This window comes from Polaromonas sp. (assembly GCF_012927485.1).
GTDB lineage: Bacteria > Pseudomonadota > Gammaproteobacteria > Burkholderiales > Burkholderiaceae_C > Polaromonas.
Genome location: NZ_JABBPC010000036.1, coordinates 114,150 through 170,679 on the forward strand (window position 1 = coordinate 114,150; position 56,530 = coordinate 170,679).

Sequence of the window (56,530 nt, forward strand, 5' to 3'; positions counted from 1 at the left end):
AGCCTCGCGTTCTGGCATCAAATAGACCCCGTCACGCAGTACTGCAGCACCGGAGGCCTTGAGTGCACGCCAGGCACGCATACGGGCATTGGCGTTTTCAGTGGGCAGACTGATGACCAGTGAGAACCAGTAATTCATGCAACAGATACTACATTTATGTAGAAATCATTGCAAATATTATTTCCATTGGTGTCCGTTGGCTTCATGCCAAAAGGACCTCACCCACTTCCTGATTGGATGTATGCGTTGATGGTGGACTTATCCAAGAGCTGTCATCCACCGTAATCCGTAGTTGGCCCGAAACCGGGCATTCACCAGATTTCGGTGAATGCCCGCTTCCGCCAGAAGCGGACATCCACAAGTGACTGGTATCTGGCTGCCAATTTAGTATCAGCGAAGACTGTTTTTATGACGCCGCATCCGACAGGCTGCAGGGTGTATTCGAGCCCTACCGGCAGGCTCAATAGATCTGGCGCGTTGGGCGGAACAGGATCTCGTTCACGTCCATATCGTCGGGCTGGCTGATCGCGAAGACGACCGCCCGCGCGAACGAGTCTGAAGAGATAGCGTTTGCCTCGTAAAAGTCGTGTAGCCCCTTTGCGATATCTGGCTCGGTTGCAGTTCCTGGCAGTTCGGTGGCCACTGGATTTAAGGACTGTATCGGCCGGCAGCCGTTACGTGCATTTGCACCCGCCCGCTGCGCTTGAACGTGCCAGGACGCCTAAATATCAAATCGATGAGGCAAGCGCTGCGCGCACAGCCTCGATCCTCTTTCTGTTCACTCCCAGATCGCTTTCTCCAATGCGGGATGCCGAACGCACTTGTATCACCTGGGCAACAGGGTCATACCAGAACTCGACGTCATCGACAAACTTCATCAGTGGCGTGGTGTACTGTGCATAGAGGTAGTCGGCCTCACTTTTGACGATCTTCGCCCCTGCCATGACCTTAACTATGGATTTGATCCTGGCGATGGTCGCTGGACCGTCACCCCGAAGAGGTAACGGCGCGATTTGTGCAGCCAGATGTCGGGGGTGATCAGGGTATAGCGCCGCCTGGCTTGACACGCTGTTGTCGGTCCCAGATGGGAGCTTGAGCTTTCCGCTGCGCACGCCAAGGTCGGTCGGTGTCAGGCTCTGGAAAAAATCCATTTGGCCAGCACCGATTGCACCAGCGACCACCACGGCCAATGGAATCAAAAACCATTTGAGAATAAACATCGGATGTCCACCAGACTGAATTGACCTGCCCCCATAAATGGTACCGGACATTTTCCACGAAGTTCATCAACCAGATGGTCACGAGCACTGTTTAGCAGCGACGGTCAACGTCCGCTTTATCTCGAAGACCGCAATTGGGCCACAAGCGGTCTTTGGCGAGTGACCGTTATAGGGCGACCAATACGGCAGCCTAATACCGGTTCTAAAAGTGATAAATTTCCGTTTTCGGATAGATCATCTAGACCTGCTGAGCCCGCTGGTGTTCGAGCAGCTTCGCACTGAAAGCTGAAATGTGTCTACGAAAGCGGGTCAAGTCCAATCATTGGTATGCTGGGGAAGGTGAACGAGGACTGTGCTGTTTGAGGGAAAGATAGGAGCCTAAACGTGGATCTCTACTACTACATGACGAGCGCGAAGTGGGCCGAAGTCATACTTAAGGAACGGCGGCTGAAGCTCTCACGGTTTCACGAATCAAATGATCCCTTTGAGCTAAACCTGATAGATAGTAGAGACCCAGTGCGACGCGAGGTAGTACGTATGGTTGAGCGGTACCACAACCAGAACACTGGGATGATCTGTTTTGGGAAGACTTGGGGCAATCCGGTAATGTGGGCACACTACGCAGAAAAACATAGTGGAGTTTGCCTCGGCTTCGCGATAGATCCCTTGGTGCTGTCGAAAGTGAATTACACCGACACGAAAATTGATGTTGAACTTGGCGTTCACCTTCCGAAGGGTGGACTATCCGCTGAATTGCTCAACAAAGTTCTACTGACAAAGGCAACCTCTTGGGAGTATGAGCAGGAGTGGCGTGTTCTCTCCCAACTAAAAACGCCGGATCCTAATAACGGACTGTATTACACGGACTGGGGTCAGCAGGTTGAAGTACGCTCGGTGATTCTCGGTCACCGGTGTACTTGGTCCACTGACAAGGTCGTGCAGTTGATTGAAGGACAAGTGACCGCCCCAGTTCGCATATGGAAAGTTCGTCCCGCCTTCGGACGCTTTTCGATGGTGGAACAGCATGAGTTGCCCTCTGTGACCGTGAAGTCGCCACAGTTGAAGAAGACTCGCCGATGAGCGGCTTTTGCTGCAAAACGGCAGGGCGTTTCAATGACCGCACTTCGGCGACGAATTTGAGGGTGCGAACGTCGCCAATGTCGTCGAAAGCTGCCAGCGATAGGCTCCAATTGAATGTCGGCTCCCAGTCTTGAGGAGACTGTCGGCAGGCTGAAGAAGAAGCGTCCGCCGTTCAACGGTTAAACTTTTGCTGTGATCGCACACCCTGACGAGTTTGCCCAGTACTGCTGTGAACTGCTGTCCGCAGCCGGTCCGTGCACGGCACGACGAATGTTTGGTGGCCACGGCATCAGCACCGGCGGGCTCACGCTAGCATTGTTGGCCGACCTCGGTCAGGGCGAGACGCTGTGGCTCAAGGCCGGCCCGGATACATGCGCCGAATTTGAAGCGGCAGGGTGCCAGCGTTTCACCTACCAGGCCAAAGGCAAGGCTAGGCGCCTGGGCTTCTACAGCGCGCCTGTTGAGGCCATGGAGGCTGCCTGCGAGATGGCGCCCTGGGCCCATCTCGCATTGCAGGCGGCATTGGCAGCCCGGCAACCTAAACAAGCCAGGCCAAGGAAGAAAAAGGGTTCTGTCGCATAGGCGGTCAAGCCGACCATACGACTATGTTGAGCGTTTTGACTGAAAAGGCTTGAACGCGATGCTGGGGATGTAAGCCCAAACCGCCGAAAATTTCGTCATCCACCCGACCTTCAACCTGCAAGCTTTTTGATGCGCTCGGCAAGCCGTCCGAACGCCTCACCCAGGTCTCGAATTTCAGACTCGTCGGCGGTGTCTTCGCCGAAGTAGCTTGCCCCCGTCAAGGCCCCGGCCAGCAGGAACGCACTGTCCACTGTGGACAGCTCGCAGTTCCAGACTCGGCGCCCGGTTTGCATGTTCAGAAAGTGATATAGAAGCCTTGAAAACCGGTGGCGTCCGACTCCGGTCCCTGTTTGCTGTTTCAGAAGAATCGCAACGTGGAGAGGGTTCGCGCTACAGTTGCTGAACGCGACATGAAGCCGCGCTCGACGCCGATGGGATAGCAGGCAAGTGCAAGGCCGGTCGCTGCCATGGTGGCAGGCCAGGTCTCTGCGCTCTTGTAGACCACCAGACCGCTCACCGGATTCGCCTCGTGCAGAAAGTAGTCGAACGTTTCGCGTTGCAGCGCTTCCAGTCCCACTTCCATGCTCGGCGCGGTGATGTTCATGGCTGGGACCCAATGCGGTCGCAGTAGGGCAAGCTAACCGAACCAAAGCGTGCGGTCTGCTCGGCAGCACACACCACTGTCGACGATGCTGCCACCAGACAACCTCATGTCGTTGGTCTGCAGCCATTCTCCAGTCAGACCGCTCCGACTATTATTTCGATCTAGCGGTGCGATATTCTGCGGCAATGTATTCATAAAGTTGCTTCAATTGCCGATCTGAAATGCGTGATTCTGGAAAGGCGGGCATGGCACCCGCAGACCCACCGGGCATTCCAGGATGGCGAATGAAATTACCCAAGGTTTTTAGGTCGATCAACTTTCCGGATTCCCGTAACGGCAGGCCCGGTGCTACAGCATTTCCTCCGCCCGCATGGCAACTTGCGCAATTGGCTTTGAATACGTCAATGCCAGACACAGCTGACCGTGCAGCCCCGGTTTGGCTTCCATTCGCCGCACCATGACCCATCATGCCGCTGCCCATCATTCCACCCCCCATTTGCGACCATGCCGTTGTGCTTGCAAGGAGCAGCACCACGCAAACCAGACTCACCTTTTTCATGATTTTGTCCTGTTCCTCATGATGTAAATATAGATCGAGCGACTCCGCTATGTGTCGAGGTCTTGCTTTATTGGCCCAGTGGGAGCTTCGCTCCCACTGGGCCTTGCGGAAAAAGCCCAAGCCTGGGGAACGAACAGGACTATCTGTCGCAGTGGCTGTGGCCGCCTGTGCGGTATCGCCCGCAGCGCCAGCGGTTCGGGCAATGGCTCATCGAAAAAGCACAACCAGAATGACAATCAGCAAAATTAAACCTATACCGCCGCCCATATACATCATAAGTTTGTACTCCTTCTGCTTGCCCACGCTCTCAGAAAAGTAAGAGCGCGAGAGGTATCTAAGCACCCGGAAGCAGTGCGGTCTGTTCGCCAGCGCACGAACGATATCTAGTTGTGATTTCTACGACCCTTGTTCAGTGAGCGGAGTTAGCCGGCTGATGGGTGTTTGTCGATTAAGGCTGGCATGAGGTCGTTCCTCATTGTAGAAACGCAGCCACGTCGTCAGGGCGGCACGGCGGTTCTCGTCGTTCACGTCAACGGGAAGCTCGTCAAGGAAGACTACGAGAACTTCGTGCCCGAGTTCGACCGGCTCGCCCGGGGGCATGGAAAGCTGCGCGTCCTGTTCGATATGAGCGGCCTCCACGGCTGGTAGGCCGGCGCAATTTGGGAAGACATCAAATTCGCCGCGAAACACTTCTCAGACATCGAGCGACTCGCGATGATCGGGGGAAAGCGGTGGCAGCATCAGATGGCGACGTTATGCAAGCCGTTTACAAGAGCGGCGGTCCGATACTTCGATCACGCCGAAGGCGCTGAGGCGCGGAAGTGGTTGGCCGAAACGCAGGCGATTCGGCCGTCCGTTCGTGGGACGGTTACTGACTCTGCGCAGGAACAGGCTATGAGCCGCCACCAAAGATGGCAATCGACACTCCAATCCCGAATACCACGAACGAAAGAAGCGTCATCCCGGCGAGGACGCCGATTGATACCGATTCCGCATCACTGTCCATGGGCGGGTTGCCCTTTGGTTGCTCCTTGCCAGCGTGTCCGGTCGACGCATGATCGTCATGCATGCCTCCAGATGCTCCCCCGTCGCTCAAGGGATCGCCCGGTGGGCGCACCGTCATCATCCCGTGCTTCAAGTGCCGCGATACCAACCACCAGTTCATGGGGTAGGCGGTGACGAAGCCGACCAGAAGCGCCATTGACATGATGAACCAGAATTCCGGTCGCGATGGCTCGCGGCTGCCCGGAACGGCCTTCAGCGCCAACGTCATTAAAGGCACCATGCCGGCCATGAGGAAATTCATGGACAGCAACTCCGGAAAGAAAGTGCTGGTGAGCGAACGCTTGTACGACCCACCAGCCATGCCACGCATGAAGAGAGCTTGAAAGATACTCCATCCGAAGCCGAAGCCCAAGGCGTACTCCAGCGCGATATCTGAGACCCGGTCCAAATTAAACAGGCTGGCGACAACCGCGCCTGTCAGGATGCCCACACCATCGCCGGCAACACAATGCATGGTCGAACCCAGAACCTGCCTCCAGCGGGTCGCGACGTAGCGTTCATGCAGCCCAGGCAGCGGTTCGCGACAACCCAATACATACAGGAACGCGCCCAGAGGCCCGGTATAGGCGGTGAGCAATATGAACCCCCACTTGAGCACCGGAGATGCCGGTGTGGTTCGAAGGTCCACCACCACAAACAACAGCGACAGTGCTGTCAGGAGAAACCATAAGAGCATGATTCCATCAAGCATTTGCGCCTTCCGATTCTGTTGTCCCGAACCCCGTGTTTCCCTTCTGAAAGCGAGGGCGCCTGCCTGGCGCGCTGTATTTCTGCAGCTGCCGAATTTCCGCGAAATCACTCCCCGGCGGCAGCGGCGGGAGTTCGCCAAAAACGTCCGCGCAAACTGACGATCTTCCAGGCTCTTCCCAACTGCCGGTCTCAGATTTCATTAGCGCAATTTGTCATTGAACTGCTGAGCCGTCCCGAATCCGGCAAGCGAGCGCACGAGGTTATTTCTCCGAGCACCCGCAGGCAGTTTCGGAACTCTTGTTCGCCGTCTTGCAACAGCCCATTGCTCTCTTGGAGCTGTCCTTGGCATCGCTCAGCTTTTTCTGATCGTGACACTTGGCTGCTTTGTGATGATGGGCAGCGGCTGCTTCATGATCGGCTGCAGCCTGCGTATGGAGACCGCTAGCTTCATTGGTATTCGACATGATGTCTGTTCCTTGGTGATGAAATGGTGATGATCTGAGACCCAACGTTCATGTCGCAGAATTGATGTGCGCAACATGGCTCATTACCATATGCTTTTGAGCGCGGCGAAACCGTGCGTTATCGCACATAGTGCGAACCGGTCACTTCCCGGACTCGCCTACTCGCTCAACGCCGCTGCAGAGAGTGTGATCTTGGGTTCAACCCGTCGATGCAACACCGATCTGATTGAATGTTGTTCTCGAAGGAATTTAATATGGCGCAAATGGGTAGACCTGGACTGTCAGCAAAGCAGAAGAAAGACCTTTGGCTTAGGTGGAAAGATGGTCAATCGTTAAGTGAGATCGGCCGAGCAATTGGAAAGCACCCAGGCTCGGTTCATGGTGTGCTGTCTTCTCATGGCGGCATCGTGCCGCGTACAAGAACCAAGTGCGCGCATACCTTGACACTTGCAGAGAGGGAAGAGATATCACGCGGTTTGGGGGCAGGCACCTCAATGCGCCAGTTGGCCAAGCAGCTCGGATGCTCTCCTTCGACGATCAGCCGTGAGATTGCCCGTAACGGCGGCCGGTGGGCGTATCGTGCCGCGAGCTCAGATGAGCGAGCTTGGGAGTGCGCCAAGCGCCCAAAGCAATGCGTCCTGACTGGTAATCATAAATTGCGACGAGTCGTTGCGCAGAAACTGCAAGATGACTGGTCACCACAGCAAATAGCGGGATGGCTGAAGTGCAGGTATCAAAATAACGGTGTCATGCAGGTCTCCCACGAAACAATCTACCGCAGCCTGTTCATTCAGGCCCGTGGAGTGCTGAAAAAAGAGTTGATCTCTCACCTACGCAGCAGGCGCATGATGCGGCGGGGAAAGAGCTCAACAACCGATGGGCAGCCGCGCGGTCAAATCGTTGATGCGATCTCGATCCGTGAACGTCCAGCTGAGGTTGAGGACCGCGCTGTACCTGGACGTCGGGAAGGTGACTTGATCTCTGGCTCCAGGAATAGCCACATTGCAACTTTGGTTGAAAGGCATTCCCGAGACGTCATGCTGGTGCGCGTCGCCGGGAAGGACACCAACAGCGTGGTGAGCGCCCTGGTTCGGCAGGTCAAGACATTGCCCGAAGGATTGATGTCCACCTTGACTTGGGACCGCGGCAGCGAACTCGCGCAGCACAAACGATTCACGGTGGCGACAGACGTCAGCGTCTACTTCTGTGATCCGCGAAGTCCATGGCAGCGCGGCACGAACGAAAACACGAATGGCTTGCTGCGCCAATACTTCCCGAAAGGCACGGACCTGTCACCTTTTACTCAAAGACAACTCGATACCATCGCCTTGAAACTGAACACCATACCTCGCAAGACATTGGGCTACGCAACTCCGAGCGTTAAACTTGCAGCCAGTGTTGCATCGACCAGTTGAACCCAAGGCCACGTACTTTGCCAAGCTGTCCGGGTGAAGTACGCATTCATGGCCAAGCATAAAGACCAGTTTCGCCTGCACAGCATGTGCCGAGTGCTGCGGGCGCAGCGGAGTGGCTATTACGCCTGGCAGGCCAAACCAAAGTCAAAGCGTACCCTGGCCGATGAAGCTTTGCTGGTGCTGATAAAGCAATCCTTCGAAGAAAGCCGAAGCATTTACGGCAGTCCACGCGTGCATTGTGATTTACGTGAAGATAGCGTGTTATGTGGAGAAAAACGCATTGCTCGACTGATGCGCAAAGCCCAACTGCGCTCGGTGCGTGGCTACAAGCGTCCACGCTTTAGAGTTGGAATGCCAGCGACTACCGCCCCCAACCGATTGCAACGGGAATTCACGGTAGCTCTGCCAGACCAGGTTTGGGTAACGGATATCACCTATATCCGAACTCATGAAGGCTGGTTGTACTTGACGGTGGTGATTGACCTTTACTCTCGGGCAGTTGTCGGCTGGTCGATGAATTCCACCATGACCACGGAACTGGTGCTTGATGCCCTGATGATGGCTGTCTGGCGTAGGCGGCCCAAGACCCCGGTGATGATTCACTCCGACCAGGGCAGCCAGTTCGGTAGTGATGACTTCAGTCGTTGGTGCAAGGACAACCAACTCGTGCCCAGCATGAGCCGCCGGGGAAACTGTTGGGAGCATCAATGCGGTTGCTAAATTGTTCTTCAGCAGCCTGAAGAAGGAGCAAATCAAACGTCATATCTACGCCACCAGGCAGGAGGCCAAGTCAGACGTATTTGATTACATTGAGGGTTTCTACAATCGAGTCCGCAGGCATAGTCACCTAGACCAACTGAGCCCGCTGGCATTCGAGCAACTTCGAACTGGAAGTTGATTTATGTCTACGGAAGCGGGTGAAGTCCAGAGAGAGCGGCCTTGCGGCGAAGCGTCCTTCTCCACTGCCGGGTTGAGCCTCACTCTACGGGCAACAACTGTGGGTTCCACACGACCTCCCAGAGATGACGATCCGGGTCTTGAAAATAGCCGGCGTAACCACCCCAAAAGGTTTTCTGTGCTGGCTTGACGATAACTGCACCCGCACTCTTTGCCTGCTCCATAACGGCATCAACTTCGGCTGTAGATGAGACGTTATGACCGAGAGAGAGTTCGGTGGGGCTTGGATTACCTATTGGAATTCCCGCATCGTGAGCGAGGCTCTTGCGCGGCCAAATTGCGAGTTTCAAGCCGGACTGTAAATCAAAGAAGGCAACAGCTCCATAGTCGAATTCTTTGCCGATGATGCCCTGCGTTGGTAGGCCGAGGCCATCGCGGTAGAAATGTACTGCCCGTTCCAAGTCGTCAACGCAGAGAGTGATAACTGTGACGCGTGGTTTCATGGAATGGCCCTTTCGTGCGATGAGGACATGATGGCTCGGTTGTTTGAGTTTCAACGTTTGAGTTAGGCGTCATCGTGCCCTTGGCGCCGGAGTACAACATGGGTGGCTTTCTCCGACGCAACGAACTGAACGCATTCGTATCCCAAAGCGCGCATGTCAATCCCCTCGAACAGTCGCTCTCCCCCGCCCAGCAGGACCGGCGATATAGCGACGTGCAGTTCATTAATGAGGCCCGCATGAAGATATTGCTGGATAGTGTTAGTTCCGCCGCCAATGCGCACATCCATGCCGTTGGCTGCCTCGCGCGCCCGGTCAAGCGCCTCGTGAATACCACCCGTGACGAAGTGGAATGTCGTCCCACCTTCCATCTGGATGGGCGCGCGCGCGTGATGAGTCAAGATGAAAGCTGGAACGTGATAGGGTGGGTTGTTCCCCCACCAGCCTTTCCAGTTCATGTCGGGCCAGGAACCGCGAATCGGTCCGAACATGTTTCTCCCGAGAATCCAGGCGCCAACATTCTTGAAGCCCTGCGCAGCGAAGTCGTCATCGATCCCCGATGTGCCACCGTCGGCGCCTAATACGTTCCGTTGGAACGTGCGTGTCGGGAATAACCACTGGGGCAAATCTGTCCCGCCAATGCCGAGTGGATTGTTGATGTCTTGATTCGGACCAGCTCCGTATCCGTCAAGAGAAATGGTGAAGCTCGCAACTCGGACGCGTGTCATTTTCATGCCTTCCTTTTGTTCAACCAACGATCGACTGAATTCGGTGCGCCAATCGGCCGGATTGGGGCTCGATTCCGGTCCGACGAGATAGCACTCGTACAGATCGCTCGCCGTTTCGTATCCGTTGGCTTCCGTCCACCCGCTAAACTCGTGCCACGCTTCGCCTAGCCCCTCGTAGGGACCGTGATAGACGGTGCGCACTACTTTTAGCGCAGGCCGCTGCCAAGGCTTCACGCGGCCGACGGCAGTGACGGGTGCCGACACTGGGATGCAGATGTCGAAATCGAATGACTCCGGCGTTATCTTCAGGTGATGCGCAAACCACGGTCCTGTCGGACCGATGCCTTGCGCCTTTGCAGCGGCCATCGCCTCGGCGATGGCCGGCCCCATAACGTGCTGCATCTCAGAGCGCGGCGTCTCGATGTGAATGGTGGCGACCTGTTGAGCTGTCGTCTCGACGACCTGCGGTTGTTCAATCATGTAGGTTCTCCGGTGAATGCTGGTAACAATATTTCGAGGCGGTTCGCGTCCGGAGCGATGACTGCAGGGTTCTTCATGCGGGCTTGCATGGTGTTTTGCCCCGATGTATTCATTTGTTTGTGCCCCCTAAAAATGGTTGTTGTCTTCACGATCACTGCCGTTCGCGCGCGCGATGTCAAATTACTGAAAATAATTTAATTGTTAGCCGCGCTCGCGCCGGTAGTGCATGGCAACCGCGCCGCTGCGGAGAGGCTTCGCGGAGACTAGATCGAGCCGTCGCGTACTAGGCAGCCCACTCTGGTACAAGGTCGGGCCGTGGCCGGCGATCCTGGGGTGGACGAGGAACATGTACTCGTCGATCAAATCCAGCCGATCCAGCTCGGTCGCGAGCTTGCCGCTACCAAGGAGCACACCGGCCGGAGTCGCGTCCTTCAGTTTCTGCACCTCCGTGCGAAGGTCACCGGCGATGTGGTGGGTATTGTTCCACCGAAAGTCCTTTCGCGTCGACGACACCACGTACTTCGGCTTAGTCTCCAGCTTGACCGCCCACTCGCGGATCGCCGGCGGTGCCTCCACGTCGCCTCGGGCGACTGCCGGCCAGTAGCTCTCCATCATCTCGTAGGTAACGCGGCCCCACAGCATCGCCCCGCCTTCGTCCATGAGGCGGGTGAAGAAGGCATGTGTCTCGTCGTCGGCGATCCCCTCCCGGTGGTCGACGCAACCGTCGAGGGTGACGTTGATGCTGAAAGTCAAAAGCCCCATGACTGCGAATTCCTCGTAGCGGTTAACGCCAAGCTAAGCGGCGTGCGTCAGCACGTCCTTGCTTGAGTGCCTTGTTATGCCAACTCATACACAAATTCATAGCAGTGCTGACCTGCTTCTATCTTGATAGCCATTCGCCCAGCTAGTCCTGATAGTTGTTCAGTTCCAGAGTCCGGCACAATCTCAATCACTAGACGATCTTTCCCTTTATCCATTGTCCCAAAGTGTTGTAAAACAAAGCCGCCCTTCTTCCCTAATAGCGTTCCGATTACCTGCTCAATCGCCACATAACCAGCTGAGCCTTTGACAGAGGTCATTGCACTCAGCATTTCGCCTTTGCTTGTTGCCTCAAGATCGCCATGAAAGGTTTTATCAATCGACATTCTGCCGAGCTTTATCCCGCTTTCTCCGAGGGCATAAAAATCCAAGGGATTGAGATTGACATCAAATTTTCCAGTAATTTTCATAAGCTCTTCCTTTTTTTTGTGGCATATCTTCTGGATGTCCGATGCAGCTTCCTCGATTCGACCAACGACCGGCTGAGTTGAGTGCGCCAATTAGCCGGATTGTGGCTCGACTTCGGTCCGACGAGATAGCATTCGTACAGATCGTTTGCTGTCTTGTACCCGTTGGCTTCAATCCACTCTGTGAACTCGTGCCACGCCTCGCTTACCAACTTCATGCTACGACTTCAGGCCTCCGTGCTGTGGTTAGGAGGGTTTGATAGCCGTAAACTTGACGCTCTCCACTTTGCCTCGGACCTGATCCAGGTCTTTGCTTAGCGGAGCCGGCGTGTATTCTTCGCCTGGGCAGCGTGCCATGTCGTCCAATTCCACGCCGACGAGAGGATGACGCGACACGATTAGAACTGCCACAAATCCTGCGTTTTTTAACGTACGCAAGTAGTCGTCCTCTGGGATCGCTCCCCCTATGCAGCCCGCCGAAATTGATTGAAATCGATTTCGCAGGTCTGCCGCAATCGGCTCGGTCAACAGAATGTCTGAAATCGCCAGTCGTCCGCCCGGTTTCAGGATGCGAAATGCTTCCAGATAAACCGCGTCTTTGTCGGGGCATAAATTAATGACACAGTTGGAAATTAGCACATCAGCGCAAGCGTTTGCGAGCGCCGTGTTGTCCAACGACGCGTGACGTAACTCGATCATTTCGTCGTGCAAGCCTGCCTGTGCCACGGCCTCCTTAGCCTGTTCAATCATTTGCTGAGCAAAGTCGATCCCGATGACTTTGCCTCGCTCGCCAACTTTGTGCGCCGCCAGAATCAAGTCCGTCCCGCCGCCGCAACCGAAATCAACCACTACCTCGCCCGGCTGCAACTTGGCGAAGTGGGTAGGATTACCACAACCCCGCGAGAGATTCCGCGCAAGCTCCGGTACCAGCGCAAGCTCTGACTCGTCATAGAGCGCTTGTCGGGGCGCGCAGCACGAGCTGGTGGGCGGCTTGCTACAACATGAAGTCGCTGCGCGACCAGCCGCTTCCGCAAAGCTTCCGTAGCGTGTCTGAACGACTCGACTGATCTCCAGGTTCTTCATCATCTCTACTCTCCTTGTGCTCGTTTTGTTCGGAGCAGTGGGACGCGCCAAAATCGGCGCCTCAATTGGAGCGTGAGCCTTCACTGTACCCCGTTCAAGTAACACGGACGGGGTGACCTGCCCCCCATGGTTCTGTCGCATAGGCGGTCAAGCCGCCCATACGACTATGCGGAGCGTTTTGACTGAAAAGGCTTGAACGCGATGCTGGCGACCAAAGGGATGCGCTTTCCAATTGACGTGATTCTGGCGTGCATTCGCTGGTATGCCGCGTATCCGTTGAGCTATCGCCACCTCGAGTAAATGATGCGCGAACGAGGTGTGTTTGTCGACCATTCCTCGATGAACCGCTGGGCGATCCGGTTTCTGCCCTTGCTTGAAAAAGTCTTTCGCAAGCACAAGCGCCCGGTGGGTGGGAGTTGGCGCATGGATGAAACGTACATCAAGGTCAAAGGCGCCTGGAAATATCTTTACCGCGCAGTGGACAAGGAGGGAAAGACGGTCGACTTTGTGCTGACGGCCCGGCGCGACAAGGCCATAAAGGCCAGCGGTGCTCCCGAGAAGGTCACCATGGACAAGAGCGGCGCCAACAAAGCGGCAATTGATGGCGTCAATGCCAGCCGGGAAACCCCGATTGTGGTTAGGCAAGTCAAATACCTGAACAACATCGTGGAGCAGGATCACCGGGCAGTAAAGCGAGTCACCAAACCGATGCGCAACTTCAAGTCATTTCGAGCCGCCAAAAATGTCCTGGCTAGCATCGAACTCATGCACATGATCCGCAAAGGACAACGCATGATGGAGGGCTACAACGTGAGGTCTTTTGTTGACCAATTTTATGCATTGGCAGGAGGAATTCGTCACGTTTGAGGAACTGGCATCCATTCCTACCCAAACACGTTCGTCAACTGGCAACGCGACTGAACCTTCGTGGCGGAACGCCGCTTCAGGATCCTAAGCGATCGTTCCTAGGGCGCCAGGGAAACAATCGATCAGACGGCTAGGTCCAGCCACGCGACGATGGCGGCGCGTGCTGCTGCGGGTTGTTCGTGGAACAGGAAGTGCCCGGCGTCTTTAATAACCGTGTAGGTGGCCGTAGTCAGTGCTGCCGCTGATTCTTCGGCGGCAGCAATTGGAATGAGGCGATCGCCAGCGCCATGAATGATCGCGGTCGGACAGGTAATCGCGGGCAGCATGTAACGCAGGTCAGCTCGGTTCATAACAGCCTGCTGTTGCCGGAGGAACGCGTCGGCGCCGACCGGGGTCGTCATCTGCCGCCAGATGGCGAGAAGTGTTTCGTCGGATTCGTTCTCTGCCGCGACCACGCCGGGGAAGGCGGCATCGATCAGAGTTGTGAATTGTCCTGCTTCAACGAGGGCCGATTGTCGAGCGCGGGCTACTTTCTGCTCGTCAGTGTCGGCCCGAGCGGATGTGCTCACGAGCGCGAGTGCGGTGACGCGCTCGGGTGCCTGCCGCATCACCTCGAGGGCAACGTACCCGCCCATACTCGTTCCGAGAACAGCGAAGTCGCCTGTGTTCTCCCGCAGGAGTCGTTCTGCCATGGCCGCGATGGTTTTATCGCGGCGTGTGTCTGCGATGGTGACTTGCCCTCGCGACCAGAGCGTGTCTAGCACTGGGACGTAGGCAAGAGGCGAGCAGAGGAGGGGCGGGATAACGATCGTCTTCATGGCTCAATTATTCCTCGTAACAAATGACAATACAGTTTTGCTGATTTTTTTCTGTATTTCCTTCCAGCGCAGAGGCTGGTCAATTTCGTAATTCACACTAACGTGCGCATTCAATTTCGATGGCATTATATTTTCTATATTGAACCAAAGATGACGACTGCATTGCTTGATCGGCTTACCCATCACTGCCACATCGTCGAGACGGGCAATGAGTCATACCGATTCCGGCACAGCACAAAGGAGGCAAAAGGAAGGATACAGACCCGAGAGCACTTCAGAAAGACAGCAACAAATCAGGAGGTGCCAAGTCTGTAAAAGACTATAGCTATCCACAGCCGACCAACTAAACGTTGGCGACAAGCCCCTTGGCAAAGAAAAATCGGCACCCCCGCACTGTCAAGATTCAAACGGCGCCAACAACTACGATCAACGCCTCCAGCATCCACGCGGGTTCGCCGGGCGTTGGATTTTGGAGATGGTTTCCTGAAGTCGTAAACACACGGGTCAAGAGCACAGTGCGAACGACTCCTGTGCAGCGGAAGCAGCCCTAGAAATTTTCGATCTGCCTGCTCATGAGCAGCCGTTGCCAACCGTCAGCGGACGCCTAAGGCGAGTCTGGGAAAAGTGCGAATACTGTGAGCACTGAAGTCGAGTGGGCCGCTTGACGCCGCTCGAACGTCATTGGCTCGGCTATGTGCGCTGGCGAGCAGACGCGAGAGCGCATTTTCAACTACAAAACTGTATGGCTCGCATCTCGCTTTGGACAAGACCCGTTCACGCTCCAGCCTGTTCTTCGAATGAACGGGGCAAGACCGATTTGCGGTCAGAGCATTTCATGCTCGGGTCAATTAGCACCCTGCTTAGATTTAGCAGCCTGGCGAGATGCTTGGCAGAACGGCCAAACCATTGTTTAACGAAGCCCAAGGATCAACACCATGCGCTACATCGACGGATTTCTGATTCCGGTCACAGAGGCCAACAAAGACGCCTATCGCACCATGGCCACCAAGTCTGCCGCCTTGTTGAAAGAATTTGGCGCCACGCGCGTTGTGGAAAGCTGGGGCAACGCCTTGCCTGACGGCAAGGTCACCGACTTCAAGCGCGCGGTGAAAGCCGAGGGCGACGAGACTGTTGTCTTCTCATGGATCGAGTGGCCATCCAAAGCGGCGCGTGATGCAGGCAATCAGAAGTTCATGAACGACCCGCGCATGAAGGCGTTGGGCACCATGCCTTTTGACGGTAAACGGATGGTCTACGGCGGCTTCGAGCAGCTGCTCGACGTCTGACAGCGCGGCACTTAATCAACGCATCATCACACCACCCAGCAGAGGCAACCAATCATGAAAGTTCAAGCCTATATTTCCTACCGCGGCCATTGTGAAGAAGCGCTGGAGTTCTACAAGAAATCCATTGGCGCCGACGTCACCGGACTGATGCGATGGAAGGAGTGCCCCGACGCGACCATGAAGGCGCCGCCGGGGTTCGATGAGAAGGTCATGAATGCCTCCTTCCGCATTGGCGACACTTTGTTGATGGCCGACGACAGCCCGGGCAACGCGCCTGCAGAGTTCAAGGGGGTGACACTCGCGATTGAGGTTGACGACGACGCCGAAGCCCAACGCGTGTTCACGGCACTTGTTGAAGGGGGGAAGGTCACCATGGCCCTGACGAAGACCTTTTGGACATCCTCCTTCGGCATGCTGACCGACAAGTTCGGGGTGCCCTGGATGGTGAATGTTGCAGCGCCTAAGGCGTAGGCCAGTAAGAGCCATGGGTACGACCCCACTCAAGTCCGCGATTGACCTAGCACGACACAACGGCGTGCGCTTTCCGAATGAAAGCGCCGACTATCGACATGCGCGCGATGCCCTCCTCGCCGAAGAAATCGAACTTCGGCGCCACATCGAGCGCGTGGCAGCGCAGCGACGCGCTTTGCCGGCGGGTGGCACCGTGCCCCAGGACTATGCTTTCGTCGGCGAAAACGGTCCTGTCAGCTTCTCCGGTTTGTTTGGCGACAAGCAAACGCTCGCGGTCTACAGCTACATGTACGGGCCCAAGCGCGCGCGGCCTTGCCCGATGTGCACGTCGCTGATGGCCGCCTGGGACGGCGAAGCGCTCGATGTCGAACAACACATCGCGCTTGTGATGATGGCTCGCTCGCCCATCGAACGCCTGCTGGCGGTCAAGAAGGAACGCGGCTGGCACCACCTCCGGCTCTACTCAGACGTTGACGGAAACTTCACCCGCGACTACGTCAGCGCCGACGACGCAGACGTGCCAGGGTTCAATGTTTTCACCCGACGCGACGGCTGCATTCGCCATTTCTGGAGCGGCGAGATGGGCGGCGGTACGGCCGATCCGGGACAGGATCCGCGCGGCGCGCCCGACCTGATGCCGCTTTGGACGATTCTTGACAACACACCCGAAGGGCGTGGCGGTGATTGGTATCCGAGCTTGAGCTACGCCACACGTTGACTCCTCTAAGCCCCGCCTTGCGGCTCAACTCACTTGAAAGGCGCTGAGCATGAAGTTCATGATTCTCGTCAAGTCCAACCCCGACCTTGAGGCACGCCTGCAGGCAATAAGCGACTCGCAGATGAAGGATTCCATGGCCGCCATGGAGGTCTTTAACGACGAACTCAGAAAGGCTGGCGTTTTGAAGGACTGCGACGGCCTGCGCCTGAGCCGCGAGGGAAAGCGCGTGCGCTTCGACGGGACGGCGCGCACTGTCGTTGACGGGCCGTTCACGGGGGATCTCGTCGCGGGATATTGGCTCTGGGAGTTGCCATCGATAGAAGATGCGGTAGCGTGGGTCAAGCGATGCCCGAACCCGATGCCCGTGCCGTCGGAAATCGAGATCAGGCCCATATGAATGGTTGACAGCCGCTGACGTGTGGGATGTTACGACGCACATCGCATACGAACGACGCGCTCGCCTTCTTGAAGGAGTCTGTGCCGCGCTCGCGACGCCATTGATTGTTGACTCGATGACCGCTCGTCCCACCACCATTTAACCGCCCAGGAAGGCAAACATGAAAAGTAAAAATGCGATATGCCTCTGGTTTGACGGCCACGCCGTGGATGCTGCGCGGTTCTACGCGAAGACATTCACAAACAGCCAGGTGGGTGCGATACATCGAGCGCCCGGCGACTCGCCCTCGGGCAAGCGCGGCGATATCCTGACTGTTGAATTCACAGTGATGGGTATTGCCTGTCTGGGGCTCAACGGAGGGCCGGCCTTCAAACACAGCGAGGCTTTTTCGTTCCAAGTAGCCACCGACGACCAGGCTGAGACGGACCGCCTGTGGCACGCGATCATTAGCCACGGCGGCCAGGCCGGCGCTTGCGGATGGTGCAAGGACCAGTGGGGGCTGTCGTGGCAGATCACCCCGCGCGCCTTGATCACCGCGATCACGGACCCTGACCCCGCAGCGGCGAAGCGGGCCTTCGATGCGATGATGCAGATGACTAAAATCGACATCGCTGCAATCGAAGCTGCCCAGACTGGCTGACGACGAACCCGAAGATTTTCGTACGCCAACTCACGCAGCGACGACGTTGCTGATGCGCTCTTCTTAATCCTTTGCCGCCAGATTCACGCGCTTCTTGAAAGCCACGCACGATGCGCGATATGGAGTGGGCAGGTTTCGCCAAGCTTGGCTGACAGCAATGGGCGCGATGCCGTAGGCGATGACCGGCGGCTACGCGGGGTTGAAATGAACTGCCGTAAAGCAGACCGATCTGAGTACCCGCAAATAGTCTGCTAAAGCCGGTGAGCGTTCTCCGAAGCTGACCTTCAGAACTGAAAGTCAGGTATCGAGCGCGGTGTCCTTCGGTTGTGCAGCGATACCCGACTGTGGCGAATACCCGCTTTCTGGCAGTCCACTTAAAGTAGGTTCGACTGGAATTTTCGTTAAATATTGCCGAAAAAATACAGTGAAAAGTTCGTAGCCAGTGCGCCAAAGTCGCGGTGCCTGGTGCAGGCGGTGTTGACATACAAGCGGCGCATTCGCTACTTGCCTGCCCCATTGCGCGCGACCGGAAGTCTGGTTGATCAACACGGTTCCGACCCATCGGACAAGGGATTCTTCGGCGATAGAGAAAGCAGGCGATCCACAATGTGTGTCCTATGCCGGTGTGGTGTGGTGATGGCATAGAACTGTTCCTGCAACTGTGGGGACTGACCTACAGCCACCAGACTGCCAGAACGCAGCTCGTCCTGCACCACCACATCAGGCAATACGGTGAGCCACCCACTGTCGCGCGCAATCAAGCGCAGCATGGCCATGTCATCCACTTCGGCACGAAGGCGCGGTGTGACACCCGCAGAAGCACACAGCGCATCAAACTGGGCGCGCACGGCGTGCCGTGGTCCCGGCACGGCCAGGTCCACACCCTGCAGATCTTCGGGCAGGCGCAAACTGTGCGCTTTCCAAATGTGGCTAGGACCAACCAGCGAGACGGCCTGACTGCCCAGAAAGCGGCAGTGCAAAGGGCGCTCGGGATCGGAGGGCACGGTTTCGTTGGCCAACACCACGTCCAGCTGGTGCTGCACCAGGCGCACTAGCAAGCCCTCCAGCAGGCCCGACTCCAACGTCAGCACAACGGACGGGTCGGAGAGCAGGGGGCGTATCCAGTTCTCCTGGTAATTGCGTGACAGGGTGGCCATGCTGCCGACGCGCAGCCGCGTAATGCCCTGACTCTGCCCCTGCAATCGGCCCAGCATTTCCTGCCCCAGGCCAAAGATGTTCTCGGCATAAGAGAGCACCAGTTGGCCGGTATCCGTCAGCACCAGGCGGCGTCCTTCGCGGGAAAACAGGTCCTCACCGATGCGGTCTTCCAGTTGGCGGATTTGGGCCGACAGTGCCGACTGCGAGGTATGTAAATCCTCCGCCGCGCGGGTCAGGTGGCCCAGCTTAGCGACCCGCCAGAAGTAAAACAAGTGGTGAAAATTCAGTTGCTCAAGGTTCATTGATCTATTTTACAGAATATATTGTTACTATCAATGTATTTTACAGAACAATAGAAGCACTGCACCATTGCGCCCAGTTCTCTCCAAGGGGTTTTCATGACTGTGCTTGAAATTGTTTCGATGGTCAGTGTTTGCGCTCCAGGCGCTTTGATGCTGCTAGCCATGCTGCCACCACAGCGCCAGGGTGCGTCCACCGACGGGTTCTGGCGCAACCTCACTATGCTGTCCGTGGTGGCCCTGGTCTTCACGGTGCTTGCTGTATTCATGGCCGCAAACTTACAGAGTTTTCTGCCCTGGTTGCGACCCACACGCCTGGGTACCGGTCTGGCGGTGCTGGTGCAGTTGCTGGGCACCGTAATTGCAGTGTTTTCGTCCCGCTACCTAGAAGGCGAGCGTCGCCAGCGGCGCTACATGGCAGCGCTGGCAGGCGTTTTAGCCACTGTGCATCTCTTGTTGCTGGCCGACCACTGGGCGGTGTTGATCGCTGCCTGGGCTCTTGTGGGTGTGGCACTGCAGCACCTGCTGTGCTTCTACCCGGATCGGCCCTTTGCCCTGTTGGCAGCCTACAAAAAACGCATCGCCGACCGGATTGCAGACATCTTTCTACTGGGCGCTGCGGCTCTGGCCTGGAGCCAGGTGGGTAGCGGCTCTATCTCCGATTTGGGGGGCCACATCGGGCGCGAAGGCATGTCCACGGGCCTACAGCTCAGTGCGGTGGGCCTGGTGTTGGCCGTTATCCTTCGCACGGCTTTGTTGCCGGTGCATGGCTGGTTGATTCAGGTGATGGAGGCACCAACCCCGGTATCTGCCCTGCTGCATGCCGGTGTGGTGAACCTGGGCGGCTTTGTGCTGATCCGCTTTGCGCCGCTTTTGGAGCAGGCCACCGCGGCGCGCTCGCTGCTGATAGCCTTCGGCCTTGGCACCGCAGTGCTGGCTGGCTTGGTGATGCTGACCCGCATCAGCATCAAGGTGCGACTGGCCTGGTCCACCGTAGCGCAAATGGGGTTCATGGTACTGGAATGCGGTCTGGGCCTGTACACCCTCGCAGCCTTGCACCTGATCGGGCACTCGCTTTACAAGACACATGCGTTTTTGTCCGCCTCCACGGTGGTGCGCGAGACCCGCTTGCAGTTTATGCGAGGGACCACCTCGCCCGCACCGCTCAGTCTGCTGCTGGCCCCAGCCCTGGCGGTGGGCACAGTGTTATTGATCCAGGGTGTGATCTCTGCGGCAGCCTGGCCCTGGTGGTGGAGCGCCGTGATGGGTCTGGCATGGGCGCCCTTGCTGTGGCTGTCTGCCCAGCGCACCGGTACCCGTGAGATTTTCTTGCACGTTCTCTCAGGTCTGCTGATGATCGCCGGTTTGACATTGGCCGCCCTTTTTGCACATACCCTGCCATTGGGCATCCAGGACCTGCCCCACCAGACACTGGGTCTGGTCTCACTGCTGGGCATGGCGGCGCTGTACCTGTGCCTGGTCGTACTGCAGCTGCGTCCGCAATCACTGCGCGCCTGGCGGCGGTGGAGCTATGCGGGCTTTTATGTTGACGAGGCGTACACCCGCCTGGCCCTGACGCTATGGCCCGGCCAGTGGACCCCGCAAGCACACAACACAGCCAGCGCGCCAGCGCCTGCCGTTGCCGCCGACGCCCGCCCCTAAACCGAACACGAGGAAAACGCCATGGACACATTAACCATCACCGCCGAGCCAACGCAAGAACCGGCGAGTCCGATCACCCCATTGGCTATGGGTATCCCCGACTGGGAAGGCCAGATTCAAGCCGCCTGCGCGCAAGCTTGCCAGACCATTGCACCGGCCTGGCCGCTGGACCGCGCCATCGCCGTGAACCCGCATTGGTCACGCATCGGCATGCCGGTGCGCCAGGTTGCGGCCCGCATGGCAGTCTTGGGGGGCATCCAGGTGTTCCCCACACGCCAGAGCCAGCGACAGGCCTGGGACGCGGGCCGCATTAGCGCAGCCGATCTGGAGCATGCCTTGGCCAAGGTGTCCGGCAGCGTGGCCGCCCTGACCAAGGCCCAGTGCCTGGAGACATTGCACACGGCACCCAAGGTGGCTCAGTTGCCGCTGCTGATCGAAGTGCTGGACAACGACCCCAAGCGCCATACGCGGCTGTCCTGGCGCCAGGCCATTACCCACCAGGTGAGCCAGACCTGCGCCGCCTACTTCGACGAACACCAAGCTGACTGGCAACCCGAGCGCTCTGAAGGCTTGTACGCGTTCTGGCTTGACACACTGCAGCACGACCATGGCATTGGCATGTTGATGGGGCTGCCAAAACTGGGCCAAGCGCTTCAGGCGCTGCCTCGCACCCCACAGGACGCAGAGCGATCGGTATTGCAGCGCTTGGGTCTGCCGCAAGCGATGTGGGCGGACTATCTGGAAGCCGTGCTTCTCACCGTCAACGGCTGGGCATCCTGGTGTGCCTATCTGGGCTGGCAGGCACGTCTGGACGGCGGCGAAGACCCGCATTTGCGGGAGCTTCTGGCCATACGGCTGGCTTGGAGCGCCATCCTGCTGGAATGCAAGGGCAATGCGACACACAGCCCGGCCTTCACAGCACTGCAGAGGGAATGGAGCCGTGCGCCTGCATTGTTGAAGGAGGCTGAGGACGCACTGCTGGTGGACGAGGTCTGGCAGGTCGCGTTGGAGGTAGGGTACCAGCGAACGCTGGTGCACAAACTCACCGGTGCCACACGCGCCAGCGCAGCGGCGCAAGACATTGAAGTCCAGGCGGCGTTCTGCATTGATGTGCGCAGCGAGCCTATTCGCCGCGCACTCGAATCTGTCTGGCCTGCCATTCAGACCATCGGGTTTGCCGGATTCTTCGGCCTGCCCGTCGCCTACACCCCGCTGGCCACCCAAGCACGGCGGCCGCAGTTGCCCGGGCTGCTGGCGCCCGGCGCTGAGGTCGCGGACTCCATCGTCTCCAGCATCCAAGTTGCCCAGGGTGCTGATGCTGCTTTGCAAAACGATGCCCGCCGCGCCAGGCTGGACCGTTTTGGCTTGACCGACCAATGGCTGGCGGCAAGCCGCTGGCCCGGTGCCGCATTTTCCTTTGTAGAGGCCGCAGGCATTGGCTACCTGGGCAAGCTCGGACAATGGCTAAACCCCGCCAAAGCGGCCAGGGCACGCGATGACCTGGACGGTCTGCCAGTGCGCTACCGGCCCCTGTGCCGCCCCCAACTTGCCGGCCTGAATGTGGACGCCAAAATCTCGGTAGCTGCAAAAGTTTTGCACGCCATGGGCCTGGACCGCAAACTCGCACCGCTGGTGCTACTGGTAGGCCATGGCAGCCAATCCATTAACAACGCCCATGCGGCCGCGCTGGACTGCGGCGCCTGCTGCGGCCAGACCGGTGAAGTCAATGCCCGCAGCCTGGCCCTGTTGCTCAATGAGGCCGCCGTTCGCCAAGGCCTGCAGGGCCAGGGCATCGCCGTTCCGCAAGAGACCGTATTTGTTGCGGCTCTGCACAACACCACCACAGACGAAATCGAAGGCTTCGACCTCGACTTGCTGCCGCCCGCCGCGCGGGCACGCTGGGACCGGTTGCAAAGCGTATTCGCCAGCGGGGGGGACCAGGTGCGCCGCGAACGGGCGCCAAAGCTGGGGTTGGACCCCGGCGCCGCCCCAAGCGCGCTTCTCGACCAGTTGCGTATCCGCGCCAATGATGGCGCGCAAACCCGCCCCGAATGGGGCTTGGCAGGCAATGCCGCCTTTGTCATCGCCCCGCGTGAACGCAGTCGTGGTGTTGATCTGGGGGGACGCAGCTTTTTGCACGACTACGACGCCAACCAGGACACGGATGGCAGCGTGCTGGAACTGCTCATGACCGCGCCGATGCTAGTCACCCACTGGATCAACTGGCAGTACAACGCCTCTACCTGCGACCCTCTACACATGGGCAGTGGCAACAAGGTGCTGCACAACGTGGTGGGTGGGCACATCGGGGTGTTCGAGGGCAACGGGGGTGACCTGCGCATCGGCTTGTCGCGCCAGTCACTCCATGATGGCAAGAGATGGATGCATGAACCCCTGCGTTTGACGGTCGTCATCGATGCACCCCAAACGGCCATTGAAGCTGTCATCCGCAAGCATGCTGTCGTGCAGCAGTTGTTGAATAACGGATGGCTGTACCTCTGGCGCTTTGATCAGGCTGGCTTGCTGCAATACGAACTGGACGACTGGCACCCTGTAGTGCTGGAGCCAATTTGATGCCCCAAATTTCTGCATACCAAGGTCGAAAAGTCGCTTTGCTGACACAGCACGGTAAAGAGCAAGTCATTGCACCGGCTCTGGAGCCGCATCTCGGCTGCGTCGTCGAGCATGTTACTGGTTTCGACACGGACCAACTCGGTACGTTTACGCGGGACGTATCGCGCCCCGGTACGCAGCTCGAAGCTGCAAGGCGAAAGGCCCGCAAAGGCATAGTTTTGTCGGGTTTGTCAGTCGGCATGGCCAGTGAAGGAAGTTTTGGCCCAGATCCTTTCTCGGGAATGTTTCCGTGGAATGTGGAACTGCTGATATGGATCGATGACCAAATGGGTTTGGAGGTCGTGGGTATTGCTCAGGGCACCGCTCGCAGCGGTCATTTACAGACCAGTGACTGGGGTGCAATCGAAACCTTTGCTGTGAGTGAGGGTTTTCCGCAGCATCAATTGGTGTTGCGTCCTAATGGCCAAGACGACTTGCGCATCTACAAAGGCGTTGCCGACTGGGCTCGGCTGAAGTCCTGTTTCCTCGATTGCATTGCTGAGTCAAGCAACCGGCAGGTCTTTGTCGAGACGGACCTTAGGGCATTCGCAAACCCAAGTCGAATGCAGAACATCGAACAGGCGGCGCGCGACCTGCTTCAGCGCTTACAGTCTTGTTGCCCCGCCTGCAAAACCCCCGGCTATTGGGTGACCGAGAGACAGACTGGCCTTCCTTGTGCAGCCTGCGGCCTACCGACATCCAGCTATCGTAATGCGGTGTGGACATGTCTGCGCTGCCCGCACAGGTCAGTGCAACCGAGAACAGACTGTGACGCGGCAGATCCCAAGCATTGTGCAAGCTGCAATCCTTGATTCCTTGATTCCTTGATGGACTTGAGTGTCAGCTTTGGAAAGAGCGTTTCGCAACTGGCTACTACCGCTCACAGTCTTAAAGAGTCCGACATTCGGGTGGCCTGGGTGGCCGCTTGCCATTGTTGATGATGATTTGAAATTCCAAACTGCTTGCTCCAGAGCTGACGATCACGCTGGCCCTTTCGGTCAAAGAGCAGGAGAGTTGAATTCCTTTCAACTGCAAGGAGTTCATGATGAAAGAATCGTCCAATATGTCCGGCCAGGAACCGTGTAACAAGGGCAAGCTGGTAGGCCAAAAGGCTCCATTCAAACTGAAGGAAATCTGGGCCATTCGCGTGCGATTGCAAGTCGAACATCGGGTCAGGGAGCTGGCCATGTTCGACTTGGGGCTCGACAGCAAGCTGCGGGCCTGCGATCTGGTCAAGCTCAAGGTTCGCGACATCTGTCATGGTGACCGGATTGCTGCGCGCGCCATCATCATGTAGCAAAAAACCGCCCGGCCCGTGCAATTCGAGATTACGGAGTAAACCCGGGAAGCGGTGGGTGCATGGATCAAAGAGGCCAAGCTGCGATTTGAAGATTTTCCATTTCCAAGTCGAATCCATGAATCCCTGCATCTGGGAACGCGTCAGTACGCACGCATTGTGGACAGCTGGGTGCGGCAGATCGGCCTTGACCCGGCTGCTTACGGAACTCATTCCATGAGGCGCACCAAGGCATCGCTTATCTACCGGCGAACCAAAAACCTGCGCGCCGTACAACTCTTACTTGGTCACGCCAAAATTGAAAGCACAGTTCGGTACCTGGGCATCGACGTTGATGACGCGCTGGAGACGGCAGAGGACACAGAGGCTTGACGCACCGGCGCCGCACGATTGGCGAAAAAAACATAGCGCTTCCCTCGGCAATCTTGGCTGCTTCGGGCGAGCGCCTGATTCGAAAGGCTCGGTGCTGGTTGCCCGCAGCCGCTGATGGTCAGCTTTGGGGAAGCCAGTCCGACGTGTGAAATTGCGATGGATGATGGATAAACTGCTACTCAAAATTTCACACTATTCGACTCTTTAAGACTAAGAAGAGCCAGTCGACCTCCGGAACTGCTCGCTCCAACCCCGACATTGGAACAAGCAACTTGACCGTCAGCAATGTGGCGAGCATTTCGATGACCGCAGCACCGGCAATCGGCCAGTTGCGGTCGCACGCGGATGACAGGTATGTGGAAGTCCTGTTCACCTCCACAAAGTGGCGTTCCCACCAGTCGTATTACTGCCATCATTACCGAAAAACTCAGCAAAGGTAAGCGTCCGGGCATCCCGTTTTGACGCGCGGACAAGTCTATACAGCTGTATGAAGAGTAGTCGTTCAGGTGGTCGCAAATCACCCATGAGGATGGAGCTCATCAATGCGGTTTGCCGGTTGCGTCGGCAGGCGCGTAAGCATGACCCTACCCCAGAAATCTGTACCAACAAAAAGTAGAAAATTCCGGCCTGAATTTCACTCTGTGGGAAAGAGAGTATGTCATGAAAGTAAGTAGGTTTTCAGAGGAGCAGATCGCGTTTGCGATCAAACAATCGGAGCTGGGCATGAATCGCCCCGGGGCGATTCATTCGTGCCTACAGTCGATAAGCAACCCTTCATGAGCCAGCTACATCCCTAGAACGTGAATACCGCCAGTGATGTGTTCACCACAAGTGACAGCGGGATTTGCGTTGACTTCGGAAACGTCCGAGCAAAGTCAATCAGTGTAAATACGCATAAGTTGTTGGCTTGCAACGCCAAAGAGAGAAACCGTTAAGCACAGTTAGACTAAGTTGAATGGGTCTGGAAGTCCGCTTCAGACACTCAAGCCTACAAAAATGGAGACTCTGATGCTGTTGCGATGGCTGTTCGTATTTTTTATGTCTTGTACTCCGTTGGCATATGCCGGAACGGTCAAGTTAGACACGATGATTGACGCAGTAGACCCAGGCATTAAGCTTTTCGTGCGAAGCAAGATGACCGAAGGGCGGACCAGCTTCACAGATGACAACGTCGTGTTATTTGTACATGGTGCGACTTTCTCATCCACTCCAGATTTCGATCTGCCTTACAAGGACTATTCTTGGGCCGACTGGATGGTCGAAAAGGGCTATGTTGTTTACATGTTTGACAAGCGAAACTACGGCTTTTCCAGTCGTGAAAAGACCATGGACGAACCCGCGCAGAACGCGCGGCCTGTGACGCGTTCCTATCTAGCCATCAGGGACATCGGAGCTGTCGTCGACTACATACGGAAAAAGCACAAAATCAATAAAGTAAATCTGATTGGCTGGTCATGGGGCGCCATGACGGCGGGTTACTACACGTCTCTCAACAGCGAGAAAGTGCAGAAACTGGTAATGTATGCACCGGCTTATGCATTTGCGCAACACACCAATCTCGGTGCCGGCTCAGGCTCGCAAAACAAACGCAAACCTAACGAATTCAACTATGCACTAGGGGCGTACAGGCTGGGTACAAAAGCAGGCAACGATGCCCGCTGGGATGGTGAAATTCCAGTGGCAGATAAAAATGGCTATCGAGAGGAGGGGGTCAGAGACGCGTTCGCTTATGAAGCACTGAAAACCGACCCGACCAGCGAAACGCGAAATCCACCCAGCCTTCGTGCGCCGAATGGCGTCTTGGAAGACAGTTTTATGCAAGCCACTGGGCGTGCCATGTGGAATGCCTCGTCGATTTACGTTCCCACGTTGGTTATTGCTGGGGAATTCGACACTTGGTCTTTTCCTGAAGATCGCGAAGGCCTCATGCGAGACCTCACTAACGCCCCTTTAAAGAAAAGCGTCTTGATCAAAAACGCGACACATTTTGTACTTTTTGAAAAAACCCGCTTTGAATTCTTCGGCGAAATCGATAACTTCCTGAAGGCACGTCCATGAACATGCGCGCAATAGCCCTAGCGTTCGTCTCCGCTTTTTTGGCCTTTTCAGCTTTCGCACATGCCCCCGGCGATCCGCCCCACCAGACTTTTTCCCTGGGTGATCTCAAGCTCGAGAGCGGTGAATCGATTCGGGATTTTTCGATCTCATACGTGACGCACGGCACGCTCAATGCCAATAAGTCCAATGCCATCCTCATGGTGACGGCTATTGGTGGCAACCACCACCGGATCGACTATCTGATTGGGCCCGGAAAGGCGCTAGATCCCGCCAAATATTTCATTATTTGTACCGATGCCATCGGTAATGGGCTAACTACGTCGCCGTCTAACAGCAAAGTGCAGCCTCGCATGCAGTTTCCGAAGTTCAATATTCGGGACATGGTGAATTCTGAGCAGCGGCTTGTAACGGAAAAGTTCAGTATCCAGAAGCTTGTCACGGTAGTTGGCGCCTCCATGGGCGGCATGCAGGCCCTGCAGTGGGCGGCCAGTTACCCTGATCGAACAGACAGTATCGTGCCCATCATTCCCTTGGGGCGAACCCCGGCCTGGACCACAGGTGTACTGGAAATGCTGCGACAAACCATCATGGCTGATCCCCGCTGGATGGGCGGAAACTATACGTCCAGTGCGCCACCGGAGCAGGGCATGCGTTTGTGGGCAGGCTGGCTTTCAGGTGTCATCACCCGCACACCAGGTTTTCAGGAATCGCAGCTTCCCCACGCGCCTGATGCAGTTGGCTTTCTCAAAGGCGTGGAAGATGCTGGCTGGAAGCGTATGGATGCAAACGACTGGATTTACCAGAGTTGGGCTTACGATCAGCATAATTTGGGCACTACGCCTGGCTTAAACGGCGACTATCACCGCGCGCTGAAAAGCATCAAGGCCAAAACATTAATCCTTGCGGGCACTGGCGATTTACTCAACCCTGAATACGAAGCAATGGAGGTGGCCCGCTACATTGGCGATGTACGCTACGTCCCTATCAATGATCACCGAGCTATGGGTCACGTCTCAGGAGCAGGCATCAGCGCTCCAGAAAACGAATTCCAAAATCGGGAAATCGACTCTTTTTTGAACATCGTGACAGAGCATGGAAGAAAAATACAGTGAAGTCCTGGTGGGAAGTGAATCACCACCACAGACCTTAGTCGAGGTCATATCTAGGGGTGATTCGACGTGGCGCTCTTTAGGTGAGAGTTAACAACACATCTCGATCTAGTTCTCCAAGTGGAACTTGCTAGATGGCTACTTACAGGTACCGATTGGCAAATCAAAACAATTAGGGTGAAAGATGTGGAAATAAACAGCGACCTACCCGCACCCCGGAGGCAAAGTAATGGACGACGTCAATTCTTACAGCTTTCTGGAACGACTTTGGTTGCTGCGATCGGAGGAACTAAAGCCTTGTCTGCAGAAAAAGAATCTCCCGTAGCCTCACAAACTGAAGGGCTTAAGGTATTGTTCTTTGACGTCCAGGGTACCTTGGTTGATTTCTATTCAACGATCGTCCAGGAAGGCGGTAAATTTTCCCGACTTCATGGATTCCAAGCCGACTGGTCCCTGATCACCGAGCAGTGGCGAGCAGAATACCGCAACCAGCTTGACCAGGTGATCAAACAAGAACGCCCGTGGACCACAACGGACGCGATCTACCGAGATGCCTTGGACCGAGTCCTTACCGAGCATTCATGGGGTAATTCTCTTAGCCCCACCGACCGCGACGAGTTGAGCAGCGTTTGGTCAAAACTCATCCCGTGGAACGACAGCGCCCAAGGCCTGGAAAGATTAAGGGCACGATATACAACGTCCACGTTGTCGAACGGCAGCATGGCATCTGTTCTTCGGATTACGAAACATGGCGGCCTTCCATTCGATGCAATCCTCACCGCAGAACTGATCAAGTCGTCAAAGCCTGACCCCAAGGTGTACCAAATGGCCCTCGACTCGGTGGGAATCAAGGCTCACCAGGCCATGATGGTTGCATGTCACAAATACGACCTGAGCGCTGCCAAGAAATTGGGGTTCAAGGTCGCTTTCATTGCACGACCACTGGAGTTCGGCCCGACCAACGCCGCCGATACAAAAGCAGAGCCATACTTTGATTTCTATGCCAATTCAGTCAATGAGTTGGCTTCAATCCTTGGTGCGTGACACATATTGGGTGATGCCCAACCCTTTGTCTCATAGAGGGGAGCATTTACCCTGAAAATAAACTCTTTTCATGTTGAACAGAGCGTTGCCGCTTTTTGATAAGGCCACACGTGACTGTCGCCACAGAAACTCGGCATCCCCCTTGGGTACTCACTTGGTTGAAGAACTTTTAAGCCTGTGGCTTCATGCCCCTCCAAAATAAACAGGGTCTCACCGATGTGAGTTCCATTTTGTGAACGTATCATCCTCTAGGTATTCAGCTTGCTCTACGAATACCTGTTCAAGCGTTTTTTGTTCAATAGACATATTTTGAGATGCTCATTTCGCGGACACTAATTTACTATTCATCGACGAGCCTATCGCGTCTTTGCAATATTCTTCAAATGTGTAGCTCTCGAATTTGGGATCAATGCACTTCTCGCGGACTGACCGCTGCACGCCATCTTAGAAGTAACTGTGGCTCATGCCACTTCATGAGCCCTTTTGGCTTCAAGGGTTCCAAAGTGGAGGTCTCGATGTTCTTGACACTACAATTTGGTCATTGATGGTTGAAAAGCTGACCTCTCAATGACTGCTTAAGAGCATTTACTTTGACTTATCTAGTTTCCGCGTTGTGTCGGGAACTGTCCGTCGATCAGAAACCTTAAATATTGGGTTTACTGTTTTTACACTTAATCGTCATTTCTAAATTGATGTTTTTTGGCTTTTTTACCGGCTACAAAAATTCACCTTTCCTACGAAGAAATTTTCTACTTTAATTACTATGATCATTATTATTTTGAGTAATTAAAGTCGTAAACAGGTTAATAAAGCCGTAAACGTGCCTCTAGCATCCATGCGGGTTCGCAGGGCGTTGGATTTTGAAGACGGTTTCCTAAAGTCGTAAACACACGGGTCAAGAGCACAGTGCGAACGACTCCTGTGCAGCGGTGGCCGACAACCACGAAAGGCCGGTTCTGTGACGCTTCAAACAATCACGTTTGAAGGTAAAAACTGGCTATGTATAAATTAGCTGTTGAAACACTTCGCTTCCCTATGAAGGGGAGTTTTTCCTTCCCTATGACGGTTTGAATTTCAACAGCTAACGCAGACATAGCCTAAAAACTTACTAACGGCATTCAGCGCGCATCTAGCTCAGCCTTCGAATAGATGATCTCTAACGACATTGCGATTTATGACAACTCTCTCTTTTGGTATCTTTCAACAGCCTGTTAATGCCTTTATGCGGCAGAATCGATGTTATTTGCAATTTGATGCCTGATTAATTTGAATCGGTTTATTTATTTCACCAATTTCAATTAATTCAAATGAACAAATTTTTAAAGTTGGATCAAGTTTGAGCTTGGCTTCATAGTTTTTCTTATTTTCAGGTATGAAGCTGCCTGAAATAGAGCAATTATATTTATAACCTTTATAAACAATGCCTTCTGGCGTAGTCATAAATACAAGCGTGAAGGGCTGGCCCGCTGTCACATACATCTCGCCCATGTCCTCATGATTTGAACTTGGTGCTGGCATGTCAAGTGTTCTTCGACGATACCCACTACTTCCAACTATTCCACCAAATACAGTTCCAGCTCCTGGAGCACTCCAGTCAATACAGCTTTTGTTTGGAACTGCTTTTACTAACGAATTAGCGATTATTCGCAGTCTAGCTCGTTCTCCTCCTACTGGCTCTTCTGCCGTCTTGAATTGTGTACTAAGTTGCGCACACCCAAATAATATTACACATGATAATAATACAAACAATTTAGGGATATTAATTTTTAAATTTTTCATGTGATGTCCAGGCTTTCCCAGGGTGATAGTAAGAGTTTTGGCTGGCGGTAACACAGGGTCAAACCCGGATACATTTTGAAGTAGCTCTACGTAAATAAATTATCAACTACTTTTAATTTCGAAAGTCATTGACTCATATCGACGGTGATCTACAAACTTTAAGTTATGCAAAAGTAGCTCAGTTTAGTTCGTAGGGATATGGCAACGAATTGCCGGTTACGCTGCGTTGTTGCCCGACAACGAATAGCGTTTATGGGTTTTAAATGGATCATGCTCGCCACACCCTGAAGCAGAGTTAAGCCATACCTGAAAGCAGCCGGTTTAAGGGGCTTGCGAATGCCGGCGTGAACTGACCACCGTTCCCGCAGTCGCTTTGTTTAGTCTACGGCCGGTAAGGAGCAACTTGATAGCGGAAACGGACGCCCGCTTTGGGTCTCATGGAGCCGTTTGAGTGAAAAGTCCCGCATCCCCCGGCCGCTGACTCCAGCAGACCCGTACCTGACATAGAGTTTCCCGAACTACATTCTCCAAAGCCGACATAGACATCAGCAGTCGATGGTCGGCAATGTGGCGTTGATTTCGGTGCTCTCGGCACCCGCAGCCGACCCTATCTGGCCGTTCGTGGACGGGATCTTCCTAGCGACTATGCGCGGCTCCGCGATGACTCCAGTTTCTCTCTCTCGATTGTCGAATACTCTGAAACATCGGGCCGGCCCTAAGCATTGCCTACATGCGCCCCAAGCGCTCCAATAGCAACACGCGCTCACGTTCGTTCCCAGTCCAGGCTATGGCCTGGCGCAGGGCTTCGCGCGCTTCCTCAATGCGATCCAAGCGCTGTAGCAGGTCGGCCCGCGCGCTGGCCCACCAGGGATAGCCGGTCATCGGGAGGGCCTCCACTAGCGGGAGCGCCTGTGCCGGCCCGATCGCGTGGCTCAGCGCAACGGCGCGGTTAAGCGCAACGACTGGGCTGGGTTGCAACGCGAGGAGTGCGTCGTAGAGCCGCAGCAAATGAGGCCAGTCGGTGTCTTCGGCGTGGGTGGCGCGGGCATGCACCGCCGCCAGTTCGGCCTGCAGGGTGAGAGTGCCCGGCCCCTCCGATCGCAGTGCATTCAGACTGCGGCAGCGCGCCAACGCAGCCAGGCCGCGTCGCACCAGCAGGCGGTCCCAGCGACGCCGATCCTGTTCCAGCAGCAGCACTGGACGGCCCAGCGCATCGGTGCGCGCCGGCAGGCGTGAGGCTTGCAGCTCCATCAACGCCTGCAGTGCCTGCGCGTCTGCCTCCGTCGGAAGCAAGGCGGCGAGGTGTCGCGCCAATCGCAGGGCCTCGTGACACAGGGTCGGCCGCATCCACTCGGCACCGCTGCTGGCGACATAGCCTTCGTTGAACATCAGGTACAGCACCGTGCAGACGGCATCCAAACGCGCGGCGCGCTCGAATGCCGGCGGCAGCTCGAAGGGTTCACCGGCCAACTGCGCCTTGGCGCGTGTGATGCGCTGAGCGATGGTGGCCTCCTTGGCGAACAGGGCGCGCGCGATTTGGGCCACCGTGAGTCCAGCTACTAGGCGCAAGGTGAGTACCCATTGCGCCTCGCGCGCCAACTTGGGGTGGCAGGCAATGAACATCAGCCTCAACGCGTCGTCGCCTACCTCGTCGGCCTCGTCGGCAAGCAACAAGTCCAGAGGGTCGGGCGCTAAGTGGGCCGCGCGCGCATCGGCGTCAACACCCAGCGCTTGCTGTTCCCGCGCCGCCATCTGAGCATGGCGCATGCGATCAATCAGCCGGTGCTTCGCGGCGGTCATCAACCAGGCGCCGGGGCTTTCAGGCCAGCCCTCAGCCGGCCAACGCTGCATCGCGGCCACCAGCGCGTCCTGCACGCAGTCTTCGGCCAATGCCAGATCGGCACCTGCGCGCAGCAGAGCCCCGGTTAGGCGTCTGGCCTCCAGGCGCCAGACGGCCTCGATAGAAGGCGTCATCCTCCTTGCTTGATGGTGGCCAACTGTTCGCGGATGATGCGCTCGGCATCTTCGGATGGTAGGTCGATGCCGCCCATCAGTGGGCGCACCTCGATGCAACAGGGCTGGCCAGGGAACGGTGCCGGAAAGCGCTGCGCCCAGGCCAGCGCTTCGTCGTGCGATCGCACCTCGATCAGCGTGTAGCCGGCAATTAGCTCCTTGGTTTCGGCGAAGGGACCGTCCATGACTCGCGCTTTACCGGAGGCTTCGTACTGCACGCGAAATCCCTGGCTGCTGGGCTGCAGGCCAGCACCATCGAGTAGCACACCGGCCTTGGCCATCTCGTCGTGGAAGGCCATCATGCGCGGCACGAGCGTAGGGTCATCAGGAAAGTCGCCAGCCTCGCTCATCGCGGTGGCGCGAACTTGGATCATGTAACGGGTCATGGAAGTCTCCTAAAGTAGTTAACCTTATACGACGAACGGTGGCGGCACATTTCGACAGCCCCCCCAACTTTCGGGTTGCACAACTCCGGCTGGCAGCTTTGCGGCGGCGAGATCGGGGCAGCGAATGTCTCTTCTGAGCACATAACCGACGGTCGTGACCGGCCGGTTCCCGGCAACCAGAACGTTTTTTCATTTGAAGACGGAGCCTGTCGTTGTCGTTCGTTGTCGTAGAAATTTCAATTGCGTTTTCTGCGACAACGAACATGCTGTGCTGACCTACGAGCAGCTTCCCCCTCACAATCAATTCTGAATCGGCGACGACACGCCAAGCATCTATCTAGAATGCAGGCATGACTTATCCCAACACCCAACTCTTCATCGCAGGCGAATGGCGTGATGCCGCTGATGGCAAAAGCCTCGCTGTGTTCAACCCTGCTACCGGCAAGGAAATCGGCCGCGTCGCGCATGCCGGTATTGCCGACCTGGACTTGGCGTTGGCCGCCGCGCAAAAGGGCTTTGAGTCCTGGCGTGACATGCCGGCCGTTGAGCGGGCCAAGATCATGCGCAAGGCTGCTGGCCTGATGCGCGAGCGCGCAGGTGCCATTGCCGCACTGCTCACGCAGGAGCAGGGCAAGCCGCTGGCCGAAGCCAAAAGCGAGGCCATGGCCGCGGCCGACATCATTGAATGGTTTGCTGATGAAGGGCAACGCGTCTATGGCCGCATCGTGCCCTCACGCGGCAACCTGGCCATGCGCCAGATGGTGCTCAAAGACCCGGTGGGTCCGGTAGCGGCCTTTACGCCGTGGAACTTCCCCATCAATCAGGTGGTGCGCAAGATGGCGGCCGCGCTGGCCGCAGGCTGCTCCATGATCGTTAAAGCCGCAGAAGAAACCCCGGCTGCCCCGGCCGAATTGATCCGCGCGTTTGCCGACGCGGGCGCACCCGTCGGCGTGCTGGGCCTGGTGTATGGCAACCCGGCAGAGATTTCCAACTACCTGATACCGCATCCGGTCATTCGCAAGATCACCTTCACCGGCTCTACACCCGTGGGCAAGCAGCTGGCCGCACTGGCCGGCAAGCACATGAAGCGTGTGACCATGGAACTCGGCGGCCATGCCCCGGTGATCGTGGCTGAAGACGCCGATGTCGCACTGGCCGTCAAGGCCGCAGGTGCCACCAAGTTTCGCAACGCCGGGCAGGTGTGCATAGCGCCTACGCGCTTTCTGGTGCATGAGAGTATCAAGAACGACTTTGCGGCGGCGATGGTCAAGTATGCGCAAGGCTTGAAGGTGGGTGATGGAGCCGCAGAGGGCACGCAGATGGGTCCGCTGGCCAACCCGCGCCGCTTGACCGCCATGGCCGAGTTCACGCAAGACGCGGTCAAGCATGGCGCCACCGTGGCACACGGCGGCGCGCGCATCGGCGACGTCGGCAACTTCTGGCAGCCTACCGTGCTGATCGACGTGCCGCTGCAATCCAAGGTGTTTAACGACGAGCCCTTTGGGCCCATGGCCGCCATCCGCAGCTTCAATACACTGGAAGAGGCCATTACCGAGGCCAACCGCTTGCCTTACGGCTTGGCTGGTTACGCTTTCACGCGCTCGCTCAAGAACGCAGACCTACTCGCGCGCCGCGTGGAAGTCGGCATGCTGTGGATCAACATGCCAGCCATGCCATCAGCCGAGATGCCGTTTGGCGGCATCAAGGATTCAGGCTACGGCTCTGAAGGCGGGCCGGAAGCCGTGGAGGCGTACCTCAATACGCGTGCTGTGACGGTAATGAACGTCTAACGCTGCAATCAACCGGATCTGTGAAGTGGCCGTGCAGGCCGGTCATTTCTACGTTGAACGTCCTTTTTACGGGAACGTATGACGGGGGTACGTAAGACTCGGCGACGACGGACCGGTTTGCGGAGGCCTAAATGCTCCGCTTTGGCAAGTTACGACTCTGCGAGTTCAAATCGTTGTGGTCAATGGTGTAAGGTTGTAAGCAAGTTATTAAAGTCCTAAAACGGCTCCAGCAACCATGCGGTTGGGGGTGCGGCATAAATCTTGGACTGGTTTATGCCGCACCCATCAACAGTCTGAGCCTTTAGCCTTATTGCGACAGCCCCTTCAGACGGGCACAGTATTGCTAGTTGGGAGTGGATCACTCGTTCAATTTTTATTGATAAATAAAATGAGTCATTTGGATTCTCCCTCGAGTTAGTGCTGCGATTCAGCCAGCTTACGGGCAGTTTGTGCGCGCGCGGACTTATCTGCTCGCACACGCTGACCATGGATATCGCGACTAAAGCATAGGGGCGGGTGTTGCCTCAGTTTTCGCGGCACCATGCCCGAGCGGCTGGGAAAAATATCCGTATCAGCCCGGTCTGGTAACCACCTGAAGACTAAAGTGTCTGGTCAGGCCGGACCGCGGTAGCAACGATCTCTAGCTTCCAGCCCGGATTGGCCAGTTCAAGTTTGAAGCAGTCACGAGCGGGCGGACTCCCTTTGTCGACCCACTGGTCCCAAGCGGAATTCAGGCCCGCATAATGGCGAAAATCACTTAGATAAATCGTCGTCGTCAGCAGGCGTGACTTGTCGGTTCCGGCTCGCGCCAGCATCACGTCGAGCTTGCGAAGCACTTCATTGGTTTGCTGCTCGATGGTGGCGTCCAAAGTGTCCGGCACTTGGCCGGATACAAAAACCAACCCTTCGGTGGCGACCATGTCGCACATTCTTTCGCTGGCATCGAATCGTTCAATCTTCATGGTGCTTTTTTTCCCTTCTGTGCGTTCAAGTTATTGCGTTTTCCTGTGCCGCGTTATGTCTGAAGCTTCGGCCGGGAATGGCGGCGATGAGTTCGCGGGTATAGGCCTGCACGGGCGCACCGCAAATGGCAGCGGCGGGTCCTTGCTCGACAATGCCGCCCGCACGCATCACAACGATGCGATCGCATAAGCCAGACGCCACCCGCAGGTCATGCGTGATGAACAGCATGGCCAGCCCAAGCTCCTGCCGGATTTCGCGCAGCAGCGCCAATACTTGCGCCTGCACCGACACATCCAGGGCCGACACCGACTCATCGGCAATCAGCAGCCTGGGCTGCATTGCCAGCGCCCGGGCAATGCTGATGCGCTGTCGCTGGCCGCCCGAAAACTGATGCGGAAACCGGCTGAGGGAGCCAGGAGTGAGGCCAACAATGCGAATCAGCTCAGCGGCGCGGGCATGGGCGGCGTCACGCCCGACCCCGATGTTAATTGGCCCAGCGGCAATGATGTCGCCCACACGGTGCCTTGGATTGAGCGAGGCATAAGGGTCCTGAAACACCATCTGGATCTGCTGGCGCGTAACCCCCAGCTGGCGTCTGCTCAAGCCTACGGTAGACCTGCCGTCAAAAATGATGGATCCACTGTCTGGCTGCAGCAGGCCCACCACCACCTTGCCCAACGTGGATTTGCCGGAACCGGACTCACCCACGACACCGACAGTCTCGCCAGCATCCACATGAAGGCTGACGCGGTCCAGGGCAGTGGTGGTGCGACCGCCGCGCCCGACATACTGTTTGCACAGATCGCTGACCCGAAGCAACGGTGCGCGCTGCACGGGCACCATGTCAGCGTCGGGCCGATCCTTCAGCGCTGGCACTGCGGCAATCAGTTTGCGGGTGTAGGGATGCGTCGGCGAACGCAGCACATCACCGACGACACCAGACTCTACGCAGCAGCCCTGCTGCATCACCAGCACCCGATCGGCAATGTCAGCCACGACACCAAAATCGTGGGTAATGAAGAGCACGCCGATCCCACGCCTGATTTGCAATTCTCGGATAAGCGTCAGGATTTGCGCTTGGGTTGTCACATCCAGCGCCGTTGTAGGCTCGTCGGCAATCAACAGCCTCGGCTCCAACGCCAGTGCCATCGCAATCATCACGCGCTGACGCTGCCCCCCGGACAGCTGAAAGGGATAAGCGGACACCACGCGGGCTGGGTCTGGCAGTTGCACGTCCGTCAGCAACTCAATGGACTGGGCCCGGCGCGCAGCTGCGCTCATCGACATGTGGGCACCAAAGACCTCATCAAGTTGCTGACCAATCGTCATGAGCGGATTCAGCGCTGTCATCGGCTCCTGAAAAATCATACCGACGGCCGCACCGCGCAACTTGCGCAGCGCCGCTTCGGGTAAGGCGCTGATCTCGGTATCTCCCAGGAATACCTGACCCGAACAATGGCGCACGCCATGCGCGGGCAGGAGGCCAATGAGAGAGTGCGCGATCATCGATTTGCCGGATCCCGATTCCCCCACCACGCACACCGTCTCTCCCGGGTAAACCTCAAACGACACGTTATCGACCACCAGGCGCCGCTGCGTCTGGCCCGTGATTTCAATGGATAGAGACTTGATCCGAGCCACAGGCATGCCGAGCGCGTTCATGGTGCCTCCTCCACGGATTGCAGATGGGGGTTGAGCGCATCATTGAGTGCCTCTCCAATCAGATTGATCGCCAGCACGGTCAGCACGATTGCCAAGCCGGGAAACACACTCATCCACCACGCCATGCGCATCACGGTACGTGACGACCCAATGATGTAGCCCCAGCTCATCAGGTTGGGATCGCCCAGTCCGAGAAAGCTCAATGCCGACTCGAGAAGGATGGCGGTGGCTACCATCATGGAGCCAGCCACGACGATGGGCGACAAAGTATTGGGCAGGATTTCCTTGAAGATAATGGCGAGATCTGATCGTCCCGTGAGCCAGGCGGCCTGTACATACTCGCGCGAACGCATACTCATAAATTCTGCGCGAACAAGCCGGGCAATTGGCGGCCACGAGACCACCGCGATAGCGCCGACGATGGCCTCGATTCTCGGATTGAAAATAGCGACCAACACCACTGCCAGCACGAAGCTGGGGATAGTCTGGAAAAACTCGATGAAGCCAACCAGCAAGTGGTCAACCCAGCCGCCTACATAGCCGGCGACCGCTCCAAGCGTAATGCCGACGGCCAGTGCGGCGACAGTGGAAACAACACCGATAAGAAGCGAAACATAGGCACCGTGCGCAATGCCGGCGGCAACGTCACGCCCCAGCATGTCGCTTCCCAGCAGAAAACCGTCGGTCAACGGCGGCTGAAAGGGAGCCCCCACGGTATCCCACGGATTGACGGGAAACAGCCAAGGCGCCGTCAACGCCAGCGCGATGACCGCCAGCAGAATGGTCAGGCCCAACAAGCCGCCTTTGGTCTGGGCATAACGGAAAAAAACACCATTCATGACAGCTCAATCCTCGGATCAACATAGGCATAGATGAAATCGGTCAGCAGATTGACGCCGACCACAATGACGGAGATCACGAAGAAGACCCCCAACAGAACGCTGTAATCGCGTTGATTCACGGCTTCAAAAGCGAGCCGGCCGACCCCTGGCCAGGCAAAAATAGTCTCCACAACGATAGAGCCACCGACCAGCCCGCCTGCGTGAATGCCGGCGTAGGTGATGATCGGCAAGAGCGCATTGCGAAGTACATGCCGGATCAATACCTGCCGTTCGGGCAGGCCTTTGGCGCGCGCGGTTTTGACGAAATCGAGCCGGCTTACCTCCAGCATGGAGGCGCGTGCCAGGCGGGCATAGATAGCCACATAAAAAAGAGACAGTGTGGCGACGGGCAAGATAGCGTGGCGCGCAACGTCAAGCACCGACTGCAAGCCCGTCATGTCGACACCGATGGACGAGTAGCCATAACCGGGTAGCCAATTCAGCTTGACGGAAAAGATCAGCACCAACAACAGCCCCGACCAAAAAATGGGCGTTGCATAAAACAGCAGCGCGGCGGCGGAAATCGCGGTGTCGGTCCAACTACCGACCCGTCGCGCCGACAGCACCCCGAGCAGCACTCCCAAGGACACCGACAATACAAAGGCAAGTCCCGTCAGCAGCAGCGTGGCCGGCAAGCGCTCCAGAATCAGCGTGAGCACTGGCTGCTGCTGACGATGCGAGTAGCCCAGGTCAAGATGAACAAGGTGCTTGGCGTACACGCCCAATTGCGTCGGAAGCGACTGGTCGAGGCCAAACTCCCGCCGCAATTGCGCCATGTATATTTCATCGCTCGCGCCTGACTGCCCCGCCATCACTTGGGCCGGATCGCCGGGCGCCATGCGCACGAGAAAAAAATTGACAATGGCGATCAATGCGATGACCGCCGCCGCCTTGACGCATCGCAGCGCAATTGAGCGTATTTTCACTAAAAATTTCTCCTGCCTGGGTTGACCGCCAAGCTATTCGAAAACAAATCCTGCAATTAACAGTGCCCTGAGAGGACGTGCAAGAAATCGCGTGCAAGACTTCCAAGTTCCTCATGCAGATAGCCACCTTCCTGCACGGCAACACAGGGCAAACCAAGTTCGGAGATCGCCTGCGCCATTGACATGAAGCCTGCTGTGGATACACGGTGTGCCCCATGCGGGTCCTTTTCATGGGCATCGAATCCCAGCGACAGCACCAAGGCTTGGGGCGCGTAGCTGCGCACCGCCGCCAACACACTGGCCAGAGCACACATCACCTCGATATTCCCACTGCCCACCGGAAACGGCACGTTGAGGTTGAAACCCAAGCCTTCACCTTCGCCACATTCGCCGGGCGTTCCGGAGAAGAACGGATAGAAGCCGTTGGGATCTCCATGGATGGACGTAAAGAACACATCCGAGCGGTGGTAAAAAATGTCCTGCGTACCATTGCCGTGATGCACGTCCACATCAAGAATGGCCACCCTGTCGAATCGACCACGAAGCAGTTGCGCGGCAATGGCTGCATTGTTGAGATAACAAAAGCCGCCGACCTGCGAGCGCGTGGCATGATGACCTGGCGGGCGACACAAGGCGTAGGCCAAAGCCTCCCCTCCCATTACCGCCAGCGCCGCATCCGCCGCGCAGCCAGCTGCAGCAACGGCGGCCCACCATGTGCCTGCCGCAATTGGGCAAGCCGCATCCTGGCTGTAGAACCCGGCCTGCCCGACGATGCTCTCTGGCCGGTGCCGGAAGCGCCCCCCTGGATGCGTGTTGGCCACAATTTCCGCCCCGGCGTTAGGCAGCCGCGCCCACGCCTCATAACCCGTTTCGAGGAACTTAACCAACCCTGCATCATGCACCGCCAGCACGGCGTCAAGGCCATGGTAGGTCGAAGCGACCCGCTCAAATCCTGCGCCACCCAACGCATCGAAGATGACATTGGCGCGCGCTGTGGTCTCTGGATTGGGGACAAGCTGCCCCGCTTTCAGAAACATGCGTGGCTGATGCAGCGCCTGGAGATCGCTGTGAAAAACCTTCATGGCGCGCTCCGTAAAGTTTTCTGGAAGTGAAGGCTGCTCACTTGGCGAAATATACCGAGTCGAAGCTCTCGTTCACGCCGATAGCCGTGGTCACCAGATTGCGAACGCGCTTGTTGTAGATCGTTGGAAAATTGATCTCGATCAGCCATCCCAGCGGCACGTCTTCCACCAGAAGCTTTTGAACATCAGCATAGTAACGTTTGCGGTCTTCGTCTTTCACAGCCGATGCGGCCTTGATAAACAGTTCATCAACACGCTCGTTGCTATAGCCTGAGGTGTTGGTATACGGAATACCTTTTTTAATGTTGGACGACAAATAGGTCCGAGACACACCGAGGGCGGGGTCGCCGTACTGGGTCAGGTAACTCACCAACATCTCGAAATCCCAGTTCGCCAACCGCTGGGTCCAGCCTGCGGCGTCGGTCGATTCGATCACCACGCGCAACCCCACTTTACCGAGGGATTGCCGCACGTACTCGCTCAGGCGGTTCCAGGTCTCGCCGTAAGGAAGGCCGACCAGCTTGATGGTCGCACGTACGCCATCCTTGCCTTTTACCAGCCCCATGTCGTCCAGCAGCGCTTCTGCCTTCTTCCGGTCAAGCGGGTAAGGTTTTACATCGGCACTGTAAAAGCGGGTGGCGCTCGACACCGGGCCTGTCGCCACCTTGGCATGACCGAACCAGATTTTGTCGCGAATGAACACACGATCCAGCGCATACATCACAGCCTGCCGAAAACGCTTGTCGTCCATGGGCTTGGAGCGGGTGTTGAACTCAATCCACGCCAGCGGAGAGAGAAACTCGTAGCCCTTGTTCGTGACCTCGAACTGAGGCAAGGACTTAAATCGATTGACGTCGAACAGCTCGATATCGCTGAAACTGGAAACGTCCACTTTTCCGCTTTCAAGCGCCACGGCCCGCGAGGCTGAATCGGGAATGATTTGGAAATAGATGCCATCAAGATAGGGCAGACCGGGTTTCCAGTAGTTGTCGTTGCGAATCAGATGGATGTAAGCGCCTTTCTTCCACTCCTTCAACTTAAACGGACCGGTTCCAATGGGGGTCTGGTTGGCTGGGTTGGTTTTGAAATCGGTACCCTCATAAATATGACGCGGCACCATGGGTGCGCTGGATACTTCGAAGGACCCCAGGAAAGGCGCAAACGGCTCTTTCAGTTTGAAGACGACCGTAAAGGCGTCGGGCGCAGTGACCGACGCCACGTGGCTGAAATTATTACGTGCGCGGGAATGCACTTCAGGCAGGAACTTGGTCGTCGTGAAGACCACGTCCGCAGCGGTAAAAGGCTTGCCGTCGTGCCATTTGACACCTTCCTGTAGTTTGAACGTATAGGTGAGGCCGTCTTCCGAAGCGGTCCAGGATTTAGCAAGGCCAGGCTGAGGATTGAGGTTGCTGTCATAGGTCAGCAGGCCCTGGTAGATCTTCCCGCCGACCATCTGCACACCGCTCAACTGGTTGAGTCCGAGCATCAGTGTAGGAGGCTCGGGGTTGACAATCATGTTAAGAGTGCCGCCACGCTGCTGCGCCAAAGCGGGAACCACGCTTGCCGCGACCAGGGCCATGCAGACGGCGCCTCGACTTAGAAAATTTATCATTCGTTTCATTATTCGTCTCCGGTTATTTCTAGTTTCCTGAACACCTAAAAAGCTTCGCAACGGTAGAAGGCCTTGCTTCGGTAGCCGTTGATGACTTCGACATAACCCGTCATTTCAGCGGCCGCCGCCGCATGGCCCATGTCGGCAATAAATGGGCGACCCCGCAGGGAAATCAACTTTGAAGGAGTCGCCAGGACCGACACACCCTTGCGTCCAACCCGGCGAACCATCTCCGCGCTGAATTGCTGGTTACCACGGCCAAAGATATGTCCCTGCCCGCCAATACAAGTCACCAGAATGCGTGACGGCTTGCCCGACGTAAGTTCCAGCAACGCTGCGGCGGTAGCGTCATGCAACACCAGCTCGCCGCCAACATAGGCGTCAACGCTCAACATGGAGGCCTGCCCCTTGAGGGCCTGCTTGACGGCCCATGTCGTTGAACCCGGTCCTATCAAGTACATCTGATCCGGCTCCATCGTTTCCACAACGCTGGCCGCTATGGCCTGCGCCTGCACCGCATCGCCCGCCACTGAACGGACCTTTTTGCCCTGGAGCAGCCTGGGATCCTCGGGAGACGCGACATAGCCGAACAGGCTGGGTTCAATGCGGCCGCAACGCAAATCGTTTTCGTCGAGGTCCATAACCTCGCACTGACAGACACGGCGCGCGTGAGAGCGTAAAAATTGCACTGCCAACGTGCCGGCCGCAGCGGGTGTGGTGGCAAAAACACCAGAATACATCTTCACTCCGGCAGGAATTCCCAGCACCGCGAAAGCATCGCCGACAGACTCGGCAATGTCACGAGCCGTACCGTCACCGCCTGCGAACAAGAGCAAATCGACCTGCATGAGCATCAAGCGGCGAGCCAGCTTGGCCGTGTCTTCGGCAGATCCTCTCGCTGGTTCGCGATACACGATTTCACAGCCCAGGCCGGCGGCGCTGGCCGCGTCCGCCCCCAGCGAACCGGAGCCCGTGATGATGGTCAGCTTCGCACCAAACTCCCGCAACGCGCTCAGCGCGTGGGTGGCACGGGCGACGGCCTGAGGCACCACGCCCAGCGCTAGCGCCTGCTCGGCGACGCCATCGCTGCCCCGCAACGCCACAGGTCCACCAACACCCGCAAGGGCGTTGACAATCAGGCCAACACGCAAGTTCATGCGCCCAACTTCGCGGCTTGGCCGAGAAGCTTGCGCTGGTAGCCGCGCCACGTGATGGCCCACCGTTTGGGGTCGTCAAGACCGGAAGCATCAATGGCATGCACCGGGCAATTGTGCGGCGCCGATCGGACGGTCTCGGGATCGGTGTAGGCCTCATGGGCGATGTGACGCATCACATCCACAAACTCATCCAGATCCGCTTGCGAATAGGACTCAGTAGGCTCGATCGTGGCGGGCTCAGGCACTACGAAAGGATGATGACTGGTCCAGTAGTGCACCCCAAAGTCGGCGGCCCGGATGCCAATCTGCTCAGAGTGAATGCCGGTGTCGGCGTGAAGCTTTTCCCAGCTGTAGCGAACTTGCTCAATACGCCGCTTGCCTGGCGCATAAGGTGCGCTGAGCCCTGGGATTTTCAACAACTCATGCATCATGTAATTGTTGTTGAGCACCGCGATTTCGGCCACTTCTCGCAACCCCTTCGCCCCCAGGTTCATGGCCCAGGCATAGGCGCGCAACACGATGCTGGCAGTGCCCATGAACGCGGACACTTTGCCGATTGAATCGGGCCCCGCGTCTTCGACGCTATAGCGACCTTCCCGAAGCATTATTTTGGGAGACGGTAAAAAGCGTTCCAGCTCCCGCGTGACGCACATGGCACCCACAGCAGGGCCGCCACAGGCATGAGGCGTCGCGAACGTCTTGTGCAAATTGAAATGACACATGTCAAACCCGGCTTCCCGCGCACGGGTAATTCCCAGCAGGCCGTTCGCGTTGGCCTGATCGTAGATGTTCAATCCCCCTGCGGCGCGAACCAGATCGGTGAACTGGCGGATTTTCTTGTTGAAGATTCCGGTGTCTTCCGGGTTGGTGATGATGAGGGCCGCGGTGCGGGGAGACAGCGCTGCGCGCAGGGCCTTCAGATCAGGGTAGCCGTCGGCGTCGGGATACAGGGTAATTACCTTATAGCCCAGCAGGCGGGCACAGGCTGCATCCGAGGGATGGGAGAAAATCGTCGTGATTACTTCATCGCGAACGCCGTAGCTGCCGGCATCTTCCTGATAGGCCCGCAACACCGCAAAATTGCCGTAAATCGCTTGCGAGCCGCTGCGCGCCTGCAGCGACACCGCATCCATGCCGGAGACTTCCATCAAGAGCGCGTGAACCTGGTGGAACATGTGCAGCAGGCCCTGGACCGTGTCCGCATCCTGCAGCGGATGCAGCTCGGACATGCGGGCATCGCGCGCAAGCTGCTCGTTGATTTTCGGGTTGTATTTCATGGTGCAGGTGCCCTGACCCACATCAACGTTCAGGTCTGCTCCCAGCGTCTGCTGCGATAAGCGCAGGTAGTGGCGTAGAACGCGGTTTTGCGACATCTCCGGCAGGTGCGGTGCCTGGATACGCAGCATTCCCGCGGGAATGCCCAACAACGTCTGGCTGGTCGCAGCGGCGACTTCCTGCTCCAGTTCGGGAACCAGCACGCCGCGCTCGCCGCGCTGTGACAGCTCGAAAATGACCGGCTCGTCCCAGCGCGCCTGGTGATAGCGGCGTAGGTTGGCGCGCCCATTCGTGAATCGGGACAAGGATATGTTGTGCATGGCTGGATTCATTTCTTGAGGATGGTGGCAAGTGCTTCGCACAAGGTGGCGACGTCTTCCTGGCTATGCACTTCGGTAAAGCTGTACAGCGCGCACTGGCCCAGCGCGGGAAATGCAAGGCTGAGGTCGTGGCCGCCAAAAATATCCTGTTCAAGCAGCGCGCTGTTGATTGTCTGGACCGATTTTCCGCTGGCATCGAAGTTCACCACGAACTCCTTGAAGTGCACCTGCTCGGCATGCGGTATGTGTATACCCGGCACGGCGCCCAGCTGCTGCTTGGCATACGCGTTGCGGCAGATGATGGTGTAGGCTAGGTCTCGCATGCCTTGCGGGCCCATCAAGGCCATATACACCCCGGCGGTGATGCCCCAAAGAGCGGCGGCGGTACCGACAAACTCATTGCCGTTTTCTCGCTTGTCAAACGACGTGCGGCTGTAAGCCACGTCACCGAAACCGTACTCGCCCGGCACCTTGGTGGGCGCAATACCGAACAGCCGTGAAGGGTACTGCAGCACCAGCGCCTCGTCGTCATGCGTGCCGATGAAGCCGCCGTGCCCGCCGCCATAGCTCATGTGCATGCCCAGCGACTGGATATCGCCACACACAATATCCGCGCCGTAAGTTGCCGGAGGCGCAATCACCCCCAGGGAGCTCGGATCCACGCCGACCACCAGCAAGGCGCCGCAGGCATGAACGGCCGCCGCAATGGCCGGACCGTCCTGAATCACGCCCAAATAAGACGGGTTATCAAGAAAAAGGCAAGCGACTTCTTCGTTCAGCAGGCTTGCCAGTCGCCCCATGTCCAAGGTTCCTGTGGCGAGATCAAAAGGAACGCGGCGGAACTCGAGGTCGCTGCGGCCATAGTTTTGCATGACCGAATACTTGTCTGGGCTTACATGCTCGGCCACCAGCACCACCCGGCGGCCGGTGTGACGTCCGGCCATCCGCACTGCCGTGGCTGCGGCCTGATGGCCATCGAACGTCGGAATACTGACAACTTCCATCTCCAGCATCTCACCCATCATGCTGGCGTACTCAAACAGTGCCTGAAAACGGCCCGCGTCGTCGTAGGGCTCACCGGCATAGGCTGTTAGGAACTCGCTGCGGCCGTTGATTTCATCGCACACGGCTGGCACATGGTGCTGGTAGCAGCCGCCGCCAAGAAAGCTGAGCGCCTCGGCGCAGGACGTGTTCTTGGCCAGCAGCGACTGCACGTGGCGCTTAAGTCTATGCTCGGAAAGAAATGGATCGGGCAGGCTCAGGGGGCGCTGCATGCGCAACTCTGGAGGAATCTCTGCGTAAAGTTCGTCCATGGAGCTTGCGCCTATCGCTGCAAGCATCCTTGCCTTGACCTCTGGGACCGAATTGGGTATGTAAGGATAAACGTGAATCGAATTTGTCATGCCTAAAGTTCATCCTTTTAAGATCATCCCCGTTAAATACAGGGATGAACAAAGTGTCTCGGGATAGGCAATGCACGACAAATGATAATTTTTTACGTATAGGATAAGTTTATCTAATAGACTTAATGCCAATGGCCAGCCTTCTGATCAATCTCAATACCTTACGCGCCTTCGAAGCCACCGCTCGCAAGAACAGCTTCACTCTTGCCGCTCAAGAACTTTGCGTGACACAGGCGGCGGTCAGTCATCAGGTTCGGCAGATTGAGGAAGTGCTTGGCGTCCGCCTGTTTGAGCGCGCCCACCGGCGCGTCACGCTCACCGATGCCGGTACTCGCGTTTACGGCACGATTTCCAACGCATTTCGAGACATTGACAGCACGCTTCGGGAAGTGCGGGCGCAGGGCGCGGCCAAGACGACACTCACGGTGCAGGTAACACCGTCGTTTGGCTCACGCTGGCTGGCGCGCCGCCTGCATTGGTTCTGGGCTCAGTACCCCGAGATTGACCTGCACATTTACCACGCCCTGCCGCATGAGCAGTATGACGTGCACCGCGTAGACCTCGCGATCAAATGGGGCCACAAGAGCTGGGGCTCCCTGCACTCGGAGGTCCTATTTGAGTGCCAGTTGCTACCCGTATGCTCACCCAGATATCTGCGCCCGGAACATCCCCTTCACAAGCCAGAAGATCTGTTGCACTATGCCCTGTTGCACGAAGACAGTTACGAGGACTGGGCAGCCTGGTTCCGTGCTGCGGAGGTTTCCCAGCCCATTCCTATGCGCGGGCCCATCATCAACGACAGCAATACCCTGATTGAAGCCGCGCTCAACCTGCAAGGCATTGCACTGGGGCGGCTTCCGCTGATACGGGAGCAATTGCAGGAAGGCTTGCTGGTCAGTCCGTTTGACCTCACCATCAAATGCGAAGGTGCCTATCACCTGGTCTACGACGAGAAAGTCTCATCCAGCGAAGCTTTCAAGAAATTTAGGACCTTTCTGATTGAACAGGTCCGCGCGCAGGCCTCATGATCGCTGAGTGAGCCAAGGCTTCCAGGCAGAGGCCCGCGCCCTGCGTCCAAGGCTGGAAACGGCCTGATGCCTCGATGCGAAAATGACGCTACTTTGGCGTTGGAATTTCAAACTCAGCAAACCGGCCAATGCTTTCAAGCCAGCCCGCATGATCAACTTTTGCTTGATGTAAGACCGCGTTCTCTCTTCGCCATAGGCATGCATGTCGCAGAACAGGCTTTTCTTCCAGCCCTCAAGTCGACCGCCTTGCCTTCCTTGTCACTGCGCGGTAGGGATATTTCCAGGCACCGTTGACCTTGATATAGGTTTTGTCTATGCGCCACCCGCCCACCGGGCGTTAATGGTCGCAAAAGACTTTTCCAAGCGGCGGAAAAAAACCGAATCGCCCAGCGATGGATGGAAAAGTGATTGAGCTGAACGACGACGAATCAACAAGGTCCCGCCGTTTTGGGATAGGGGTTTATTTGGCGCCAAAACATGCTTGTCCGCATGGATGCTCAGAGCATCGTGAAGTTTACTAGCGGTCCGGTAGCCGGGTCGTGCCACACTCCACACAGACCGGCGTTGCCCGTGGGCAGGCCATCAGCGCGGGTAAACCGAGTGGGCACGTCTTTTCCTGAGCGCCAGTCTGCCTCATAAAGGGCTGCTGCCGGCACGATGCCATGCCGGCCCTGGCGCCAGGTGCTGCCGCATCGTTAAAGTCACTCCTGGTGAGCGGTCAATTTGCCTGTGATTGCCGCCCGGCCTGTTGCCCCTGCGCCATTGAGGCGACGGATTGGTTCCAAAATGAAAGACGCCTGACCCCGGTTCAGGGTTCAACCCATAATCAGAGTTGCTATGAAACTTTCGCACTTTATTGAAGCCAATTTCAATAAAATTCTTGAGGAATGGGATCAGTTTGCCCTGACGCTATTTCCGCAGAATGTCCACGTCTCCGCGCGCGAGCTGCGCGATCATGCGCGCGAGATTCTGATGGAACTTAGCAAGGATATGGAAACAGCGCAAAGCGACCAACAGCAGGCGGGCAAGTCCAAAGGTGAGGAGGCAAAAAGTAGCGACGCGCTGAGTTCTGCGTCGGTACATGGAACCGAGCGCCAGCACAGCGGCTTCTCACTGCCGGAACTGGCGGCAGAATTTCGCGCGCTGAGAGCCACGGTATTGCGTATGTGGCTGCCGAAAATTCCGGCATTGACAGAACAGATTGCGCACGACATGGTGCGCTTTAATGAAGCGATTGACCAGGCGCTGGCCGAATCCGTGGCTACTTACACCGCACAAAATACCCGGGCACGCGATACCTTTCTGGACATTCTTGGCCACAATCTCAGAAGCCCCTTGATGGGCATCAGACGTTCTGCAAAAGTCCTTCAGAAAACGGGGGTGACCGCAGAGGCTGCCGGGTAATCCGGCACGCGAATTCTGACTAGCGCAGCGCTGATGTCGTCGATGGTCAATGACCTTCTGGAACACGGCAAAGGCCAGTTTGCGCTGGAAAGCTCCAGTGAACTACACGGTAATTTTGACGGCGCCCGACTGCAACAAGTGCTTTCAAACCTGCTCAACAACGCGGCTCAATATGGCTATCAAAGCCAGGTCGTCAGGCTGGTGCTCAAAGGACATGCGGACCATATCAGCGTCCAGGTTTGCAACGTGGGTCCGCTCATCCCGCCGGAATCGCTGCGCGCAATTTTTGATCCTCTGGTACAACTTTCGATCAGTGAGAAACCAACAGGCCCTTTTCCCAACAGCGTAGGGCTGGGTTTGTACATCGCGCGTGAACTTACCTTTGGACATGAAGGAACGATCAAGGCCGAGTCCAGTGCCGAGCTTGGCACCGTATTTACCGTCCAGCTGCCCAGTAAGGCTGCCGGCGCGGCATAACCCATTCCCAGGCAGCACTGGCGCATGCCGGGCTCATAAAGCCACGGCTGCACGGTGTTGGAGTTTCTCTTCGGGGCGCTGGATCGGTCAAGTGAATTGCAAGTCGCCTCTCCGCAGCCATCCGGGGTTAATAGGGATGCCGGCGCCTTGCAAGGTGAACCTTAATCGGAGATCAGCCTTAGCGCGTAAATTTAGAGACTGGCCATCATGTGAGCTGGCCCCGGAGGCCGACATGTTTACGGCAACCGCATCAAGTTAGACCCAAGAACCGTCGATTGCAAGGGCGATACGCACCGCGCTACAGTGGACGATTCACAGCGCGAAATCAGGCGCAATGAGACTGACCACCTTGCGATGTACAGGGGGACGACTCTGAAAAAGGGAAACAATTAAGATCAATCGCCAACACTGTTAAGGAGCGAACTGATGAGCAGCAGAATCAGAGCGGGCAATGTCAAATTAAAACGGGCTTACGAGCCGCCTGCCCATGACGACGGCACCCGCATATTGATCGACCGACTATGGCCGCGCGGCGTAAAGAAAGTTGATGCAGCGCTGGATCGTTGGGTGAAAGACCTTGCGCCCAGCACCGCCTTGAGAAAGTGGTTTGGACACGATCCCGCGCGCTGGCCAGCGTTTCGGCTTCGTTATGCTGAGGAGGTGCGCCAGCATGGCGAACAGCTCAGGCAATTGCGCGCGTTGGCGCGCACGAATCCGATCACGCTCGTCTATTCCGCTCATGACGAAGTGCATAACGACGCCGTCGCGCTGAGAGATTTTCTCTTGAGCAGGAAGACGAAGACAGGGCACTGAGGTGCGAAGACAGTATGCGTAAAGTGGAATACCCCACCCTTGGAGAGCTGTTGACTGCGGTGCGCCACTGCCAGGCTTGCGCGCCGCATTTGCCGCTAGGCCCGCGTCCGGTGCTGCAAGCCGGCGGCGAGGCGCGCATCCTCCTCGTCGGTCAGGCGCCCGGCGTGCGCGTGCACGCGTCGGGAATCCCGTGGGACGATCCGAGCGGGGAGCGGCTGCGCGCGTGGATGGGGATTGACATCGCCAGGTTTTATGACGCGTCGCAAATCGCGATCATCCCGATGGGATATTGCTACCCTGGACGAGGCAACGGCGGCGACCTGCCACCGCGCCGCGAATGCGCGACGTTATGGCTCGATCATTTGCTGGCCAAGCTGCCGCGGATTGAATTGACTCTCTTAATCGGACTGCATGCACAACGTCACTTTCTGGGTAGCCGGCGCAAACTCTCGTTGACCGAAACCGTCAAGGCGTGGCGCGAGTTTGCTCCTAAATATCTGCCGTTACCACACCCTTCGGCGCGCAACACCCCATGGTTTCAGCGCAATCCCTGGTTCGAACATGAGTTATTGCCAGTGCTGCGCGAACGGATCAAGTCGCTCTCCGACCCACACGCAAAACCTCAGCCCATCGCAATGACGGTTAGATAGAGCGAAAAGAGCGCGCCATTTATCGGGGCGGGAAAGGAGTTGCTTTTCCACCTCATGACCGGTGTGTCGCTGCAGCGCGGGGTCACTTTGACAAGGTCGGGCCAATGCAGGCCTCAAAATCTTTCGCGCAATGAAGTGGAGCATCCCAGCGGACCCTATCAAAAAACGCCAGTGGTCATTCCACTGCCGCGCACAGTGCTCGCAAACTGGTGAAGATGACGTTAGCACAAGGCTGGCTCTGCCTTTGCTCTATTAATACGACAAAACTTATAAATCGGCCCTGGTAGTTCGGGTGTATTCGATCCACGCGAGGTGCGCTTGCTTAAGTGGCGATAGACTTAGTCTCGAAAAAAAGTGGTTCTATTTAGGTACTGACACGGCAACATTGACATGGCGAATTCGAAACACCACTTAGCTCTACTCATCCCCGCGCTTTTCCCGCTCCTCGCATTCCTGTTGATCTGTGCTGCGGAGCCTTCGGTCGCACAAGTCAAGACCGCTGCATCTGGCGCAGCCAGCGCACTGAGCCCCTGGCAGGCCATCACGCCGTTCGCTGCCGCAGATGCGACTTTTACCAACTTGGAAAATGGCGCGAGGATCGAAACTCCGTACGTGGCGACTTTCGGCCTGAGCGGCGGTTGGGGCTTGGCGCCGATCTCTTCGCCTGTCGCGGGCAAAAGCGGCCACCACCACCTTCTGATCAACCGCGATTTGCCGCTGGATTTCAAACAGGCGTTGCCGTTCAACAATCAATACATCCATTTCGGCAAGGGCCAGATGGAAACTGTGCTGATGCTAGAGCCGGGTGATTACACCTTGCGCCTGCTGCTGGCCGATGACAAGCACCTGCCGCATTTTATTTACAGCAAGCCGGTCAAGATCACGGTGACCAAGAGTAATAGGAACGTGGATCCCAAGAGCTTGGTGAAAGCCGGTATCAGCCTGAAAAATCTGCCACTTGATGGCAAGGTGGCGGCGCTCTTCAACGTGCAGTTTCATGCCTCGGGCCTGAATGTGGCGCATAAAAGCCAAGGTGAAAAAAACACGGGGCATTTCCGCCTGACAGTGGCGCCGCAAGGGGGAGGTAAACCAGTCGAGATGAACTTCGTCAACGGCCAGACCGAAGTCTGGCTGTCGCCGCCTGCAGGGTCTTACATCCTCAAGCTGGATTTTGTTGACAACACCAACCCGGACAGCTTGCTTGCGGCTCCGGCGACGGCTGTCGTCCTGGTTCACGCGTAGTAACGCTTGCCGCTGTCCTGAAGGAGAGGATCGCTTGCCAGATGAGCCGGGTTGGCAAGGTCTGGGCAACTCGACTATTGAGCGCTTCGTCAGTTTTTTGTGCCAGCGCCCAATCGACTATTGTTTGACTATTGTTCTAGCAATGTGCAGACATCATTTTTAGGCGCGGTCCGCAGCCCCGCAGCGAAATGAAACAAACCCGCAACCTATAGCCGCGCACTACTGCTTGCGGCGGATTTGTGTCGCGAGTTTTTCATCTTCTTTATAGTAATAAGCGCGTTGCTGATTACGCCAGGTGCCAAGCCAAAGCATGTTGGCCGATATCGCATCGTGATCGCTCGCTGAAAACGGTTTGTCATAGGTCGTGACAACGCCCCGGTAGATATTGGTTTGGTTTTCCAATGCTTTCTTCAACCCTGGACCAGAGAGGTCGCCCTTGGCATCGAAAATTGCACGCAGCAGCAAATGCACCGCATCGTAAGTCTGAGCCGCAGACATCACGGAGCCGATGAGGTGTTCCGAAGAAAGCTTGCCGTAGGCGCGCAGAAAAGCGCTGTTACGTTCAAGGAACAGATTGGGTAGGATGGTTTGCACCATCAGTGCGCCTTCTACTTTGCCTTCAGACACGTCAAAGGCCGATGCGTGAGAAAGTCCCCAGGGACCAAATTGCGGCACTTTCCAACCAACGGCTGTCCTGCTTGCAGAAATCACTCCTTGTTCAGGGCCCACCGTCCAGCCGATTAGTGCATCGGCTCCTGAATTCTTGAGACTCTGGATTTCGTCGTTGAGTGACTTGACACCCACTGGGAATCGCACGATGGCCTGGGGCTTCAGGTTCGCCTTACCGAGCGCGATCTCAAGCTCTTTCAGCCCCGCGTCCCCATAACCCGTCGAGTCGACTAAAAGCGCCACCTTGGACAATCCGCGCTTGACAATCTCGTCGACCAGAAACTGAGTTTGAAGTCGATCCCTGGCTGCCGTGCTGAAGATATAACTTTGATTTGCGGGGTATTTCGCCGTGATTGCGGTGCCAGTTGCACAGGGCACAATCAGGATCTGCTTTTGGGCTTGAAAGACGTCAAGAGCCTTCATCGCAACCCCGGTATTGCAAAACCCGATGGTTGCGACGACCTTGTCTTTTAACACCAGGTCCTGCGCAGCTTTGAGCCCCACGTCGTTGTTTGCCTGGTCATCACGAATAATCAGCTCCAAGGGGCGCCCCAGATATCCGCCTACCTTGTTGATCTCGTTGACAGCGGCCTGAGCACCGATGCGAGCACTGTTGCCCATGTCTGCGGAGCCGCCCGTCAACGGAAAGATCAGGCCAATGCGAATTCCAGGTGGACTCGACGAAGGGGAGGGGGACTGTGCAAACAAGGGGCTGGTGCTGAGACTTAAAGAAATGGCAACGAAGAAGAGCGTAAAAATAAGTCGTCGCATCGGGTCCTTTGTTTGTTACTAGCGATGAACCCCCTCTAACTCTGCGCGATAGAGGGCGGCGGTCCAATTGGTACAAAAGTTATAGCATGCAACATAGCGCCCGGCTATTCACTAAAACCCCAGTTCCTGTAATATTCCAGTCGTGCCGCTTCCTATTGAACGCGTCGCCGTTCAGCGCCGCGATTGCTTTGCGGGGATGAAACTCGTGGTGACGAATTCAACGATCATCGGTTGGCGCAGGCCCGTCGAGCAAACCTCGGCGTAGGAGCGCACGGTGCCGGGTCTTCACTCTTTTTCCTTTATATGTTTGATAGGTATTTATCGTAAAAGCCGTCAGGACTAACGAAGAAGGAAAGATAGTAGAAGCGCGGGAAAATCTATCGGACTGGCCCGGCGAGATCAACCATGTCGAGGGCCTCCGGCCGCAGCTCAACCAACGCGCGCTGCAGCCGGTTAACGATGGGCGCCCGCTGTGGAAAGCGGGGGGTGTGAGAAGTTTTGTCGGACTCTTTTCAAAGAACAATAAGGTCTGAGAGTGACCAAGCCGCGCAACCGCAGTTAGGTAATTCGTCAACACTTTCGTCAATGTTGGCCTGCGAACCAAAAACTTGATGCGCGCAGGCGAGCCCTCTGAGCTGGGTGTTTGTTGAACTCCGTTACATCTGAAATGCCTTTTGCGTCACTTTTCCCGTGGGATCGCGCGTTGTAAATCTACAGGCCGTCAAGCAGGCTGATCAACTGGAGTATCAAATGGAAATGAATCAACCCTCGAACCGCATCCACCCCTTGATGGCGGGCGCAGCCGTGTCGGTAATGCTCGTGAGCTTGCTGGGCGTTGCAGCCATCACTGGCGTTTTACCTAATTCGCATGCCACCGCTGCGCAAACTGCGCCCGTCACTGCACAGGCTCCGGCCATCGCGCCGATAGCTACACCCGCGCAGCAACTTGCGGCGGTTCCGGCCGCCCGCTACGAGCGTGAAATGCACAAAACGGTGGTGCATCACCACGCAGTCCAGCCCGCACAGGCGCAGTCCGGCCAACAGTATTCCCAGGCCCCTGCCTACCGACAACCCGCGCCTGCGGCACCGGTTGCACAAAATAGCCCTATTGGCATTGGCGTAGGCGCGGTGGTCGGAGGACTGCTGGGCAATCAGGTGGGTGGTGGCAATGGCAAGACCCTGGCCACTATCGCCGGGGCTGTGGGTGGCGGATACCTCGGCAATGAAATTGCCAAGCGCAATCCATAAGACCTTGGATACAGAAGCCCGGCAGGCTAGTTAGACCGGGCGACTGAAACCAGGGTGGCCAGCATCAATGCCCGGTGTTGCTAGGGTGCCGGTACAGCAATCCGGCAGGCCGTTGGCTTCTGGATCGGCCTACGCGGCGAAGAAGCAAAAGCAGCTCGTGTTCAGCTTGCTTATTTAGCGGCAGCCTTTGCAGCTTTGCGGGCAGCGGCTTTCGGGTCAACGGCTGCTTTGAATTTGGAACCAGGCGTGAATTTAGGAATGGTGGTCGCAAGAATTTTGAGTGACGCACCTGTGCTCGGGTTTTTGCCTGCGCGGGCTGCACGTTTGACAGACTTGAAGGTGCCAAAGCCCACCAGTGTCACGGCGTCCCCCTTTTTGACGGCCACCTGGATGGTTTCAATGAGCGTGTCCAAAATTCGCCCTGCAGCGGCCTTGGTCAAGTCGTTTTTGGAGACAAGCTTTTCAATCAGTTCGATGCGGTTCATTTTTTTTTACAATTAAGGGAGGTTGATGAGCGGCTTCATCTTACTGTGCGGGCGCAGAGGAGTGCATCAGGGATTGCCAAGGGGCGATTCCTTTTGCGTCCGGGTGGATGGCGCTACTTCTTTCCTCAATGCGCTCAAGCCTCGACGCCGTCCCGGTAAGGGTGACGGGGCTGTCATTTTGGCAGCGGCAGCGAAGCGGCCTCGTACAGGGAGACGTCGAGATTGCGATGGTGGCCTGTTCATGGCCTTCGCCCTCGTTCGGACCACCTTGCGGAGTGTGCCAACTAGTCACTGCACCCCCCCTATCAAATGAACTATCTATCTCGGCCGACTGCGGTTTTCATCAGCAGCAGTTCAAGAACGTCAAATGTTGTCTACCGAACAGACAACGAGACGGCTATGTTCGATTGTTCAGTAAATCTTCCAAGATCGGTCATGGGCAGTGGCTTAGCTTGCGTCCCTGGGTAGGCATTGTGTCCTGCTACCGCTATTGACTGTCATCTGAACCGTTTGGTGGAGCGTTGGATAGGCAATAAAACGGCGAAAGGTATTTATGTACATAGCTTCTGAAAAAACAGCTGAAACCCAAATTTTGGAGCCACGTCTGCGCAATGGCAGGCATCGACTTCGTACCGCTTTTGCGTTGGTTGCAGTCGCATTTCTAGTGAGCGCATGCGGAGGGGGCGGGGATCCTCGCTCGCCAGGAAATTTCAACATTGGTGTCACTGTGGGCGGGCTGTTTGTCAGCAACACACCCGTTGCTCCGGGCGGATCGATTAACCTTGCCATTCATGCCGGACAGTCTGTGAATCTCGATGCGGGCGAGCCTGCGGTTTGGACTCTTTTAGTCGGAGGCAGCGCAATAACTGGCGGAGCGCAGGTGTACTACGCAGGCGCAAACATTACTGCAACCACGTTGAGCCCATCCGCCGTGGTCGTGGACACTTACGCGGCTTACCCGTTACAGGCATCGATTCCGGTCACCTTGATTGCGACATCTACCTACGATTCGGCGCAGATAGCAACCGTCAATCTTTTGATTACCAATTAGCGCGCCCCTGCGGGAAGTTATTCGGGCAGTACCGGAAGTTA

General features: G+C 56.7%; 54 protein-coding genes and 6 pseudogenes (1 of these 60 running past the window's edge). 29 read left to right on the top strand and 31 right to left on the bottom strand.

What is annotated here, in order from left to right:
* The 3 genes and pseudogenes from HHJ16_RS15525 to HHJ16_RS15535 form a co-directional block, all read right to left on the bottom strand.
* On the bottom strand, window positions 1-138 hold the start of the coding sequence (locus HHJ16_RS15525) for a chromate resistance protein ChrB domain-containing protein (protein WP_296902046.1). 813 nt of this gene lie to the left of the window's left edge; only the first 138 of its 951 coding nucleotides appear in the window; its start codon is at window positions 136-138; its stop codon lies beyond the left edge, outside the window.
* Between the two features lie 322 nt (window positions 139-460).
* Window positions 461-643 (bottom strand): annotated as a pseudogene (locus HHJ16_RS15530) (oxidoreductase); the annotation flags it as partial.
* Window positions 644-728: 85 nt separating this feature from the next.
* Window positions 729-1,220: a DUF1499 domain-containing protein gene (locus HHJ16_RS15535; RefSeq protein ID WP_296902047.1), complete on the bottom strand. Its 492-nt coding sequence runs from the start codon at window positions 1,218-1,220 to the stop codon at window positions 729-731.
* A gap of 384 nt (window positions 1,221-1,604) precedes the next feature.
* Between HHJ16_RS15535 and HHJ16_RS15540 the strand changes: the two genes are divergently transcribed.
* Both HHJ16_RS15540 and HHJ16_RS15545 read left to right on the top strand, forming a co-directional pair.
* On the top strand, window positions 1,605-2,300 hold the full coding sequence (locus HHJ16_RS15540) for a DUF2971 domain-containing protein (RefSeq protein WP_296902049.1): 696 nt from the start codon (window positions 1,605-1,607) through the stop codon (window positions 2,298-2,300).
* A gap of 192 nt (window positions 2,301-2,492) precedes the next feature.
* On the top strand, window positions 2,493-2,882 hold the full coding sequence (locus tag HHJ16_RS15545) for a TfoX/Sxy family protein (protein ID WP_296902051.1): 390 nt from the start codon (window positions 2,493-2,495) through the stop codon (window positions 2,880-2,882).
* Between the two features lie 110 nt (window positions 2,883-2,992).
* Here the strand turns inward: HHJ16_RS15545 and HHJ16_RS15550 are convergent, their stop codons facing one another.
* The 4 genes from HHJ16_RS15550 to HHJ16_RS16925 form a co-directional block, all read right to left on the bottom strand.
* Window positions 2,993-3,175, bottom strand: coding sequence for a hypothetical protein (locus tag HHJ16_RS15550; protein ID WP_296902052.1), 183 nt, complete (start codon window positions 3,173-3,175; stop codon window positions 2,993-2,995).
* Between the two features lie 65 nt (window positions 3,176-3,240).
* Entirely contained in the window at window positions 3,241-3,486 is a 246-nt protein-coding gene (locus tag HHJ16_RS15555) for a hypothetical protein (RefSeq protein ID WP_296902054.1), read from the bottom strand.
* 151 nt (window positions 3,487-3,637) lie between these two features.
* Complete coding sequence (locus HHJ16_RS15560) at window positions 3,638-4,045, bottom strand: cytochrome c (RefSeq protein WP_296902056.1); 408 nt, start codon at window positions 4,043-4,045, stop codon at window positions 3,638-3,640.
* Between the two features lie 396 nt (window positions 4,046-4,441).
* A complete protein-coding gene (locus tag HHJ16_RS16925; RefSeq protein ID WP_366557506.1) occupies window positions 4,442-4,546 on the bottom strand; it encodes an integrase core domain-containing protein in 105 nt (34 codons plus the stop codon).
* Here HHJ16_RS16925 and HHJ16_RS16930 point away from each other — a divergent pair.
* Window positions 4,505-4,864, top strand: a pseudogene (locus HHJ16_RS16930) (STAS/SEC14 domain-containing protein); the annotation flags it as partial. The gene HHJ16_RS16925 and the pseudogene HHJ16_RS16930 overlap by 42 nt on opposite strands.
* Before the next feature lie 73 nt (window positions 4,865-4,937).
* On the opposite strand, the gene HHJ16_RS15570 reads toward HHJ16_RS16930, so the two are convergent.
* Entirely contained in the window at window positions 4,938-5,786 is an 849-nt protein-coding gene (locus HHJ16_RS15570; RefSeq protein WP_296902060.1) for a DUF4396 domain-containing protein, read from the bottom strand.
* A 732-nt stretch (window positions 5,787-6,518) separates the two neighbouring features.
* Between HHJ16_RS15570 and HHJ16_RS15575 the strand changes: the two genes are divergently transcribed.
* From HHJ16_RS15575 to HHJ16_RS16935, 3 genes and pseudogenes are all read left to right on the top strand, one after another.
* Complete coding sequence (locus HHJ16_RS15575) at window positions 6,519-7,679, top strand: IS30 family transposase (protein ID WP_296902371.1); 1,161 nt, start codon at window positions 6,519-6,521, stop codon at window positions 7,677-7,679.
* A 24-nt stretch (window positions 7,680-7,703) separates the two neighbouring features.
* Window positions 7,704-8,399, top strand: a pseudogene (locus tag HHJ16_RS15580) (IS3 family transposase); the annotation flags it as partial.
* Between the two features lies 1 nt (window position 8,400).
* Window positions 8,401-8,577: an IS3 family transposase gene (locus tag HHJ16_RS16935; RefSeq protein ID WP_366557503.1), complete on the top strand. Its 177-nt coding sequence runs from the start codon at window positions 8,401-8,403 to the stop codon at window positions 8,575-8,577.
* Between the two features lie 79 nt (window positions 8,578-8,656).
* Here HHJ16_RS16935 and HHJ16_RS15585 read toward each other — a convergent pair whose 3' ends face one another.
* The 6 genes and pseudogenes from HHJ16_RS15585 to HHJ16_RS15610 all read right to left on the bottom strand — a co-directional run bounded on the left by HHJ16_RS15585 (window position 8,657) and on the right by HHJ16_RS15610 (window position 12,596).
* Window positions 8,657-9,079 carry a VOC family protein gene (locus HHJ16_RS15585; RefSeq protein WP_296902062.1) on the bottom strand — a complete coding sequence of 141 codons (423 nt, stop codon included), beginning with the start codon at window positions 9,077-9,079 and terminating at the stop codon, window positions 8,657-8,659.
* A gap of 62 nt (window positions 9,080-9,141) precedes the next feature.
* Window positions 9,142-9,804: a dihydrofolate reductase family protein gene (locus tag HHJ16_RS15590; RefSeq protein ID WP_296902372.1), complete on the bottom strand. Its 663-nt coding sequence runs from the start codon at window positions 9,802-9,804 to the stop codon at window positions 9,142-9,144.
* Between the two features lie 51 nt (window positions 9,805-9,855).
* Window positions 9,856-10,284, bottom strand: a pseudogene (locus tag HHJ16_RS15595) (GyrI-like domain-containing protein); the annotation flags it as partial.
* A 201-nt stretch (window positions 10,285-10,485) separates the two neighbouring features.
* Window positions 10,486-11,046 carry a dihydrofolate reductase family protein gene (locus HHJ16_RS15600; protein ID WP_296902064.1) on the bottom strand — a complete coding sequence of 187 codons (561 nt, stop codon included), beginning with the start codon at window positions 11,044-11,046 and terminating at the stop codon, window positions 10,486-10,488.
* A gap of 74 nt (window positions 11,047-11,120) precedes the next feature.
* Window positions 11,121-11,513 carry a DUF3224 domain-containing protein gene (locus HHJ16_RS15605; protein ID WP_296902065.1) on the bottom strand — a complete coding sequence of 131 codons (393 nt, stop codon included), beginning with the start codon at window positions 11,511-11,513 and terminating at the stop codon, window positions 11,121-11,123.
* Between the two features lie 243 nt (window positions 11,514-11,756).
* Window positions 11,757-12,596 carry a methyltransferase domain-containing protein gene (locus HHJ16_RS15610; RefSeq protein ID WP_296902067.1) on the bottom strand — a complete coding sequence of 280 codons (840 nt, stop codon included), beginning with the start codon at window positions 12,594-12,596 and terminating at the stop codon, window positions 11,757-11,759.
* Between the two features lie 198 nt (window positions 12,597-12,794).
* On the opposite strand from HHJ16_RS15610, the pseudogene HHJ16_RS15615 reads away from it, so the two are divergent.
* Window positions 12,795-13,460 (top strand): annotated as a pseudogene (locus HHJ16_RS15615) (IS6 family transposase).
* 122 nt (window positions 13,461-13,582) lie between these two features.
* On the opposite strand, the gene HHJ16_RS15620 reads toward HHJ16_RS15615, so the two are convergent.
* Entirely contained in the window at window positions 13,583-14,278 is a 696-nt protein-coding gene (locus HHJ16_RS15620) for an alpha/beta hydrolase (protein WP_296902069.1), read from the bottom strand.
* A gap of 75 nt (window positions 14,279-14,353) precedes the next feature.
* Between HHJ16_RS15620 and HHJ16_RS15625 the strand changes: the two genes are divergently transcribed.
* The 6 genes from HHJ16_RS15625 to HHJ16_RS15650 all read left to right on the top strand — a co-directional run bounded on the left by HHJ16_RS15625 (window position 14,354) and on the right by HHJ16_RS15650 (window position 17,790).
* Window positions 14,354-14,593 (top strand): ATP-binding protein, encoded by a 240-nt coding sequence (locus HHJ16_RS15625; protein WP_296902373.1) that lies wholly within the window; start codon window positions 14,354-14,356, stop codon window positions 14,591-14,593.
* Window positions 14,594-15,213: 620 nt separating this feature from the next.
* Window positions 15,214-15,564: a DUF1428 domain-containing protein gene (locus tag HHJ16_RS15630; RefSeq protein WP_296902071.1), complete on the top strand. Its 351-nt coding sequence runs from the start codon at window positions 15,214-15,216 to the stop codon at window positions 15,562-15,564.
* Window positions 15,565-15,618: 54 nt separating this feature from the next.
* Window positions 15,619-16,035, top strand: a complete 417-nt coding sequence (locus HHJ16_RS15635; RefSeq protein ID WP_296902073.1) for a VOC family protein — start codon at window positions 15,619-15,621, stop codon at window positions 16,033-16,035.
* Window positions 16,036-16,048: 13 nt separating this feature from the next.
* Window positions 16,049-16,753: a DUF899 family protein gene (locus HHJ16_RS15640; RefSeq protein WP_296902075.1), complete on the top strand. Its 705-nt coding sequence runs from the start codon at window positions 16,049-16,051 to the stop codon at window positions 16,751-16,753.
* 49 nt (window positions 16,754-16,802) lie between these two features.
* Window positions 16,803-17,150 carry a YciI family protein gene (locus HHJ16_RS15645; protein ID WP_296902077.1) on the top strand — a complete coding sequence of 116 codons (348 nt, stop codon included), beginning with the start codon at window positions 16,803-16,805 and terminating at the stop codon, window positions 17,148-17,150.
* A gap of 160 nt (window positions 17,151-17,310) precedes the next feature.
* A complete protein-coding gene (locus HHJ16_RS15650; RefSeq protein ID WP_296902078.1) occupies window positions 17,311-17,790 on the top strand; it encodes a VOC family protein in 480 nt (159 codons plus the stop codon).
* Window positions 17,791-18,332: 542 nt separating this feature from the next.
* Here the strand turns inward: HHJ16_RS15650 and HHJ16_RS15655 are convergent.
* Window positions 18,333-19,250 carry a LysR substrate-binding domain-containing protein gene (locus HHJ16_RS15655; RefSeq protein ID WP_296902080.1) on the bottom strand — a complete coding sequence of 306 codons (918 nt, stop codon included), beginning with the start codon at window positions 19,248-19,250 and terminating at the stop codon, window positions 18,333-18,335.
* A 96-nt stretch (window positions 19,251-19,346) separates the two neighbouring features.
* Between HHJ16_RS15655 and HHJ16_RS15660 the strand changes: the two genes are divergently transcribed.
* The 7 genes and pseudogenes from HHJ16_RS15660 to HHJ16_RS15690 all read left to right on the top strand — a co-directional run bounded on the left by HHJ16_RS15660 (window position 19,347) and on the right by HHJ16_RS15690 (window position 29,402).
* Entirely contained in the window at window positions 19,347-20,909 is a 1,563-nt protein-coding gene (locus HHJ16_RS15660; protein ID WP_296902082.1) for an NADH-quinone oxidoreductase subunit L, read from the top strand.
* 87 nt (window positions 20,910-20,996) lie between these two features.
* Window positions 20,997-23,483 (top strand): YbcC family protein, encoded by a 2,487-nt coding sequence (locus HHJ16_RS15665; protein ID WP_296902374.1) that lies wholly within the window; start codon window positions 20,997-20,999, stop codon window positions 23,481-23,483.
* Window positions 23,483-24,334, top strand: coding sequence for a DUF6671 family protein (locus tag HHJ16_RS15670; RefSeq protein ID WP_296902084.1), 852 nt, complete (start codon window positions 23,483-23,485; stop codon window positions 24,332-24,334). The genes HHJ16_RS15665 and HHJ16_RS15670 overlap by 1 nt, the downstream gene beginning before the upstream one ends.
* A gap of 233 nt (window positions 24,335-24,567) precedes the next feature.
* Window positions 24,568-25,191 (top strand): annotated as a pseudogene (locus tag HHJ16_RS15675) (tyrosine-type recombinase/integrase).
* A gap of 996 nt (window positions 25,192-26,187) precedes the next feature.
* Window positions 26,188-27,249 carry an alpha/beta fold hydrolase gene (locus HHJ16_RS15680; protein ID WP_296902086.1) on the top strand — a complete coding sequence of 354 codons (1,062 nt, stop codon included), beginning with the start codon at window positions 26,188-26,190 and terminating at the stop codon, window positions 27,247-27,249.
* Complete coding sequence (locus tag HHJ16_RS15685) at window positions 27,246-28,361, top strand: alpha/beta fold hydrolase (RefSeq protein WP_296902088.1); 1,116 nt, start codon at window positions 27,246-27,248, stop codon at window positions 28,359-28,361. The genes HHJ16_RS15680 and HHJ16_RS15685 overlap by 4 nt, the downstream gene beginning before the upstream one ends.
* 294 nt (window positions 28,362-28,655) lie before the next feature.
* Window positions 28,656-29,402: a haloacid dehalogenase type II gene (locus tag HHJ16_RS15690; protein WP_296902090.1), complete on the top strand. Its 747-nt coding sequence runs from the start codon at window positions 28,656-28,658 to the stop codon at window positions 29,400-29,402.
* A 1,239-nt stretch (window positions 29,403-30,641) separates the two neighbouring features.
* Here HHJ16_RS15690 and HHJ16_RS15695 read toward each other — a convergent pair.
* From HHJ16_RS15695 to HHJ16_RS15705, 3 genes are all read right to left on the bottom strand, one after another.
* The gene (locus HHJ16_RS15695) at window positions 30,642-31,181 is read right to left on the bottom strand and encodes a hypothetical protein (protein ID WP_296902092.1); all 540 of its coding nucleotides are present in this window, start codon (window positions 31,179-31,181) and stop codon (window positions 30,642-30,644) included.
* 726 nt (window positions 31,182-31,907) lie between these two features.
* Window positions 31,908-33,155, bottom strand: coding sequence for a sigma-70 family RNA polymerase sigma factor (locus HHJ16_RS15700; RefSeq protein WP_296902094.1), 1,248 nt, complete (start codon window positions 33,153-33,155; stop codon window positions 31,908-31,910).
* Window positions 33,152-33,580: a YciI family protein gene (locus tag HHJ16_RS15705; RefSeq protein WP_296902095.1), complete on the bottom strand. Its 429-nt coding sequence runs from the start codon at window positions 33,578-33,580 to the stop codon at window positions 33,152-33,154. Before HHJ16_RS15705 ends, HHJ16_RS15700 begins: the two co-directional genes overlap by 4 nt.
* 350 nt (window positions 33,581-33,930) lie before the next feature.
* Here HHJ16_RS15705 and HHJ16_RS15710 point away from each other — a divergent pair, with 350 nt between their 5' ends.
* The gene (locus HHJ16_RS15710) at window positions 33,931-35,370 is read left to right on the top strand and encodes an NAD-dependent succinate-semialdehyde dehydrogenase (protein ID WP_296902097.1); all 1,440 of its coding nucleotides are present in this window, start codon (window positions 33,931-33,933) and stop codon (window positions 35,368-35,370) included.
* 599 nt (window positions 35,371-35,969) lie between these two features.
* Here the strand turns inward: HHJ16_RS15710 and HHJ16_RS15715 are convergent.
* The 9 genes from HHJ16_RS15715 to gcvPA are packed head-to-tail and all read right to left on the bottom strand — an operon-like array spanning window position 35,970 to window position 46,651.
* Window positions 35,970-36,332 (bottom strand): RidA family protein, encoded by a 363-nt coding sequence (locus HHJ16_RS15715; RefSeq protein ID WP_296902099.1) that lies wholly within the window; start codon window positions 36,330-36,332, stop codon window positions 35,970-35,972.
* A 25-nt stretch (window positions 36,333-36,357) separates the two neighbouring features.
* Window positions 36,358-37,995 carry an ABC transporter ATP-binding protein gene (locus HHJ16_RS15720; RefSeq protein WP_296902101.1) on the bottom strand — a complete coding sequence of 546 codons (1,638 nt, stop codon included), beginning with the start codon at window positions 37,993-37,995 and terminating at the stop codon, window positions 36,358-36,360.
* A complete protein-coding gene (locus tag HHJ16_RS15725) occupies window positions 37,992-38,834 on the bottom strand; it encodes an ABC transporter permease (protein ID WP_296902102.1) in 843 nt (280 codons plus the stop codon). The genes HHJ16_RS15720 and HHJ16_RS15725 overlap by 4 nt, the downstream gene beginning before the upstream one ends.
* Window positions 38,831-39,802 (bottom strand): ABC transporter permease, encoded by a 972-nt coding sequence (locus HHJ16_RS15730; RefSeq protein WP_296902104.1) that lies wholly within the window; start codon window positions 39,800-39,802, stop codon window positions 38,831-38,833. The genes HHJ16_RS15725 and HHJ16_RS15730 overlap by 4 nt, the downstream gene beginning before the upstream one ends.
* Before the next feature lie 56 nt (window positions 39,803-39,858).
* On the bottom strand, window positions 39,859-40,884 hold the full coding sequence (locus HHJ16_RS15735; protein ID WP_296902106.1) for a histone deacetylase family protein: 1,026 nt from the start codon (window positions 40,882-40,884) through the stop codon (window positions 39,859-39,861).
* Window positions 40,885-40,921: 37 nt separating this feature from the next.
* Window positions 40,922-42,505, bottom strand: a complete 1,584-nt coding sequence (locus HHJ16_RS15740; RefSeq protein WP_296902108.1) for an ABC transporter substrate-binding protein — start codon at window positions 42,503-42,505, stop codon at window positions 40,922-40,924.
* 35 nt (window positions 42,506-42,540) lie between these two features.
* Window positions 42,541-43,653, bottom strand: coding sequence for an ATP-NAD kinase family protein (locus HHJ16_RS15745; protein WP_296902110.1), 1,113 nt, complete (start codon window positions 43,651-43,653; stop codon window positions 42,541-42,543).
* On the bottom strand, window positions 43,650-45,248 hold the full coding sequence (gene gcvPB, locus HHJ16_RS15750) for an aminomethyl-transferring glycine dehydrogenase subunit GcvPB (protein ID WP_296902112.1): 1,599 nt from the start codon (window positions 45,246-45,248) through the stop codon (window positions 43,650-43,652). The genes HHJ16_RS15745 and gcvPB overlap by 4 nt, the downstream gene beginning before the upstream one ends.
* Window positions 45,249-45,256: 8 nt before the next feature.
* On the bottom strand, window positions 45,257-46,651 hold the full coding sequence (gcvPA, locus tag HHJ16_RS15755) for an aminomethyl-transferring glycine dehydrogenase subunit GcvPA (protein ID WP_296902113.1): 1,395 nt from the start codon (window positions 46,649-46,651) through the stop codon (window positions 45,257-45,259).
* 131 nt (window positions 46,652-46,782) lie between these two features.
* Here gcvPA and gcvA point away from each other — a divergent pair, with 131 nt between their 5' ends.
* Complete coding sequence (gene gcvA, locus HHJ16_RS15760) at window positions 46,783-47,679, top strand: transcriptional regulator GcvA (RefSeq protein WP_296902115.1); 897 nt, start codon at window positions 46,783-46,785, stop codon at window positions 47,677-47,679.
* Between the two features lie 232 nt (window positions 47,680-47,911).
* On the opposite strand, the gene HHJ16_RS15765 is transcribed toward gcvA, so the two are convergent.
* Complete coding sequence (locus tag HHJ16_RS15765; RefSeq protein WP_296902116.1) at window positions 47,912-48,010, bottom strand: DDE-type integrase/transposase/recombinase; 99 nt, start codon at window positions 48,008-48,010, stop codon at window positions 47,912-47,914.
* 506 nt (window positions 48,011-48,516) lie between these two features.
* Between HHJ16_RS15765 and HHJ16_RS15770 the strand changes: the two genes are divergently transcribed.
* The 5 genes from HHJ16_RS15770 to HHJ16_RS15790 all read left to right on the top strand — a co-directional run bounded on the left by HHJ16_RS15770 (window position 48,517) and on the right by HHJ16_RS15790 (window position 52,265).
* The gene (locus HHJ16_RS15770; RefSeq protein WP_296902118.1) at window positions 48,517-49,083 is read left to right on the top strand and encodes an RsbRD N-terminal domain-containing protein; all 567 of its coding nucleotides are present in this window, start codon (window positions 48,517-48,519) and stop codon (window positions 49,081-49,083) included.
* A gap of 42 nt (window positions 49,084-49,125) precedes the next feature.
* Window positions 49,126-49,560, top strand: coding sequence for an ATP-binding protein (locus HHJ16_RS15775; RefSeq protein ID WP_296902119.1), 435 nt, complete (start codon window positions 49,126-49,128; stop codon window positions 49,558-49,560).
* 426 nt (window positions 49,561-49,986) lie between these two features.
* Window positions 49,987-50,373: a DUF488 family protein gene (locus tag HHJ16_RS15780; RefSeq protein WP_296902122.1), complete on the top strand. Its 387-nt coding sequence runs from the start codon at window positions 49,987-49,989 to the stop codon at window positions 50,371-50,373.
* Window positions 50,374-50,387: 14 nt separating this feature from the next.
* A complete protein-coding gene (locus HHJ16_RS15785; RefSeq protein ID WP_296902124.1) occupies window positions 50,388-51,023 on the top strand; it encodes a uracil-DNA glycosylase family protein in 636 nt (211 codons plus the stop codon).
* Window positions 51,024-51,413: 390 nt separating this feature from the next.
* Complete coding sequence (locus HHJ16_RS15790) at window positions 51,414-52,265, top strand: DUF4399 domain-containing protein (protein WP_296902126.1); 852 nt, start codon at window positions 51,414-51,416, stop codon at window positions 52,263-52,265.
* Between the two features lie 219 nt (window positions 52,266-52,484).
* Here HHJ16_RS15790 and HHJ16_RS15795 read toward each other — a convergent pair whose 3' ends face one another.
* Window positions 52,485-53,705: an ABC transporter substrate-binding protein gene (locus tag HHJ16_RS15795; protein ID WP_296902128.1), complete on the bottom strand. Its 1,221-nt coding sequence runs from the start codon at window positions 53,703-53,705 to the stop codon at window positions 52,485-52,487.
* Window positions 53,706-54,455: 750 nt separating this feature from the next.
* On the opposite strand from HHJ16_RS15795, the gene HHJ16_RS15800 reads away from it, so the two are divergent.
* Window positions 54,456-54,953, top strand: coding sequence for a glycine zipper 2TM domain-containing protein (locus HHJ16_RS15800; protein ID WP_296902130.1), 498 nt, complete (start codon window positions 54,456-54,458; stop codon window positions 54,951-54,953).
* 170 nt (window positions 54,954-55,123) lie between these two features.
* Here the strand turns inward: HHJ16_RS15800 and HHJ16_RS15805 are convergent, their stop codons facing one another.
* Window positions 55,124-55,438, bottom strand: a complete 315-nt coding sequence (locus HHJ16_RS15805; protein WP_296902132.1) for an HU family DNA-binding protein — start codon at window positions 55,436-55,438, stop codon at window positions 55,124-55,126.
* Between the two features lie 664 nt (window positions 55,439-56,102).
* Here HHJ16_RS15805 and HHJ16_RS15810 point away from each other — a divergent pair.
* Complete coding sequence (locus HHJ16_RS15810; protein ID WP_296902134.1) at window positions 56,103-56,489, top strand: hypothetical protein; 387 nt, start codon at window positions 56,103-56,105, stop codon at window positions 56,487-56,489.
* Window positions 56,490-56,530: the final 41 nt, after the last annotated feature.

Coding starts and splice junctions, on each gene's coding strand:
- HHJ16_RS15535 (WP_296902047.1), bottom strand. CDS start 1,220: ATGTTTATTCTCAAATGGTTTTTGATTCCATTGGCCGTGGTGGTCGCT.
- HHJ16_RS15550 (WP_296902052.1), bottom strand. CDS start 3,175: ATGCAAACCGGGCGCCGAGTCTGGAACTGCGAGCTGTCCACAGTGGAC.
- HHJ16_RS15555 (WP_296902054.1), bottom strand. CDS start 3,486: ATGAACATCACCGCGCCGAGCATGGAAGTGGGACTGGAAGCGCTGCAA.
- HHJ16_RS15560 (WP_296902056.1), bottom strand. CDS start 4,045: ATGAAAAAGGTGAGTCTGGTTTGCGTGGTGCTGCTCCTTGCAAGCACA.
- HHJ16_RS15570 (WP_296902060.1), bottom strand. CDS start 5,786: ATGCTCTTATGGTTTCTCCTGACAGCACTGTCGCTGTTGTTTGTGGTG.
- HHJ16_RS15575 (WP_296902371.1), top strand. CDS start 6,519: ATGGCGCAAATGGGTAGACCTGGACTGTCAGCAAAGCAGAAGAAAGAC.
- HHJ16_RS15585 (WP_296902062.1), bottom strand. CDS start 9,079: ATGAAACCACGCGTCACAGTTATCACTCTCTGCGTTGACGACTTGGAA.
- HHJ16_RS15590 (WP_296902372.1), bottom strand. CDS start 9,804: ATGACACGCGTCCGAGTTGCGAGCTTCACCATTTCTCTTGACGGATAC.
- HHJ16_RS15600 (WP_296902064.1), bottom strand. CDS start 11,046: ATGGGGCTTTTGACTTTCAGCATCAACGTCACCCTCGACGGTTGCGTC.
- HHJ16_RS15605 (WP_296902065.1), bottom strand. CDS start 11,513: ATGAAAATTACTGGAAAATTTGATGTCAATCTCAATCCCTTGGATTTT.
- HHJ16_RS15610 (WP_296902067.1), bottom strand. CDS start 12,596: ATGATGAAGAACCTGGAGATCAGTCGAGTCGTTCAGACACGCTACGGA.
- HHJ16_RS15620 (WP_296902069.1), bottom strand. CDS start 14,278: ATGAAGACGATCGTTATCCCGCCCCTCCTCTGCTCGCCTCTTGCCTAC.
- HHJ16_RS15630 (WP_296902071.1), top strand. CDS start 15,214: ATGCGCTACATCGACGGATTTCTGATTCCGGTCACAGAGGCCAACAAA.
- HHJ16_RS15635 (WP_296902073.1), top strand. CDS start 15,619: ATGAAAGTTCAAGCCTATATTTCCTACCGCGGCCATTGTGAAGAAGCG.
- HHJ16_RS15640 (WP_296902075.1), top strand. CDS start 16,049: ATGGGTACGACCCCACTCAAGTCCGCGATTGACCTAGCACGACACAAC.
- HHJ16_RS15645 (WP_296902077.1), top strand. CDS start 16,803: ATGAAGTTCATGATTCTCGTCAAGTCCAACCCCGACCTTGAGGCACGC.
- HHJ16_RS15650 (WP_296902078.1), top strand. CDS start 17,311: ATGAAAAGTAAAAATGCGATATGCCTCTGGTTTGACGGCCACGCCGTG.
- HHJ16_RS15655 (WP_296902080.1), bottom strand. CDS start 19,250: ATGAACCTTGAGCAACTGAATTTTCACCACTTGTTTTACTTCTGGCGG.
- HHJ16_RS15660 (WP_296902082.1), top strand. CDS start 19,347: ATGACTGTGCTTGAAATTGTTTCGATGGTCAGTGTTTGCGCTCCAGGC.
- HHJ16_RS15665 (WP_296902374.1), top strand. CDS start 20,997: ATGGGTATCCCCGACTGGGAAGGCCAGATTCAAGCCGCCTGCGCGCAA.
- HHJ16_RS15670 (WP_296902084.1), top strand. CDS start 23,483: ATGCCCCAAATTTCTGCATACCAAGGTCGAAAAGTCGCTTTGCTGACA.
- HHJ16_RS15680 (WP_296902086.1), top strand. CDS start 26,188: ATGGAGACTCTGATGCTGTTGCGATGGCTGTTCGTATTTTTTATGTCT.
- HHJ16_RS15685 (WP_296902088.1), top strand. CDS start 27,246: ATGAACATGCGCGCAATAGCCCTAGCGTTCGTCTCCGCTTTTTTGGCC.
- HHJ16_RS15695 (WP_296902092.1), bottom strand. CDS start 31,181: ATGAAAAATTTAAAAATTAATATCCCTAAATTGTTTGTATTATTATCA.
- HHJ16_RS15700 (WP_296902094.1), bottom strand. CDS start 33,155: ATGACGCCTTCTATCGAGGCCGTCTGGCGCCTGGAGGCCAGACGCCTA.
- HHJ16_RS15705 (WP_296902095.1), bottom strand. CDS start 33,580: ATGACCCGTTACATGATCCAAGTTCGCGCCACCGCGATGAGCGAGGCT.
- HHJ16_RS15710 (WP_296902097.1), top strand. CDS start 33,931: ATGACTTATCCCAACACCCAACTCTTCATCGCAGGCGAATGGCGTGAT.
- HHJ16_RS15715 (WP_296902099.1), bottom strand. CDS start 36,332: ATGAAGATTGAACGATTCGATGCCAGCGAAAGAATGTGCGACATGGTC.
- HHJ16_RS15720 (WP_296902101.1), bottom strand. CDS start 37,995: ATGAACGCGCTCGGCATGCCTGTGGCTCGGATCAAGTCTCTATCCATT.
- HHJ16_RS15725 (WP_296902102.1), bottom strand. CDS start 38,834: ATGAATGGTGTTTTTTTCCGTTATGCCCAGACCAAAGGCGGCTTGTTG.
- HHJ16_RS15735 (WP_296902106.1), bottom strand. CDS start 40,884: ATGAAGGTTTTTCACAGCGATCTCCAGGCGCTGCATCAGCCACGCATG.
- HHJ16_RS15740 (WP_296902108.1), bottom strand. CDS start 42,505: ATGAAACGAATGATAAATTTTCTAAGTCGAGGCGCCGTCTGCATGGCC.
- HHJ16_RS15745 (WP_296902110.1), bottom strand. CDS start 43,653: ATGAACTTGCGTGTTGGCCTGATTGTCAACGCCCTTGCGGGTGTTGGT.
- gcvPB (WP_296902112.1), bottom strand. CDS start 45,248: ATGCACAACATATCCTTGTCCCGATTCACGAATGGGCGCGCCAACCTA.
- gcvPA (WP_296902113.1), bottom strand. CDS start 46,651: ATGACAAATTCGATTCACGTTTATCCTTACATACCCAATTCGGTCCCA.
- gcvA (WP_296902115.1), top strand. CDS start 46,783: ATGGCCAGCCTTCTGATCAATCTCAATACCTTACGCGCCTTCGAAGCC.
- HHJ16_RS15770 (WP_296902118.1), top strand. CDS start 48,517: ATGAAACTTTCGCACTTTATTGAAGCCAATTTCAATAAAATTCTTGAG.
- HHJ16_RS15775 (WP_296902119.1), top strand. CDS start 49,126: ATGGTCAATGACCTTCTGGAACACGGCAAAGGCCAGTTTGCGCTGGAA.
- HHJ16_RS15780 (WP_296902122.1), top strand. CDS start 49,987: ATGAGCAGCAGAATCAGAGCGGGCAATGTCAAATTAAAACGGGCTTAC.
- HHJ16_RS15785 (WP_296902124.1), top strand. CDS start 50,388: ATGCGTAAAGTGGAATACCCCACCCTTGGAGAGCTGTTGACTGCGGTG.
- HHJ16_RS15790 (WP_296902126.1), top strand. CDS start 51,414: ATGGCGAATTCGAAACACCACTTAGCTCTACTCATCCCCGCGCTTTTC.
- HHJ16_RS15795 (WP_296902128.1), bottom strand. CDS start 53,705: ATGCGACGACTTATTTTTACGCTCTTCTTCGTTGCCATTTCTTTAAGT.
- HHJ16_RS15800 (WP_296902130.1), top strand. CDS start 54,456: ATGGAAATGAATCAACCCTCGAACCGCATCCACCCCTTGATGGCGGGC.
- HHJ16_RS15805 (WP_296902132.1), bottom strand. CDS start 55,438: ATGAACCGCATCGAACTGATTGAAAAGCTTGTCTCCAAAAACGACTTG.